53 protein-coding genes, 3 tRNA genes and 1 pseudogene (1 of these 57 only partly in view) are annotated in these 55,914 nt (G+C 64.2%); 28 read left to right on the plus strand and 29 right to left on the minus strand.

Features of this window, described 5'->3' with window-relative positions:
• Window positions 1–3: 3 nt before the first annotated feature.
• The 6 genes from AB5Y72_RS18170 to rsmC form a co-directional block, all read right to left on the minus strand.
• Window positions 4–89 (minus strand) — tRNA-Leu (locus AB5Y72_RS18170).
• 45 nt (window positions 90–134) lie between these two features.
• Window positions 135–220, minus strand: a tRNA-Leu gene (locus tag AB5Y72_RS18175).
• A 56-nt stretch (window positions 221–276) separates the two neighbouring features.
• Window positions 277–362, minus strand: a tRNA-Leu gene (locus AB5Y72_RS18180).
• A gap of 116 nt (window positions 363–478) precedes the next feature.
• The gene (glgA, locus tag AB5Y72_RS18185; RefSeq protein WP_325782842.1) at window positions 479–1,939 is read right to left on the minus strand and encodes a glycogen synthase GlgA; all 1,461 of its coding nucleotides are present in this window, start codon (window positions 1,937–1,939) and stop codon (window positions 479–481) included.
• On the minus strand, window positions 1,929–3,188 hold the full coding sequence (gene glgC, locus AB5Y72_RS18190; protein ID WP_084202623.1) for a glucose-1-phosphate adenylyltransferase: 1,260 nt from the start codon (window positions 3,186–3,188) through the stop codon (window positions 1,929–1,931). The genes glgA and glgC overlap by 11 nt, the downstream gene beginning before the upstream one ends.
• 107 nt (window positions 3,189–3,295) lie before the next feature.
• The gene (rsmC, locus tag AB5Y72_RS18195) at window positions 3,296–4,324 is read right to left on the minus strand and encodes a 16S rRNA (guanine(1207)-N(2))-methyltransferase RsmC (protein WP_325782926.1); all 1,029 of its coding nucleotides are present in this window, start codon (window positions 4,322–4,324) and stop codon (window positions 3,296–3,298) included.
• 299 nt (window positions 4,325–4,623) lie between these two features.
• Between rsmC and dapA the strand changes: the two genes are divergently transcribed.
• The 3 genes from dapA (at window position 4,624) to AB5Y72_RS18210 (ending at window position 7,971) form a co-directional block, all read left to right on the plus strand.
• Window positions 4,624–5,496, plus strand: coding sequence for a 4-hydroxy-tetrahydrodipicolinate synthase (dapA, locus tag AB5Y72_RS18200; protein WP_318162571.1), 873 nt, complete (start codon window positions 4,624–4,626; stop codon window positions 5,494–5,496).
• 95 nt (window positions 5,497–5,591) lie between these two features.
• Window positions 5,592–7,232, plus strand: coding sequence for a diguanylate cyclase (locus tag AB5Y72_RS18205; RefSeq protein WP_325782843.1), 1,641 nt, complete (start codon window positions 5,592–5,594; stop codon window positions 7,230–7,232).
• 148 nt (window positions 7,233–7,380) lie between these two features.
• Entirely contained in the window at window positions 7,381–7,971 is a 591-nt protein-coding gene (locus tag AB5Y72_RS18210) for a beta-phosphoglucomutase family hydrolase (protein WP_325782844.1), read from the plus strand.
• A 138-nt stretch (window positions 7,972–8,109) separates the two neighbouring features.
• On the opposite strand, the gene hfq is transcribed toward AB5Y72_RS18210, so the two are convergent.
• On the minus strand, window positions 8,110–8,469 hold the full coding sequence (gene hfq, locus AB5Y72_RS18215) for an RNA chaperone Hfq (RefSeq protein ID WP_033128946.1): 360 nt from the start codon (window positions 8,467–8,469) through the stop codon (window positions 8,110–8,112).
• Between the two features lie 177 nt (window positions 8,470–8,646).
• Between hfq and AB5Y72_RS18220 the strand changes: the two genes are divergently transcribed.
• From AB5Y72_RS18220 to AB5Y72_RS18230, 3 genes are read left to right on the plus strand one after another with little or no spacing between them, the layout of a single operon-like run.
• The gene (locus AB5Y72_RS18220) at window positions 8,647–9,918 is read left to right on the plus strand and encodes a paraquat-inducible protein A (RefSeq protein WP_042075953.1); all 1,272 of its coding nucleotides are present in this window, start codon (window positions 8,647–8,649) and stop codon (window positions 9,916–9,918) included.
• Entirely contained in the window at window positions 9,911–11,560 is a 1,650-nt protein-coding gene (gene pqiB / locus AB5Y72_RS18225; protein ID WP_209793989.1) for an intermembrane transport protein PqiB, read from the plus strand. Before AB5Y72_RS18220 ends, pqiB begins: the two co-directional genes overlap by 8 nt.
• Window positions 11,557–12,123, plus strand: coding sequence for a membrane integrity-associated transporter subunit PqiC (locus AB5Y72_RS18230; RefSeq protein ID WP_209793990.1), 567 nt, complete (start codon window positions 11,557–11,559; stop codon window positions 12,121–12,123). Before pqiB ends, AB5Y72_RS18230 begins: the two co-directional genes overlap by 4 nt.
• Window positions 12,124–12,189: 66 nt before the next feature.
• Here AB5Y72_RS18230 and ompA read toward each other — a convergent pair whose 3' ends face one another.
• Window positions 12,190–13,221 (minus strand): porin OmpA, encoded by a 1,032-nt coding sequence (gene ompA / locus AB5Y72_RS18235; RefSeq protein WP_042075948.1) that lies wholly within the window; start codon window positions 13,219–13,221, stop codon window positions 12,190–12,192.
• 289 nt (window positions 13,222–13,510) lie between these two features.
• Window positions 13,511–14,518 carry an SGNH/GDSL hydrolase family protein gene (locus tag AB5Y72_RS18240; protein WP_325782845.1) on the minus strand — a complete coding sequence of 336 codons (1,008 nt, stop codon included), beginning with the start codon at window positions 14,516–14,518 and terminating at the stop codon, window positions 13,511–13,513.
• A gap of 235 nt (window positions 14,519–14,753) precedes the next feature.
• On the opposite strand from AB5Y72_RS18240, the gene AB5Y72_RS18245 reads away from it, so the two are divergent.
• Entirely contained in the window at window positions 14,754–15,134 is a 381-nt protein-coding gene (locus AB5Y72_RS18245; RefSeq protein ID WP_042075944.1) for a YgiW/YdeI family stress tolerance OB fold protein, read from the plus strand.
• Between the two features lie 59 nt (window positions 15,135–15,193).
• Here AB5Y72_RS18245 and mltC read toward each other — a convergent pair whose 3' ends face one another.
• The 5 genes from mltC to AB5Y72_RS18270 form a co-directional block, all read right to left on the minus strand.
• A complete protein-coding gene (mltC, locus tag AB5Y72_RS18250) occupies window positions 15,194–16,297 on the minus strand; it encodes a membrane-bound lytic murein transglycosylase MltC (RefSeq protein WP_325782846.1) in 1,104 nt (367 codons plus the stop codon).
• Window positions 16,298–16,381: 84 nt separating this feature from the next.
• Entirely contained in the window at window positions 16,382–16,654 is a 273-nt protein-coding gene (locus AB5Y72_RS18255) for an oxidative damage protection protein (protein WP_010675742.1), read from the minus strand.
• Entirely contained in the window at window positions 16,651–17,736 is a 1,086-nt protein-coding gene (gene mutY, locus AB5Y72_RS18260) for an A/G-specific adenine glycosylase (protein ID WP_325782847.1), read from the minus strand. The genes AB5Y72_RS18255 and mutY overlap by 4 nt, the downstream gene beginning before the upstream one ends.
• Before the next feature lie 86 nt (window positions 17,737–17,822).
• Window positions 17,823–18,512, minus strand: coding sequence for a GspB family T2SS assembly factor variant ExeB (gene exeB, locus AB5Y72_RS18265; protein WP_325782848.1), 690 nt, complete (start codon window positions 18,510–18,512; stop codon window positions 17,823–17,825).
• Window positions 18,512–20,155 (minus strand): AAA family ATPase, encoded by a 1,644-nt coding sequence (locus AB5Y72_RS18270; protein WP_325782849.1) that lies wholly within the window; start codon window positions 20,153–20,155, stop codon window positions 18,512–18,514. Before AB5Y72_RS18270 ends, exeB begins: the two co-directional genes overlap by 1 nt.
• A 229-nt stretch (window positions 20,156–20,384) precedes the next feature.
• On the opposite strand from AB5Y72_RS18270, the gene AB5Y72_RS18275 reads away from it, so the two are divergent.
• The gene (locus tag AB5Y72_RS18275) at window positions 20,385–21,623 is read left to right on the plus strand and encodes a multifunctional CCA addition/repair protein (protein ID WP_368199385.1); all 1,239 of its coding nucleotides are present in this window, start codon (window positions 20,385–20,387) and stop codon (window positions 21,621–21,623) included.
• A 110-nt stretch (window positions 21,624–21,733) separates the two neighbouring features.
• Here AB5Y72_RS18275 and AB5Y72_RS18280 read toward each other — a convergent pair whose 3' ends face one another.
• Both AB5Y72_RS18280 and AB5Y72_RS18285 read right to left on the minus strand, forming a co-directional pair.
• Window positions 21,734–22,999: an inorganic phosphate transporter gene (locus tag AB5Y72_RS18280; RefSeq protein ID WP_209793997.1), complete on the minus strand. Its 1,266-nt coding sequence runs from the start codon at window positions 22,997–22,999 to the stop codon at window positions 21,734–21,736.
• A gap of 23 nt (window positions 23,000–23,022) precedes the next feature.
• Window positions 23,023–23,703 carry a TIGR00153 family protein gene (locus AB5Y72_RS18285; protein WP_042075928.1) on the minus strand — a complete coding sequence of 227 codons (681 nt, stop codon included), beginning with the start codon at window positions 23,701–23,703 and terminating at the stop codon, window positions 23,023–23,025.
• Window positions 23,704–23,873: 170 nt separating this feature from the next.
• Between AB5Y72_RS18285 and AB5Y72_RS18290 the strand changes: the two genes are divergently transcribed.
• On the plus strand, window positions 23,874–24,836 hold the full coding sequence (locus AB5Y72_RS18290) for an inorganic triphosphatase (RefSeq protein ID WP_219143470.1): 963 nt from the start codon (window positions 23,874–23,876) through the stop codon (window positions 24,834–24,836).
• 75 nt (window positions 24,837–24,911) lie between these two features.
• Here AB5Y72_RS18290 and AB5Y72_RS18295 read toward each other — a convergent pair whose 3' ends face one another.
• The 7 genes from AB5Y72_RS18295 to hslR form a co-directional block, all read right to left on the minus strand.
• The gene (locus AB5Y72_RS18295; protein ID WP_216991041.1) at window positions 24,912–25,382 is read right to left on the minus strand and encodes a glycine zipper 2TM domain-containing protein; all 471 of its coding nucleotides are present in this window, start codon (window positions 25,380–25,382) and stop codon (window positions 24,912–24,914) included.
• Window positions 25,383–25,511: 129 nt separating this feature from the next.
• Window positions 25,512–25,964, minus strand: coding sequence for an N-acetyltransferase (locus AB5Y72_RS18300; protein WP_216991040.1), 453 nt, complete (start codon window positions 25,962–25,964; stop codon window positions 25,512–25,514).
• 137 nt (window positions 25,965–26,101) lie between these two features.
• Window positions 26,102–27,904: an aminopeptidase P family protein gene (locus AB5Y72_RS18305; RefSeq protein WP_325782851.1), complete on the minus strand. Its 1,803-nt coding sequence runs from the start codon at window positions 27,902–27,904 to the stop codon at window positions 26,102–26,104.
• A 33-nt stretch (window positions 27,905–27,937) separates the two neighbouring features.
• Window positions 27,938–28,603: a GntR family transcriptional regulator gene (locus tag AB5Y72_RS18310; RefSeq protein ID WP_042075918.1), complete on the minus strand. Its 666-nt coding sequence runs from the start codon at window positions 28,601–28,603 to the stop codon at window positions 27,938–27,940.
• A gap of 176 nt (window positions 28,604–28,779) precedes the next feature.
• A complete protein-coding gene (gene pckA / locus AB5Y72_RS18315) occupies window positions 28,780–30,405 on the minus strand; it encodes a phosphoenolpyruvate carboxykinase (ATP) (protein ID WP_219143473.1) in 1,626 nt (541 codons plus the stop codon).
• 149 nt (window positions 30,406–30,554) lie between these two features.
• Window positions 30,555–31,439 carry an Hsp33 family molecular chaperone HslO gene (gene hslO, locus AB5Y72_RS18320; protein ID WP_042075914.1) on the minus strand — a complete coding sequence of 295 codons (885 nt, stop codon included), beginning with the start codon at window positions 31,437–31,439 and terminating at the stop codon, window positions 30,555–30,557.
• 103 nt (window positions 31,440–31,542) lie between these two features.
• A complete protein-coding gene (gene hslR / locus AB5Y72_RS18325) occupies window positions 31,543–31,941 on the minus strand; it encodes a ribosome-associated heat shock protein Hsp15 (RefSeq protein WP_042075911.1) in 399 nt (132 codons plus the stop codon).
• Window positions 31,942–32,154: 213 nt separating this feature from the next.
• Here hslR and exeC point away from each other — a divergent pair, with 213 nt between their 5' ends.
• The 13 genes and pseudogenes from exeC (at window position 32,155) to exeN (ending at window position 43,710) form a co-directional block, all read left to right on the plus strand.
• Entirely contained in the window at window positions 32,155–33,009 is an 855-nt protein-coding gene (gene exeC / locus AB5Y72_RS18330) for a GspC family type II secretion system variant ExeC (RefSeq protein ID WP_280842014.1), read from the plus strand.
• 21 nt (window positions 33,010–33,030) lie between these two features.
• On the plus strand, window positions 33,031–35,103 hold the full coding sequence (exeD, locus tag AB5Y72_RS18335) for a GspD family T2SS secretin variant ExeD (protein WP_368199386.1): 2,073 nt from the start codon (window positions 33,031–33,033) through the stop codon (window positions 35,101–35,103).
• The gene (gene exeE, locus AB5Y72_RS18340) at window positions 35,103–36,608 is read left to right on the plus strand and encodes a GspE family T2SS ATPase variant ExeE (RefSeq protein WP_368199387.1); all 1,506 of its coding nucleotides are present in this window, start codon (window positions 35,103–35,105) and stop codon (window positions 36,606–36,608) included. The genes exeD and exeE overlap by 1 nt, the downstream gene beginning before the upstream one ends.
• Window position 36,609: 1 nt before the next feature.
• The gene (exeF, locus tag AB5Y72_RS18345) at window positions 36,610–37,830 is read left to right on the plus strand and encodes a GspF family T2SS innner membrane protein variant ExeF (protein ID WP_042075903.1); all 1,221 of its coding nucleotides are present in this window, start codon (window positions 36,610–36,612) and stop codon (window positions 37,828–37,830) included.
• A gap of 91 nt (window positions 37,831–37,921) precedes the next feature.
• A complete protein-coding gene (gene exeG, locus AB5Y72_RS18350) occupies window positions 37,922–38,350 on the plus strand; it encodes a GspG family T2SS major pseudopilin variant ExeG (RefSeq protein WP_216991036.1) in 429 nt (142 codons plus the stop codon).
• Window positions 38,351–38,397: 47 nt separating this feature from the next.
• Window positions 38,398–38,508 (plus strand): annotated as a pseudogene (locus AB5Y72_RS18355) (prepilin-type N-terminal cleavage/methylation domain-containing protein); the annotation flags it as partial.
• Window positions 38,509–38,513: 5 nt separating this feature from the next.
• Complete coding sequence (exeH, locus tag AB5Y72_RS18360) at window positions 38,514–39,065, plus strand: GspH family T2SS minor pseudopilin variant ExeH (RefSeq protein WP_042075900.1); 552 nt, start codon at window positions 38,514–38,516, stop codon at window positions 39,063–39,065.
• Window positions 39,066–39,139: 74 nt separating this feature from the next.
• Complete coding sequence (exeI, locus tag AB5Y72_RS18365) at window positions 39,140–39,484, plus strand: type II secretion system minor pseudopilin GspI (RefSeq protein WP_209794007.1); 345 nt, start codon at window positions 39,140–39,142, stop codon at window positions 39,482–39,484.
• 44 nt (window positions 39,485–39,528) lie between these two features.
• A complete protein-coding gene (exeJ, locus tag AB5Y72_RS18370; RefSeq protein ID WP_042075897.1) occupies window positions 39,529–40,170 on the plus strand; it encodes a GspJ family T2SS minor pseudopilin variant ExeJ in 642 nt (213 codons plus the stop codon).
• Between the two features lie 4 nt (window positions 40,171–40,174).
• The gene (gene exeK, locus AB5Y72_RS18375) at window positions 40,175–41,170 is read left to right on the plus strand and encodes a GspK family T2SS minor pseudopilin variant ExeK (protein ID WP_302055606.1); all 996 of its coding nucleotides are present in this window, start codon (window positions 40,175–40,177) and stop codon (window positions 41,168–41,170) included.
• Between the two features lie 112 nt (window positions 41,171–41,282).
• Entirely contained in the window at window positions 41,283–42,467 is a 1,185-nt protein-coding gene (gene exeL, locus AB5Y72_RS18380) for a GspL family type II secretion system protein ExeL (RefSeq protein WP_368199388.1), read from the plus strand.
• Complete coding sequence (gene exeM / locus AB5Y72_RS18385; protein ID WP_368199390.1) at window positions 42,464–42,955, plus strand: GspM family type II secretion system protein ExeM; 492 nt, start codon at window positions 42,464–42,466, stop codon at window positions 42,953–42,955. The genes exeL and exeM overlap by 4 nt, the downstream gene beginning before the upstream one ends.
• Window positions 42,952–43,710 (plus strand): GspN family type II secretion system protein ExeN, encoded by a 759-nt coding sequence (gene exeN, locus AB5Y72_RS18390; protein ID WP_216991033.1) that lies wholly within the window; start codon window positions 42,952–42,954, stop codon window positions 43,708–43,710. Before exeM ends, exeN begins: the two co-directional genes overlap by 4 nt.
• 68 nt (window positions 43,711–43,778) lie before the next feature.
• On the opposite strand, the gene AB5Y72_RS18395 is transcribed toward exeN, so the two are convergent.
• A complete protein-coding gene (locus AB5Y72_RS18395; protein WP_368199392.1) occupies window positions 43,779–44,594 on the minus strand; it encodes a LuxR C-terminal-related transcriptional regulator in 816 nt (271 codons plus the stop codon).
• Window positions 44,595–44,740: 146 nt separating this feature from the next.
• Here AB5Y72_RS18395 and tyrS point away from each other — a divergent pair, with 146 nt between their 5' ends.
• Window positions 44,741–46,009, plus strand: a complete 1,269-nt coding sequence (tyrS, locus tag AB5Y72_RS18400; RefSeq protein WP_368199394.1) for a tyrosine--tRNA ligase — start codon at window positions 44,741–44,743, stop codon at window positions 46,007–46,009.
• Window positions 46,010–46,148: 139 nt separating this feature from the next.
• On the opposite strand, the gene yrfG is transcribed toward tyrS, so the two are convergent.
• The gene (yrfG, locus tag AB5Y72_RS18405) at window positions 46,149–46,817 is read right to left on the minus strand and encodes a GMP/IMP nucleotidase (protein WP_368199396.1); all 669 of its coding nucleotides are present in this window, start codon (window positions 46,815–46,817) and stop codon (window positions 46,149–46,151) included.
• A gap of 147 nt (window positions 46,818–46,964) precedes the next feature.
• Between yrfG and nudE the strand changes: the two genes are divergently transcribed.
• The 3 genes from nudE to AB5Y72_RS18420 all read left to right on the plus strand — a co-directional run bounded on the left by nudE (window position 46,965) and on the right by AB5Y72_RS18420 (window position 50,109).
• On the plus strand, window positions 46,965–47,573 hold the full coding sequence (gene nudE, locus AB5Y72_RS18410) for an ADP compounds hydrolase NudE (protein WP_161646606.1): 609 nt from the start codon (window positions 46,965–46,967) through the stop codon (window positions 47,571–47,573).
• Between the two features lie 43 nt (window positions 47,574–47,616).
• Window positions 47,617–48,429, plus strand: coding sequence for a 3'(2'),5'-bisphosphate nucleotidase CysQ (gene cysQ, locus AB5Y72_RS18415; RefSeq protein ID WP_368199397.1), 813 nt, complete (start codon window positions 47,617–47,619; stop codon window positions 48,427–48,429).
• A 411-nt stretch (window positions 48,430–48,840) separates the two neighbouring features.
• Window positions 48,841–50,109 (plus strand): aromatic amino acid transport family protein, encoded by a 1,269-nt coding sequence (locus AB5Y72_RS18420; protein WP_368199399.1) that lies wholly within the window; start codon window positions 48,841–48,843, stop codon window positions 50,107–50,109.
• A gap of 82 nt (window positions 50,110–50,191) precedes the next feature.
• On the opposite strand, the gene AB5Y72_RS18425 is transcribed toward AB5Y72_RS18420, so the two are convergent.
• The 3 genes from AB5Y72_RS18425 to metJ form a co-directional block, all read right to left on the minus strand.
• The gene (locus tag AB5Y72_RS18425) at window positions 50,192–50,530 is read right to left on the minus strand and encodes a tRNA-binding protein (RefSeq protein ID WP_216991026.1); all 339 of its coding nucleotides are present in this window, start codon (window positions 50,528–50,530) and stop codon (window positions 50,192–50,194) included.
• Between the two features lie 84 nt (window positions 50,531–50,614).
• Window positions 50,615–51,373, minus strand: a complete 759-nt coding sequence (locus AB5Y72_RS18430; RefSeq protein WP_325782860.1) for an AraC family transcriptional regulator — start codon at window positions 51,371–51,373, stop codon at window positions 50,615–50,617.
• A gap of 35 nt (window positions 51,374–51,408) precedes the next feature.
• The gene (gene metJ / locus AB5Y72_RS18435; protein ID WP_005327165.1) at window positions 51,409–51,732 is read right to left on the minus strand and encodes a met regulon transcriptional regulator MetJ; all 324 of its coding nucleotides are present in this window, start codon (window positions 51,730–51,732) and stop codon (window positions 51,409–51,411) included.
• 307 nt (window positions 51,733–52,039) lie between these two features.
• Here metJ and metB point away from each other — a divergent pair, with 307 nt between their 5' ends.
• On the plus strand, window positions 52,040–53,218 hold the full coding sequence (gene metB / locus AB5Y72_RS18440) for a cystathionine gamma-synthase (protein WP_325782861.1): 1,179 nt from the start codon (window positions 52,040–52,042) through the stop codon (window positions 53,216–53,218).
• Complete coding sequence (locus tag AB5Y72_RS18445) at window positions 53,218–55,671, plus strand: bifunctional aspartate kinase/homoserine dehydrogenase II (RefSeq protein ID WP_325782862.1); 2,454 nt, start codon at window positions 53,218–53,220, stop codon at window positions 55,669–55,671. The genes metB and AB5Y72_RS18445 overlap by 1 nt, the downstream gene beginning before the upstream one ends.
• 67 nt (window positions 55,672–55,738) lie before the next feature.
• On the opposite strand, the gene AB5Y72_RS18450 is transcribed toward AB5Y72_RS18445, so the two are convergent.
• Window positions 55,739–55,914: the 3' portion of an LrgB family protein gene (locus tag AB5Y72_RS18450; protein ID WP_223924184.1), read on the minus strand. Its footprint extends 514 nt past the window's final position; only the last 176 of its 690 coding nucleotides appear in the window; its start codon lies off the right edge, out of view; it ends in the stop codon at window positions 55,739–55,741.

Genomic DNA, 55,914 nt, shown 5'->3' on the forward strand with positions numbered 1-55,914 from the left:
GCATGGTGCGAAGAGAGGGACTCGAACCCTCACACCCGGGGGGCACTAACACCTGAAGCTAGCGCGTCTACCAATTCCGCCACCTTCGCACATCGGGTTATCAGTCTGGATTTACATGCTGTCTGACAAAAGCATGGTGCGAAGAGAGGGACTCGAACCCTCACACCCGGGGGGCACTAACACCTGAAGCTAGCGCGTCTACCAATTCCGCCACCTTCGCACATTCGGGTTATCAGTCTGGTTTTACATGCTGTCCGATAAGAGCATGGCGCAGTATGGTGCGAAGAGAGGGACTCGAACCCTCACATCCGTGGGACACTAACACCTGAAGCTAGCGCGTCTACCAATTCCGCCACCTTCGCATCACTGCGGTGGGGGATTCTATAGAGTTTTGGGGGGGCGTCAACAGCCAAAGGGGACTTTTTTCGCTGTTGACCGGTAAAGCCGCATCAAGGGCACAAAACTTCAGCAATCGGAGTCAGGTCCCGGCCAGGGCATCGCGATACATCTGCTCGTACAGGGGGACAGAGCCGGCCCAGTCGAAGCGGGTGTTCATGGCGTTGTGCTGGATTCGGGCGAAACGCTCCGGTTCTTGCAGGTAATGGATCAGGCTGCGGCGCATCGCATCGAGCAGGGTGCTGGCGGTGGGATCGTTGAAGCAGAAGCCGGTCGCATGCTCGGGGTCGGCATCCCAGTCCACCACGGTATCCTTCAGGCCACCGACCGCCCGCACCAGCGGCAGGGTGCCATAGGCCAGGCTGTACATCTGGTTGAGGCCGCAGGGTTCGAACAGGGAAGGCATCAGGAAGAAGTCGGCGCCAGCCTCCACCAGGTGGGCCAGGCGGTCGTCATAGGCGTTGATAAAGACAAATTTCTCGGGATGCTGCTGGGCGATGCTTTGCAACTGGGCGGCGAGGGAGGGGTCGCCGGATCCCACTATCACCACCTGCACCCTATGCTGCAGGAACTTGTCCAGGGCCGGGATCAGCAGGTGTACGCCCTTCTGCTCCGTCAGACGACACACCATGCCGTAGATGGGCAGGCTGCCGACAGGCAGCCCCGTCTCCTGCTGCAGGACCTGTTTGCAGACATGTTTGCCAGCCAGGTTGTCGGCGTCATAGGTGGCGGGCAGCAGGGGATCGAAGGCGGGATCCCAGTCCTGGTAGTCGCAGCCGTTGAGGATGCCCCTCAGGTCGGCCGCGCGCTGCTGGAACACGCTCGCCATGCCGTGGGCCCCCAGGTGGGTCAGCAGCTCGCTGGCATAGTTGGGGCTGACCGCATTGATCTTGTCTGCATAGAGCACGCCACACTTGAGCAGGTTGACGTGGCCGTAGTCGTAGTTGATGCGCCGCTCGTAGTCGGCGATCTCGGGCACGGCCCAGAACTGCTGGCGATCGAACACCCCTTGGAAGGCGGCGTTGTGGATGCTGATGACGGATCGGGTGCGCTGGAAGAAGGGGTTATGGGCGTGCCGGGTCTTCAGCAGCAGCGGCAGCAGGCCGGTGTGCCAGTCGTTGCAGTGGGCAATGTCGGGGGCAAAGCCCAGCTGCTCGCAGGCGTGCAGGGCCGCCGCCGCCAGGAAGGCGAAGCGCTCGCCGTTGTCGGGATAGGCCTGATTGTTCTCGGCATAGAGCTGAGGGCGTTCGAAATACTGGGGGCAATCGAGCAGGTAGACGCAGATCCCGTCCAGTTCCAACTGATGGATGCGATAACCGATATCGCTCCGATCCTGCGGCGTGGGCAGCCAGCGCGAGGCGAGGAGTTTGGCCTCGTCCCGGCGCTTGAGGGTCTTGTAGAAGGGCAGGATGATGCGCACATCGTGGCCCGCCCGGGCAAGATGCTGCGGCAGGGCCTTGGCGACATCCGCCAGGCCCCCGGTCTTCACCAGCCCCTCAACCTCCGAGGCTACAAACAGGATTTTCAGTGGGTTAATAGCCAACTCTTGCTCCCTTAGGTACCACGACGATACCGCCTTCGGACACGGTAAACCGCTCTCTGTCATGGTCCAGATTCTCACCGATCACGGTGCCGGGTGCAATTTCAACGTTTTTGTCGATGATGGCGCGGCGGATGGAGCAGCCCTCGCCGATTTTCACGTCACCGAGCAGGACCGACTCGCTGATGTGGCTGCAGGGGCCAATGTTGCAGCGGAATCCCAGGATGGAGCGCTGGATCTGGCTGCCCTGAATGAAGCAGCCGCCGGAGATCAGGGAGTTGGCGATCTTGACCTTGCAGTCGTCGGTGTCGATGAAGGTGGCGGGGGGCAGGGGCGGGTAGTGGGTGTGCAGCGGCCACTTGCGGTTGTAGAGGGAGAAGGGGGCGTCGTCGGCCACCAGGTCCATGTGCGCCTGCCAATAGGCGTCCAGCGTCCCCACGTCGCGCCAGTAGACGTTGGGTTTCTCCCCCGGGATCACGTTGGTGCTGTAGTCGTAGACATAGACGGGGGCACGGGGGAACAGACTGGGGATGATGTCCTTGCCGAAGTCGTGGCTGGAGTTCTCCTCGGCGGCATCCCGCTTGAGCTCCCGATAGAGCGCCTCGGTCTCGAAGATGTAGTTGCCCATGGAGACCAGGGCCTGGGTGGGATCGCCGGGAATGTGCTTCGGGTGCCGGGGCTTCTCTTCAAAGCCGATCATGCGTCCCTCCTGATCTACCTCGATCACCCCGAAGGCGCTTGCCTCCTCGATGGGCATGCGCAGGGCCGCGACCGTCAGGGCAGCCGCCTTCTGCTTGTGGAAGCTCACCATCTGGCTCACGTCCATCTTGTAGATGTGGTCGGAGCCGAAGATGCAGACGTGCTCGGGGTCGGAGATCTCGATGAAGCGCAGGTTCTGGTAGATGGCGTCGGCGGTGCCGTCATACCAGCGCTTGCCCATTCGCATCTGGGCCGGGATGGGGTCGATGAAGCGGTCGGTGATGCCGACGATGTTCCAGCCCTTCTTCATGTGCAGATAGAGGGACTGGGATTTGAACTGGGTGAGCACGTAGATACGCAGGAAGTCGGCGTTGACGAAGTTGTTGAGGACGAAGTCGATCAGGCGATAGCTGCCGCCAAAGGGAACCGAGGGTTTGCTGCGGGTGGTGGTCAGTGGCTGGAGACGGGTTCCTTCACCGCCGGCCAGTATCATGGTGAGTATGCCTGCCATCGTATTTCTCTCCCTGAATTCATGCCTTGAAAAGGTTTTCATGCTGTTGCGAAAAAAACACCCCAAAAGGGGTGGTAAACGTTTTCTTGGTACCTTAGCAGATCCCGTCTGGCACTCTCTACTTGTTTTATTACAACCGTTGCACTTATTTAGGCTTTGCTCAGATACACCTTGAATTTGGCATCACCCGCGATCACCTCGGTCTGTTTGAAGTGCGCATCCAGTATAGGCTGGTATCGCAGGAAGGCGTTGGCAACTATGGTCAGGTCGCCATCCCGGGTCAGGAATGCGGGGGCCTTTGCCAGGAAGGTTTCGGTGGCGGCGTAGAAGGTCTTGAGCCCGGCGTGGAAGGGGGGATTGGAGACGATATGTTGGAATGTTTCGGCAATATCGGAGTAAACGTCGGAGGCATGGACCCGGCCGTTCAGGCCATTGACCGCCAGGGTGCGGCGACTGGATTCCAGCGCCAGGGCATTGATGTCCACCATGGTGACGGCCAGGGCCGGATTGCGCTTGACCAGCACGGAGCCGATGACCCCGGCGCCGCAACCGAAGTCCAGCAGTTTGCCCTGCATGGGGGGCAGGCTCGCCAGCAGCATCTGGCTGCCGAGATCCAGGCCGTCGGCGCTGAAGACCCCGGGTAGAGCCATGACGGTCAGCCCGGTGTCGCCGGCCCGGCACTCGTAGCGGCTGAACCAGGCGTCCAGCTCGAAGGGGGCCACCGGCTTGCTCAGTTCGCCGTGATAGAGGGAGCAGCGGCGCGCCGAGTCCCGCTTGACCGGCGGCTCGCCATAGGGGGCCAGCAGCTTGTCGGCACCGTTGATGCCGCCGCGGTTCTCGCCGGCGAGGAACAGGTCGGCCCCGCTCTCGAGCAGCGGCGTCATCATGGCCAGCAGATATTGCGCCTCGGCCTTGGCCTTGGGCATCAGCAACAGCAGGGCATCGAAACGGGGGGCGCCGCCGAGCTGGTGGTCGAACAGAATGGCATCCCCCAGCGCGGCCTGCTGGCTGCGGTAATAGCAGTAATCTGTGGTAAAGACAGTGAGCGAGTGGGCCAGTTCGGCCAATTGGCGGGGGTAATCGTCCTCCAGGGCGCCGCACACCAGGAGCCGCTTGCCGACAAAGAGGGCTTGGTTACGTTCCAGCATCTGGCTGACGGCACTGTTTTTCTGGCTGATGGCTCCGGCAGGGCGGCTCATTGGGTCTCTCCACGCATTTTTGGGCGGCCATTATACATGGCCGCTTTCGCCTTGACATTTATGCCGTGTTCCCGAAATATGCCCAGACGCCTTATTTACCCGGGGATGATGCAATGCGGTCATGCGTATCGAAACGAAAGCACAAACACAGCCTGACATTCGGGCCTGCTGGCGTGCGCGCGTAACCTCTCATCCCTGAGACGATTCAAGCCCCGGTAGCGACCCCCGTACCGGGGCTTTTTATTGACCATTTCATCTGTGTAGGAGAAGGAAATCCCATGTTTCAAGGTTCGATAGTCGCCCTGATCACCCCATTCCGACAGGGCCAGCTGGACGAGGCCGCACTGACTCGCCTGGTGGAGTGGCACATAGCGCAGGGGACCCATGGCATAGTGCCGGTCGGCACCACGGGGGAGAGCCCGACCCTGACCCACGACGAGCACTGCCGGGTGGTGGAGCTGGTGGTCAAGCAGGTGGCGGGGCGCATTCCCGTCATCGCAGGGGCCGGGTCCAACAACCCGGTCGAGGCCATCGAGTACACCCGCTACGCCGAGCAGGCCGGGGCGGATGCCACCCTGCACGTGGCGGGTTACTACAACCGCCCGAATCAGGAGGGGCTCTACCACCACTTCAAGGCGGTGCATGATGCCACCACCAAGCCCATCATCGTCTACAACATCCCGCCGCGGGCCATCGTCGACGTGCAGCCGGCGACCCTGGCGCGCCTGGCCGAACTGCCGCGCATCGCCGGGGTGAAGGACGCCACCGGCGATCTGGCCCGCCCCTGGGTTGAGCGCCAGCTCATCAAGAAGCCGTTCGCCTGGCTCTCCGGCGAAGATGCCACCGCCGTGGCTTACAACATAGGTGGCGGCCAGGGCTGCATCTCGGTGACCGCCAACGTGGCCCCCAAGCTGGTGGCCGAGGTGCAGAACCTGACCCTGGCCGGCGAGTGGCAGGCCGCCCGGGAGCTGCAGGACAGGCTGATCCCGCTGCACCAGGCCATGTTCGCCGAGCCGAGCCCGGCGGGCGCCAAGTACGCAGTCTCCTTGCTCGGGTTCTGCAGCGAAGAGTGCCGTCTGCCGGTGATGCCGTTGTCGGAAGCTACCCGCGAGCGGATCCGCGCCGCCATGCAGGCATTGGATCTGTTGTAAAAACTGGGCTCTGGATCTCGCTTTTGATCGCCCGGTCAATGAATGACCGGGCTTTGTCGATATACTCGCTTGGATACAATCAAGGATGAGTCGGCATGGAAGAATGGGATCCCGAGCACTTCACCAGTTTTGAACACCTCTGTGAAGTGACGCTGTCTGCGGTCAGAGAAAAGACCGAGGCCGAACAGATCTATCTGTGGTTGCGGGCACCGACGCCCCAGCTCTATCACTATCGTCCCGAGCAAGGGCTGCTCTGCCTGAACGCCGACCTCCTTGGCTCCCTCGAGCTGCCCATGCTCTTCATCGAACGTTCCCTCGAACTCGGCCAGTTGCTGGTGGAACCGATCGCGCCGACCCGTGCCATCTGGGAGAGCGTCGAGCCGGAGATACCACGCCTGCGCGCCTGCTTCCCCCTCAAGCGTCACAAGGGGCTGGAGGCCGTGGTCTATCTGGAGACCCGACGTCGCCTCGATCGCCTGCCCAGGCGCCAGCAACAGAGCATCCAGCTGCTGATGCACTACCTCGCCGCCGAGCTGGAGAGCCGGCGACTCGCGGGTCAGGTGGATCTGGAGCGGGATCAGCGGCTCCATACCCAGGCCGATCTCGTGCGCAGCCAGGCCCTGCAGGACTCCTTCCTCAGCATGTTGCAGGCGCTGCACCAGGTGGGCGTCAAGCTTGCCCGCTGCGACAGCGAGGATCGCCTGCTGCACGACGCCGTGGCGCTGGCCCGCCAGGACCTGCAATTCGACCGCGTCGCCATCTTCCTGACGGATGGCGACGTCAAGACCATGCACGGCACCTGGGGCACCAACGAGGCGGGGGAGCTCATCGACGAGCGCCACTTCATCAGCCCCATACCGGATCACCCCATGGTGCAGGAGGCGCTGCGGCGCAAGGACTATGTGCTGGTGCTGGAGGACACGCCGCTCTACTACGAGAAGCAGGAGGTGGGGCGCGGCTGGAATGCCATGGTCTCCCTGTGGGACGGGAGCACACCCATGGGCTGGATCGCCGCCGACAACCTGCTCTGGCGCCGCCCGCTCAAGGCGTATCAGAGCGAGATCTTCAAGCAGTATGCGGCCATGCTCTCCCAACTGTTGATCCGCCAGCGCACCCAGTCGGCGCTCGAGCGCTTCAACCGCGAGCTGGAGCAGCGGGTGCAGGAGCGGACCCGGCAGCTGGCCGACACCAATCGGGCGCTGGAAGAGGCCAATCGCCGCCTCTCCCTGCTGTCGCTGGAGGATCCCCTGACCGGGATCGCCAACCGCCGCCAGTGGGACATCACCATGGAGCGGGAGTGGGAGCGGGCGCGCCGCCATCAGGGGGTTTTGGCGGTGCTGATGATCGACGTGGACGAGTTCAAGTCCTACAACGATCACTTCGGCCACGGCAAGGGGGATCAGTGCCTGCAACGGGTTGCGGCCCTGCTGCAGGAGACGGAGCGGCGGCGCACCAACCTGGTGGCCCGCTATGGCGGGGAGGAGTTCGTGATCCTGCTGTGTGCCCCGCAACCCGGGGAGGCTGAGCGGCTGGCGGAGCAGATCCACCAGGGGCTGGAAGCGTTGCAGATCCCCCATCCGGCCTCCCGGGTGGCACAGCGGCTCACGGTCAGCATCGGCTTCAGCTACCTCGTCCCTTCGGCGGACAAGGGGTGGCAAACCCTGACCGAGCAGGCGGATCAGGCGCTTTATCACGCCAAGTCCCAGGGGCGGGCCTGCACCCTGGCCTATCGCTGACATCTGCGTGGGAGCTGTCCGCTCGGCATCAGGCCCACGCCGCCCTGTATAAATGAGGTGGCAAGCGTTTCTCGCCATCTGGCACATGGCGATGCGCCCGCGCTCTGGCTAGAATGGGGGCCCATTTTTCACAGACAGATCCTGCACCATGACCCTATCCGGATTTCAAGGCCTGGTTTTCGACCTCGACGGCACCCTGGTGGACTCCATGCCGTTGCACCTGGCCGCCTGGGAGCACACCGCCCGCGAGTTTGGTTTTCGGTTCGATGCCGACTGGTTCTATGAACTGGGGGGCATGCCCAGCCGCAAGATAGCCCTGCTGGTGGCCGAGGTGCAGCAGATCGCACTGGATCCCCTGGTGGTGACCCGCTGCAAGACGGAGCACTACGTCGCCAACCTGCACAAGGCGGCCCCCTTCCCGGCCATGCTGGATCTGGTCGAGCGTTATCACGGCCTGATCCCCATGGGGATAGGGACCGGTTCGCCCCGCGTCAATGCCGAGGCGGTGCTGCGCAATACCGGGCTGGATCGCTACTTCCCCGTGGTGGTCACCGCCGATGACGTCGAGCTGCACAAGCCCCATCCGGATACCTTCCTGCTGGTGGCGCACCGTTTGGGGGTGGAGCCTGGCCAGTGCCTGGTGTTCGAGGATACGGGCATAGGGGCACAGGCCGGTGAGGCCGCAGGCATGCAGGTCTGCATGGTCATAGAGGGAAAACCGGTCGGGTTGACTTACTGAGCCGGGCGTATCGGTCGGGAGCGTCTAAGCCAAAGAGAAGACCCACTCTCATACGGGACAGGCAAAACATGAGAGTGGGGATCGGCAGGTGTCACCGGCTGACGCAGCAACACCCTCGGGGTGAGGGAGGGGCGAGCCTTACTGCTCGCTGCTGCCACCCTGATTGTCGTCGTAACGGCCAGGTGCGCCGTGGGGACGCGGAGCCATGGAGACGCGCGGCTTGCGGGCGCGCTGGATGCTGACGGCGGGACGACCCGAGTGCATGGCGATGGTGGAGATCTTGGCCTTGTAAACCAGTTGCTGGTTGCCGTGGGCGTCGGTCAGCAGCACGCTGTACTGGTCGAAGCCGCTGATGGTCCCCTCCAGTTTGATGCCGCTCACCAGGAAGATGGCGACCTGACTGCGGTTCTTGCGCAGCCAGTTGAGGGCAGAATCTTGCCCGTTCCCGAGGGAGAAGGCCTGCTCAATGGTGGAGTAGCTGGGGGATTCAGTTGTCATAAATTATTGTCCCGCGGAAAAAAAGTGGCGTTTGATTGTGCTAAATGGCCACTGCCTTGTCAAAGTCATTCTCACCCCCTGCCCGGATGGTGCAACGACAGGGCTGGTGGGCACGGGCCGCTGCTGTAATAATTGGCGGCTCTGGCCCCGTGGCGGGCCTCATGCTGGGGTCTTATCTTGCATCCGGTTTCACACCAACATCCAACCATCTATACCCATGACGCGACGGCATGCGAAGAGTGTGATCTGCTGGTGCCCGCGACACCGCTTGCGGTGGGGGAGGCGAGCGACTGTCCCCGCTGCGGCCATGTTCTGAGCCGGCACCTGCCGGAGCAGGAGCGCAAGCCCATCGCCTATGGTTTCGCTGCCCTGATCATGTTTGCGTTCTCCAACGTCTTCACCTTCATGTCGTTTTCTTCCCACGGGGTAGGGCAGGAGATGACCTTCCTGCAGTGCATCACCACCCTGGTGGATCAGGGCTACCTGTTTCTGGGGGCCGTGCTGAGTCTGACCCTGATCGGCCTGCCGCTGGTCTATATCGGCTCCATCATGCTGGTGCTGTGGCGCCTCGACAAGGATCTGCACAGCAATGCCCTGCGCTCCCTCGGCCGCCTGCTGTGCCGGATCAAGCCCTGGCTGATGGTGGATGTCTTCCTCATCGGGGTGCTCATCTCCCTGGTCAAGCTGATGGGCATGGCCGACATCAAGATGGGGCTGTCGTTCTGGGCCTTCGTCGGCTACACCCTGCTGCTCATCAAGATGATCTCCTCCCTGGATCGGATGTGGCTGTGGCAGCGGCTGTTCGGGCCGACCGCCGCCAGAGAGGTGGATCCCGAGACCAGCGCCCTGTCCTGCGGGCTGGTGGGCTGCCACATCTGCGGTGCCCTGAACGAGGGGGATGCCCACAGCTGCGCACGCTGCGGCGATCATCTGCACAGCCGCAAGCCGGGCGGCCTGAACCGCACCTGGGCACTGCTCATCACCTCGGTGATCCTCTATGTTCCCGCCAACCTCTATCCCATCATGGACACCGTGTTCCTGGGGGATGACAGCCCCTCGACCATCATGGGGGGCGTGGTGCTGCTGTGGGCCATGGGCTCCTACCCCATCGCCGCCGTCATCTTCTTCGCCAGCGTGGTGGTCCCCCTGGTGAAGATACTGGCGCTGCTGTGGCTCTGCTACGTGGTGCAGCGCGGCCAGGGGGCCTCGCCGCTGCGCAAGCTCAAGCTCTATCGCATGACCGAATTTGTGGGGCGCTGGTCGATGATCGACGTCTTCGTGGTGGCCATACTGGCCGGCCTCATCCGGCTGGACAATCTGATGACCATCTATCCTGGCCCCGCGGCCGTCGCTTTTGCCGGGGTCGTGCTGATCACCATGGTGGCCGCCATGAGTTTCGATTCCCGCCTGATCTGGGATTTACAACAAGGAGAACGCGAACGTGAGTGAGCGTAAGACGAGGTGGAAACCGGGCTCTGATTTCATGAGCTCGGCCGCCGCTATCTGGATGGTGCCGCTGCTGGCGCTGTTCATCGGAGCCTGGATGCTGTTCCAGCACTGGTATTCCCAGGGCCCCAGCTTCACCCTGACCGTGGCCACCGCCGAGGGCATAGTCGCGGGCAAGACGGTGATCCGCTCCCGGGAGGTGGAGGTGGGTCGCATCGAGACGGTGGAGCTCAGCGAAGACTACAGCCACGCGGTGCTCAAGGCGCGGTTGACCAATGCCGCCGCCGGCATGCTCAAGAAGGACAGCCAGTTCTGGGTGGTCAAGCCCAGGGTCGGGCGGGAGGGCGTCTCGGGTCTTGGCACTTTGCTCTCCGGGGCCTATATCGAGCTATCTCCCGGCAAGAAAGGCCGGGCCCGCAGCGAATACGCCATGCTGGACAGACCGCCCCTGGCTTCCCTGGATGCCAAGGGGCTGCGCCTCTCCCTGTCCAGTCGCGACGCGAATGCGCTGGGGGTGGGGTCTCCCATCAGCTACCAGGGGTTCACCATAGGCCAGGTGGAGGAGGCCAACTTCCTGCCCGAGAAGAGCGAGATGGAGTACAAGCTCTTCATCAACGCCCCCTACGACATCCTGGTGAGCAGCAACTCCCGCTTCTGGCTGACTCCGGGCTTCGAGGTCTCCATGAGCAGCGAGGGGATGAAGGTCAAGATGGATTCGCTCGAGAGCCTGATCAACGGCGGCATCACCATGGGGCTGCCCCCCGGCTGGCTGCCGGGTGAACCGGTCAAGCAGAACGAGGAGTTCGTGCTGTTCAAGGACGAGGCGAGCGTGCTGGCCGGTAGCCTGGATCAGTTCATCGAATACGTCTTCCTGTTCGAGGACAGCGTGGGTGGCTTGCACCCTGGGGCTGCGGTGGAATATCGCGGCATCCGGGTCGGTACCGTCATTTCCGCTCCCTACCCCATTGATGACAAAGCCGCGCAGATGTTCCAGAGCCGGCAGATCCCGGTGCTGGCGCGCATCGAGGTGCAGCGAATTTCCCATCGCTACGCCAATGCGGAAAAAGAGCAATGGAGAACTCTCTTTGGCAAGCAGTTCAAGGAGGGGCTGAGGGCCAGCCTCAAGACCTCCAGCCTGCTGACCGGGGGCAAGGTGGTGGATCTGAACTTCTATCCGGATGCCCCCGCCTATCACCCCATCAAGCTGGCGGGCTACCAGGTCTTCCCGACCGTGCAGGCGGGGCTGGATCAGATCGAGCGCAAGGTGAATCAGATCCTCGACAAGTTTGTCGACATGGATATGGCGACCACCCTCACACAAGTCAACAGCACCCTGGCGACCCTTGACAAGACACTCAAGCACATCAGGGCTGTGAGCGCGAATCTGGAGCAGTTCACCGGTCAGCCATCGACCCAGCAACTGCCTGCGTCCCTCAACCAGAGCCTCAAGCAGTTGCAGGAGACGCTGCAGACCTATGATGCCGGCTCCCAGACCAATCAGGAGCTGCGTCAGTCTGTACAGTCCCTCAACCAGCTGATGAGCGAGTTGCAACCCCTGGTGCATTCGTTGAACGAGCAGCCGAGTTCGCTGATCTTCGATCGCTCCCGCCCCAGGGATCCTGAGCCCAAGCGAGGAACACAATGAAAAAACGGATGATGGCCCTGACCTTGCTGGGCCTGCTGGCGGGGTGCAGCGCCGCCCCGACGCTGCACTACTATTCCCTCGATGCCGACAGCCCGCAGCCGGCCGGCGTCATGGCGCAGCCGCAACACCAGCTGGTGCTGCGGCCCGTGGCCCTCTCCGGCCAGCTCGACCGGATGAGCCTGGTCTACCAGCTGGAAGGCAATGAGCTGCACTTCGCCGAGTACCATCGCTGGGCGGGCTCCCTCGATGCCCAGTTGAACCAGCTGACCCTCAACGGCCTCTCCAGCCGCTTGCCGGGCTGGGTGGTGCGTCAGGACGGGGCCCGCAAGGGGCCTGTGCTGACCATCTCGGTCGAGCACTTCCAGGGACGGCACGATGGCCGGGCCCTGCTGAGCGGCCGCTGGCGCCTGCTGACGGAGGAGGGGGTCGTGCTGCGGGACGTGCCCTTCCAGCAGGAGCACGTCCTGCCGGCCGATGGCTATGGTGCCCTGGTCGACGCGCTGGGACAGGGCTGGCAGCAACTGCTGGACCAGATTGCGGCGGAAGTGCGCAAGACCAGCTGAGAAGTTGGCATGAAAAACGGGAGGCCTTGGCCTCCCGTTTTGTCATGGGCTGTAGAGCCGACGAGGTTACTGCTGTACCTCGGAGACCCCTTGTACCTTGACCTCTACCCGGCGATCCGGGGCCAGGCAGACGATCAGCTCACGCTTGGACTTGCTGGTGCAGCTGTCGCCCGTGACGGGGGAGTTCTTGCCCTGCCCCTCCACATTGACCTTGCCGGCAGGCAGCCCCTTGCCAATCAGGTAATCGGCAACGGTCTGGGCGCGCTGCTCGGACAGCTTCTGGTTGTAGGCATCGGAACCGATGCGGTCGGTATAGCCGATGACGGTGGCCGAGCCATCCTTGGGTCTGGCTTCCTCGATCTGGCTGTAGAGGGTATCCAGTGCCTGGCCGGCTTCCGGCTTGAGGGTGGCCTTGTTGAAGTCAAACAGCACGTCCGAACTCAGGGTGAACTGCTTGTCGACCACCACGGGCTCGGGGGCCGGAGCCGGGGCGGGGGCCGGCACGACTGGGGCGACCTGGCCGAAGCGATAGACGGCGGCCAGGGAGAGCAGGCCGTTGTCCATGCGCAGACCGGTATCTTCCCGGCTGCCGTACGGGGTGCTGTACTGGTATTCGAGGCGGGCTGCCCAGTCCAGATTCAGGGCATATTCTGCACCCAGCGCACCGACGAAGACAGCGCGGCTGTCGTTGTCCAGCTCATCGCTGCTGGTCCAGCCGTAACCGCCACCGAGGCGACCGTAGAGATCCAGGTTGTCTGCCACCGGGAAGCCGAGCTTCAGGGTCAGCTGGGCCAGTTGGGCCTCGACAGAGTCATTGAAGGCCGCGGCATTGCGGGTACCGCTGTACTTGAGCTTGCCCAGGTAGTCGTAACCGAGTTCGATCCCCAGGTTCTGGTTGATCTGGTAACCGGCGAAGGCGCCGGCACCGACTTCGTCGTCGTCTTTGTCGGTGGTGGCGATGGTGTTGCTCTCATCGACACCGTAGAAGTTGGACCAACCCAGTTTGGCACCGCCATACCAGGTGTTGTCTTGTCCGGCAGCCTGGGCATTGGCCGCAAGCAGGCCTGAAACCAGCAAGGTAATCAGTGTTTTGTTCATAGATGCCTCTGCAATCTTGTTGGTGGGGAGGACGAATCCGTGTCGCCTCGCCTCATGGGTTGGGCCAGCGTTCAGCCACAACATGTTTAAACGTAGCTCGTTTTCTTTTATCTACAAGCAACTGATATAAAACATATTGTGATAACTATGCCCATCATAGGGGAGTCCGGGGAGAGAGGGGGTAGTATGAATCCGAATTGTGACGGGTGTCATATGGGGTGTTCATTAAACAATCGATGAAGGGATCAAAACAGGCCGACGGACGTCGGCCTGCTGCATAAGAGGAGCATCACCGGGGGATGAACTCGTACTCCTGCTCGATGAAGGCGGCGGCCCGCTCGCTCAGGGCAGCGTGCACCACTGTGGTGGGGTGGACCTGGTCCCAGAACATCTTGCCCTCGCAGTTCAGCTCACCCGCACTGCGGCGCGCCATGGGGGAGGCAACGGCCTGGGCCAGCAGGGGGTTGCCGGCGATGGCGAGGCTCTCCTGCGCGCTGAAGGGGGCCAGTCGGCTGTCGGTGGTGGCGCTGCGGGAAGAGAATGGTTTCCACACGTAGCCGCCGCCATAGCAGGCGTTCTCGGTGTCGCTCAGGCCGAAGTTCTGCGGCTCGCGCAGCATCTCGGCGAACTGCTTGTCGATCTCGAACAGCTTCACCATGCCGGTGGGCGCCAGCTGGCGAGCCAGGTTCAGCAACAGCTGGTTGTGGTAGGCCGAGACATGGCTGGCCGCCTCCACCACCTTCTGGCTGCGGGCCGAGGGGTTCTGGCCGAGATCCGGCAGGTTGAACAGCAGTATCTGCTTGGCGCCACCCAGCACCATGCGGTTGGCCGCGTCACTGATGGCGTCGCGCACTCGCCTGGCATCCTGCTCGGTGTTCCAGCCATAGGCCAGGTAGTCGTTGGCGCCGACCCAGAGGATCACCAGATCGTCCGGCTTGAAGCTGTCCTTCTCCAGGAACTGGGTGATCTCGTAGTCCAGGTTGTTGATCACCTGGTACTTGGGATTCCAGGAGATCTTGTTGTAGGCCACGGCGGTGGCTCCCCCTTCCGCTTCGTTGGCGATGGTCAGCCCGGGAAACTGCTGGGTCAGCTGCTCCAGCCAGACGGGGCCGTTGGAGAAGCGGCCCTGGTAATAGGGCGGGCTGGAGGGGAGGTAACCCCGCATCTTGCCGTACATCTTGCCGGTATCGGAGAGGCTGTCGCCGAACATCACGATGCGGGAGAAGGGGGGGCGTGTCTCGGTGGCCTGGGCCGTCAGCGCGACTAGCCCCAATAAACACAGAAGCCATTTGTTCATCTGGGTATTCTCATGGGTTGAAGGCAGGCGATGCCTGCGGGCTGTTCCTCGATGGCCGCGGGCTGGGAACCCGCTTGGCCAGGCAGGAAGCTATCCATTCGAATACATGTTTGCAGCCGCTTCGGGCCATTAAAGCGATTGCGGTCACATCGCCCCCCCTGGATGGGGAGGCTTCACGTTTGTTTCACGCACAGCCGGGCAAGATGCCTGCATACCCCAATGACAGGAGCATGAAATGAACAAAGCAAAGGCAATCGCCCTGGTGGCACTGATGTCCGTCTCTTCCTTCGCCATGGCGGCCTACACAGGTCCCAAGGAGCAGAACAAGGTTTCGGTCGCCCAGTTGAAAGACGTGGCCGATGACCAGTGGGTGACCCTGGAAGGCAAGCTGGTCAAGCATCTTGGCGGTGAAAACTACATGTTCCGCGATGACAGCGGCGAAGTGGAAGTAGAAGTGGACGGGGATGTGTGGCGCGGCACCGAAGTGGGTCCGGACGATCTGATCCGCGTGCGCGGCGAGGTTGACCACAGCTGGAACAAGACCGAGGTCGAGGTGGAGCACCTGGAGAAGGTGGGGGCGGCTCCCCAGAGCAAGGGCGGCTTTATCGCCAAGTGAGGGACAAACAGTCAGCAGAAAGAGGGGCGCTATCAGCGCCCCTCTTTCTTTGGACGTCGTCAGCCGGCCCGACTGGCGACGGTTCGCTTGAACCCCTTCTCGGCCTGGTTGACCTTGTAGAGGTAGCGGCGCGCCTCCGCCTTGGGATGCTGCTCGGTCAGCACCTGATAGACTGCCTCGGGGGAGAGCCGGTTGATCATGTCCGGGGCGGCCTTGCGGTTGCTGGAGAAGGTGTTGAGCACCCCGCCTGCACCGCCGTTGTAGGCGGAGATCACCGCATAGCGGCGGGACTGGGGATCCTGGATGTCCGCCAGATAGACGGTCTGCAGCAGGTGCAGATAGGCGGTCCCCACGTCGATGTTGTAGGCCGGGTTGAACAGATCTTCCCGGGTCGGCTGTCCGTTCTTCCCCTTGACCCGCACATAGACATCCCGCCCGGCGGTGGCCGGTATCACCTGCATCAGGCCATAGGCGTTCGCATGGCTGACCGCATAGGGGTTGAAGCTGCTCTCCGTCTTGATCACCGCATAGATCAGGCTCTCGGCGACCCCATACTTGCGGGAGGCGTCACGGATGATGCTGGCGTACTTGTAACCCCGCCTGTCCTCGTGGTTCGCCACCATGGGGATGTCGATGAAGAAGATGTTGCGGATCCCCAGGGTGCGCTTCTTCATCGCCGTGTCGAGCAGGTAGTCGGCATAGCGCTCCGCGCGCCAGCTGGAGCGGATCGGCTGCCCCTGGTTGTCCAGCACCTGGCCATAGAGGAAGGGCTCGCCCCCGGGCATGATCTCCCTGTCCGAATAGAGATCCACTTCCGCCGGATCGTCCGGGGTCAGCAGGGTCTCTATGATGGCACGGCGCAGGTGGGCACGGGGGTCTAGGCCGGAGACCGTCTCCACCATGATGCGACCACCCGAGAAGTCGATGTGGGCCCGGCTCTTGTACTGATCCGTGTACTTGACGTAGTCGAACTTGCCGGCGAACAGCGCCTCGCGCCCCCATATCTCGTTCACGTTGTGGGAGAGCGCACTGATCATGTGTTCAAAGCCGCGCACGTCCTTGCCGTTGACCAGATCATCATCGTCGCTCCCGCCGGTCTGGGGAGAGGATGAGCAGGCAGAGAGAAACAGCAGGGCGCACAGCAGCCCAAAAAATCGACCCATAAGATCCTCAAACCGGGCGGTGGGGCCGCCCGTCACTGATTGGCTCGAGCCAGGAGAGGAGCCACCGTTTGGCGCTCTCTCGGCTTACTGGCTGGGCGGGGTATAGCCGTCGATCTGGACTTCACCCGCGTCAAACAGATAGCTGACCATCTCTTTTTCCAGCAACTGGCGGTGCTCGAGGTTCATCATGTTCAGCTTCTTCTCGTTGATCAGCATCACCTGCTTCTTCTGCCACTCGGTCCAGGCTTCCTTGCTGATGTTGTCGAAGATCCGCTTGCCGAGTTCACCGGGGTAGAGTTGGAAATCGAGACCCGGCGCCTCTTTTTTCAGGCGCAGGCAGAATACGGTACGGCTCATGTTGACCTCTGTGGTTGCAAGTCGGGTTGTAAGTCCGGGTAGGCGAGCAGGCGGGCCGTGGCCGCCGCCAATCCCACCTCGGCAGGATGGCGTAAGTTATACCAGAGTCGGGAATCCGCTTCCATGAGCATGGGGGGCGGCGGCGCAGCCATTTCGATCAGCAAAGGGCGGATATCGAGGTGGAAGTGACTGAAAGTGTGGCGAAATCCAGCGAGCTCCCGATAGTCGGTGCCATCCAGCCCCAAGCCTTGCAGGCGCCCAGCCACCTCGGCGAGGGATTCCACCTGGGGGAAGCAGTAGAGCCCGCCCCAGATCCCCTGGGGGGGGCGCTTCTCCAGCAGCAACTGATCTCCCTGGCGGATGATCAGCATGATGCCGCTGCGGGCCGGGATGCTCTTCTTCGGCTTGCTGTGGGGATAGGCGGTGGGGTTGCCCTGCGACAGCCCCTGGCAATCGTCCCGCACCGGGCAGCGCTCGCAGGCGGGCTTGCTGCGGGTGCAGACGGTGGCTCCCATGTCCATCATGGCCTGGTTGTACTGGGCCACCCCGACCCTGGGGGTGAGGCGGGTCGCCAGCTCCCAGAGATCGTTCTCCACCTGTTTCTGACCGGGCCAGCCCGCCAGCGCCAGCCAGCGGGTGAGTACCCGCTTCACGTTGCCGTCCAGGATGGCGTGGGGCTGGCCCAGGGAGAGGGAGAGCACTGCCCCGGCGGTGGAGCGACCGATGCCGGGCAGCGCCATCACCTCCTCCAGCCGCTCCGGGAACAGGCCGCCGTGCCGATCGCGGATCTGCACGGCCGCCTTGTGCAGGTTGCGGGCGCGGGCGTAGTAGCCAAGCCCGGTCCAGTGGTGCAGCACCTCGTCGATGGGGGCATCCGCCAGTGCCAGCACATCGGGGAAGCGGGCCATGAACCGCTCATAGTAGGGGATCACGGTGGCGACCTGGGTCTGTTGCAGCATGATCTCGGAGATCCAGACCCGGTAGGGGGTCTTGTCCTGCTGCCAGGGCAGGGTCTTGCGGCCGTGGATCTGGTACCAGTCCAGAATGCGACCGGCGAAGGTGGTGTCGTTCGAATTGCTCACATTGTGCTCATGTCATGGATGAAAAAGGGGAGCTCTCGGGCTCCCTCTGAATGGACAGTGGCGGGTGATCGGCCGGTTCGGCCGGACTAACCACGCCAGTCCTGCAACGCCTTGAGACTGGCGTACTGGCCGCCGACCTGCAGGACGATGTAATCCTGGGCGATGGCCGCCAGCAGTACGCCCGGGGCTATCTCGTTGCCCTCTCGCCACTCCCGTCCGTTGAGTACCACGGCCCGCTTGGCCGGGTCGGAGGAGTAGTTGTGGGCGCCGTAGGTCATCTGCGGTACCTGCTGCTGCAAGGCTGAGGGCAGGGCGCTGAGGGGGATGGCGCTGGTCTGGGCCTGGGCCTGCGGCGCCGTCTCTTCCACCAGCGGGGTGTTGTTGAGGGCGGCCATCAGGCGTTCGGCCAGGCTCTCGCCCTGGCTGGCGGTGGCGGTGGCGGTCGCCGGCGTCGCCGCTGCTGGCCTGGGGGCGACCACGGGCTCCGGCAGCGGCGGGGGCAACGGGCGGGTGATCATGGGCCTGGGTTCGACCCGCACGAAGGGCGGCGTCACCACCTCCTTGATCTCGACCTGCTGCTCTATGGGTTTGAGGTGATAGAGGTGCCAGCCATAGTTGGCGCCCGCCCCCATCACCAGGGCAAGGGGGGCCAGCAGCCACCAGATCCAGCGGCGTCCGGGCTCCTCTTCCTGGCCCATGGGCAGGCCCATGAGCGGCATGTGGGGGGTGAACTGGGTTTGATCGGCCCGGCGCAGGGCCTTGAGCAGGGTAGACATCAGGAGGCCTCCTCCACCATGGGTTCCATGTCGTCGTCCGCCACGCTGTCGAGGTCGACCGGGGTATTGGCGCGCAGGGATTCATCCTCCAGCCTGGGCATGGGCTCCCCGGCCATCACGTTCAGGCGCAGCAGGGTATTGCTGCCGGCGATGCCGTCCGGGGTCAGCCCCTGCTCGCGCTGGAACTGCTGCAACTTGTTCTTGAGGGTGGCGTCGAAGCGGCTCACCTTGCGATCCGGCTGTTGCAGGGCTCGGCTCAGGGCGTTGTCCAGCCACTGGATCTGGGCCGGCGCGGCATTGCTGCCGATCAGGGTCAGATTGCCCCTGGGCATGCGCCAGAGCAGGGTGTAGCTGCCCCCCCAGGCGTCGGAGAGCCACTGTCTGTCCACCTGCCAGCTCTGGTTGCCGATGAGCAGGGAGGCCTTGTCCGCCCCCAGACCCACCAGGGTGGCGTAATAGAGGCCGCCCGTCTCGTCGGTCAGGCTGATGAGGGCCGGGTATTGCAGGGCCTGCAGCTGGGCCAGGGAGGCGTCCCCTTCCTGGCAGCGCAGGCCGGCGCGGGGGGCATTGTCGCAGGTCGCCTCCTCCAGCTCGGTCTGGTAGCCCCAGACCCTGTAGAGGTTCTGCATGGCCACGTCGGGTGAGATCGCCTGATTGATGGCGCGGGTCAGCTGCTCCAGCTGCTCCGGCGTGTCATCCACCTTGACCGGCACCTCCACCTTGATCAGGGGGCGGGCGGGGAAGACACCGAAGAACTGCCAGCCCCACCAGCCGGCGGCGACCAGCAGGGCGCCCGCCAGGGTCACGGTGAGGCTGGACTGCCAGCTCCCCTCGTCGCGAATGCCGCTCACCTCGAAAGCGGACTGGCTGATGTCGCCGTGCACTATCTTGTGGCTGCCGCGGGCGAAGGCGGCGATCAGGGCACGGTCGCAGATGAGGTTGATGAGGCGCGGAATGCCGCCGGAGAGGCGATGCAGGGTCTGGATGGCCCTGGGGGTGAAGATGGGCTGGACGCAGCCGGCCACCTGCAGCCGGAAGCGCACGTAGGCGTCCACGTCCTGGCAGGAGAGCGGCAGCAGGTGATAGCGGGCCGTGATGCGCTGGGCCAGCTGGCGCAGCAGCGGCTGGCGCAGCATCTGCTGCAGCTCGGGCTGGCCGATGAGCACCACCTGCAACAGCTTCTTCTCGTCGGTCTCCAGGTTGGTGAGCAGTCGCAACTGCTCCAGCACGCCGGGCAGCAGATGCTGGGCTTCATCCACCAGTACGACGCTGCGCTTGCCCGCCGCCAGGTTGACCAGCAGATGGTCGCGAATGAGATCGAACAGCTGCTTGAGACTGGCTTCCTGCTCGTAGACGAGCTGGTATTCGTCGCAGATGGCCGCCAGCAGATCCCGCTCGGTCAGGGAGGGGTTGAGGATGTAGGCGATCTCGGTGTCAGCGGGCAATTGCTGCAGCAGGCAGCGGGAGACAGTGGTCTTGCCCGTGCCCACTTCCCCGGTGAGCAGCACGAAGCCCCCCCCGTCCTGCAACCCGTAGTTGAGATGGGCGAGTGCCTCTCCGTGGCGTTCGCTCATGTAGAGGTATTTGGGGTTGGGCGAGATGGAGAACGGGGGCTCCGACAGACCGAAGAACTGTGTGTACATAAGGATCCATTCCATTGTTATGGCGGCAGGTTAAAGCCTCCCCAGAGGGAAGTCAAAGACCCGGGCTCCATAAGAGGGGCTGGCTCGAACGGCGAGGGCCATTGTGCCCGGATGATGATGATCATGGACCATAACCTGAGGGCCCACCCCGGATTGGTGGAGGGGGCGTCATCGTCTCTGGCGGCCAAAAGCGGTATCATCGGGGCAGGTTTATCGAAGGAGAGTACGCGTGCAGATTTATCTGGTCGGGGGGGCGGTCCGGGATCGCCTGTTGGGATTGCCGCAGGGAGACAGGGATCACCTGGTGGTCGGTGCTACCGTGCAGCAGATGCTGGCGCTGGGGTTCACCCAGGTTGGCCGCGACTTCCCGGTGTTTCTCCACCCCAGCACCCATCAGGAGTACGCCCTGGCGCGTACCGAGCGCAAGCAGGGGCGGGGCTATACCGGCTTCGTCTGTCACGCGGATCCCGAGGTGACGCTCGAGCAGGACTTGCTGCGCCGGGATCTCACCATCAACGCCATCGCCGAAGACGAGGGTGGGCAACTGCACGATCCCTATGGCGGCCTCGAGGACCTTGAGCGGCGCTTGCTGCGCCACGTCTCCCCGGCCTTTGCCGAGGATCCCCTGCGCATCCTGCGGGTGGCGCGCTTCGCGGCCCGTTTCCACGGCCAGGGCTTCGTGGTGGCCCCGGAGACGCTGGGGCTGATGAGGGAGATGACCGACGCCGGCGAGCTCGCCCACCTGACCCCGGAGCGGGTCTGGAAGGAGCTGGAGAAGGTGCTGCTGGGGCCGACCCCCCAGGTCTTCTTCGAGGTGCTGCGTGAATGTGGAGCCCTCAAGGCGCTCTTCCCCGAGCTGGAGGCCCTGTTCGGGGTGCCGGCCCCCGCCAGGTGGCATCCGGAGATCGACACCGGCATCCACACCATGATGGTGCTGGCACAGGCGTGCCGCCTCTCCCCCGAGCTGACCGTGCGTTTCGCCGCCCTGTGCCACGACTTCGGCAAGGGACTGACCCCGCCGGCGTTCTGGCCGAGCCACCACGGCCACGGACAGAAGGGGCTGCCGCTCATTCGCGACTTCTGCGAGCGTTTCCGGGTACCGAACGAGTGCCGTGATCTGGCCCTGCTGGTGAGCGATCTGCACACCCACATCCACATCGCCTTCGAGCTCAAGCCGGCGACCATGCTGAAGGTGTTCGACAAGGCCGATGCCTGGCGCAGACCGGAGCGTTTCGCCCAGTTGCTGGATGCCTGCCGCGCCGACTTCCACGGTCGTACCGGTTTCGAGGAGAAGGTCTACAGCCAGCCGGACTACGTGGCCCAGGCGCTGGAGGCGGCCACTGCGGTGCCGGTGAAGGATATAGTGGCGGCGGGCTTCAAGGGGGAGGCGATCCGCGAGCAGCTCGGCAAGCGACGGCTCGACGCCATCAGCCGGGTGCGCGACGAGTGGACCTTCATCGAAGAATAAGTGCCTGTGTCGGGGCGGTTGGCGCAGCGTCATCGACCGTTTGAGGCAAAAGAGAAGCGTAAAAAAGCCCGAGTCACTGACTCGGGCTTTTTGCTGTCGCCGGGAGGCGATTAGGAGAAGCAGGCCTGCAGCACGTAGAAGATGGCGATGGCCAGGATGGCGCCGGCGGGCAGGGTGATCACCCAGGAGATCACGATATTGCGCAGCACACCCAGGTTCAGGGCGGCGATGCCGCGGGCCAGGCCTACCCCCATCACGGCACCCACCAGGGTCTGGGTGGTGGAGATGGGCAGGCCGGTCCCCGAGGCGATCACCACAGTAGCGGCGGTGGCCAGCTGGGCGGCGAAGCCGCGGCTCGGGGTCAGGTGGGTGATGCCGGTGCCGACGGTCGCCATCACCTTCTCGCCCATGGTGGCCAGACCGATGACGATGCCTATGCCGCCAAGGGGCAGGATCCACCAGGCGATGTGGCTGCTGCCGCTGATCTGGCCGGCGCTTTCCACGGTGGAGACCACGGCGGAGAGCGGACCTATGGCGTTGGCCACGTCGTTGGAGCCGTGGGCGAAGGCCATGGCGCAGGCGGTGATCACCATCAGGATGCCGAATACCTTCTCCACGTTGGCGAAGTGCATCTTGTTGTCATCCTGCGGGTTGTATTTCTGGCCGCGAATGTAGAACCAGCCGCCGATGGAGAGGGCCACCGAGATGGCGACGGAGAGCAGGATCCCCTCGCCATCGCTCAGGTGCAGGCCGACGTGGGTCAGACCCTTCTTGATGGTCACCAGGCAGATCACCAGCGCGGTCAGGAACATGTAGAAGGGAACATAGCGCTTGGCGTTGGCGAGCGGGTTGTCGGTGTTGAAGATGAGCTTCTGCACGCTGATGAACATGAAGTAGGCGATGATGCCGGAGATGGCCGGGGTGACCACCCAGGAGCCGACGATGCCGCCAAACTTGCTCCACTGCACCGCTTCCGGACCTATGCTCACCACCCCGAAGCCGACGATGGCGCCGATGATGGAGTGGGTGGTGGAGACGGGCCAGCCGAAGTAGGAGGCCAGGATCAGCCAGGCGCCCGCCGCCAGCAGGGAGGCTATCATGCCGAGCACCAGCAGATCCGGGGTATCGGCGAAGGCACTGGTGTCGATGATGCCGTTGCGGATGGTGGCGGTCACTTCACCACCGGCCAGGTAGGCGCCGGCGAACTCGAAGATCATGGCGATGATGATCGCCTGGCGTATGGTCAGGGATTTGGTGCCGACCGATGTACCCATGGCGTTGGCGACGTCGTTCGCACCAATGCCCCAGGCCATCAAAAAGCCGAACAAGGCCGCCACGAGCACCAGGGTGGTGCCGTAATTCGCGATAATGTCCATTCAGTGTTTACCCAGTCAGTCGATTACGAACGAGCCAGCATCAATTCCAGGCGGGCGCCAACGCGCTCGGCCTGATCTGCCAGGTCACCTACCCATTCGAGGATCTTGTAGAGGAACATAACGTCGATCGGATTGTACTTGTGCTCAACGGCTTGCAGCTGTTGGCGCAGCCCGATCTGCATGGTGTCAGTATCGTCCTCGATGAGATCCAGCTGGTGGATCATCTCGGCAACCATTTCAACTTCACGTCCTTTAAAGCCGGTTTCGAGCAGCTCATCGAGTTCTTTGATGGCTTTCTCGGCCTGGGCGGTCGCATCGATACAGCGTTTGAGATAGGCCATGAAATCGGCACGCATCTCGGTGGGGAATTCCATCTTGCGGCCAAGCATGCGACCGGAAATATCCTTGGCACGGTTGGCAATCTTGTCCTGCTGGGTCAACAGCTCCAGCAGATCGGTACGGGCGACCGGCAGGAACAGGCCGCGGGGGAGTTTCAGGCGAATTTCGCGCTTGAGAATGTCCGCTTCTTTTTCCAGCTGGGCGATCTGTTGCCGGATTTTCTCGGCATCTTCCCAGCGCTCTTCGGCAACGGCATCAAAGAAGGGAATGAGCTGCTCGCAGCACACGTGAACCTTGACGATATGCTTCTGCAGCGGCTTGATGGGGGACTTGGCAAAAAGACCCAAAATAGTATTTACTGGCATGGCCAAACCTGTGTCGGTGAAAAAACACTCGATACGATTTTATGAGGGGCGCATGGTAACCGAACTGTGCCATCAATAAAACCGTGAATTAATCCTGAATCTATCGCTGGCATTATATCCCCGCGATCCGGATCATGCCCCCCAAAGTTGCCTGCCCGCCCGGAATGACTATGCAAACTGAGATCGAGATAAAGTTTTTCATCACCAGCAATATTCAAGATTCTCTCTCCAACTTTCTGAATTCGCTTGAAATTATCTCCTCCGATCAGGCAAGGCTCGGCAATGTCTATTTCGACACCCCCGCTCTGGATCTGCGCCGCCTCGACATGGGGTTGCGCATCCGCCGCAGCGACCATTTCTCCGAGCAGACCATCAAATGCCGGGGTCAGGCGGTGGGAGGGCTGCACGCCAGGCCCGAGTACAATGCCCCGATCGAGGGTGAGCTGCCGACCCTGGCGACCTTCCCCGAAGAGATCTGGCCGAGCCTGGCCGTGCGCGACGAGATCCAGTCTCGGCTGGTGGCCCAGTTCAGCACCGACTTTCTGCGCCGCCACTGGCTGATCGCATTCGAGAGCGCCGGAGAGCGTGCCGAGATCGAGCTGGCCTGGGATCGGGGGGAGATTGTCGGCGCTCTGGGACGCACCGGGATCGACGAGCTGGAGCTGGAGATCAAGTCCGGCGAGGCCGGCGCCCTGTTCGCCCTGGCGGCGAGGCTGGCGACGCTGGGCGGGCTCAGGTTGGGGGCCCAGTCCAAGGCGCAGCGCGGCTACCGGCTGGCGGGGCTCGGCAAGCCGCTGACCGTGCAGCCCTTGCCAGATGTCGGGGGCCGGACGCAGCAGGAGCGCATCGGCCTTGGCCTGCAACACTGGCAGCACCATGAGCAGCTCTGGCTTGAGAGTGGCGATGATGACGAGCGGCAACGGGCGCTGCACGCCCTGTTGGAAGGGGTGGCCCTGGTGGCCGAGGCCGCCGGCGCCCTGACTCCGGCTCCGTCCTGGTTGCCCGGGCTCCTGGTACAGCAGCGCCTGCTGGTGGCGGCGGGGGAGGCGGGGTCACTTCGCGCCCTGCTTCATGATGCCGGTATGGTGGGTCTGCAACTGGCCATCGCGGCCTGGCTGCATCAGGATGCCTGAGCCGGCAGCGGCAGACAAGACGGACAAAAAAGGTGAGCCTGGGCTCACCTTTTTTATGGCGTCCGATGGAGGCGATCAGTTCACCACGGCCACGTTGATGCTGCCATTGCCCTGGGTCATGCGAACCCGGGCGCCGGGTACGAAGGTGGGGCTGGCTTTTTGCACCACCACGATGGACTCGCCGTTCTCTTTCTTGATCTCGAGCTCGACGCCATCGACCTGGTTGAGCTTGTCACCGGCCGCCTTGCCGGCGGCGGCACCGGCGATGGCACCGCCGGCGGCGGCGATGTCGCTGCCGCGGCCACCGCCTATGGTGCTGCCGAGCAGGCCGCCGACCACGGCGCCGCCTATGGTGCCGATCACCGAGTTCTCATCGGCCTGGATCTTGACCGGGCGGGTGGAGACTATGGTGCCGTAGCTGACGGTCTGTACCTGCTTGGCGCGATCCTTGGTGTAGACATCGCCGGAGTAGACGTCGCTGTTGGCGCAGCCCGTGAGGGCTGTGGTGGCGGCCAGCAGGGTGACGAGAGCAATGCGTTTCAACATGATGGGCCTCCTGGGCAGGCATAGGTTTAATCGGGTGATGGATTCCACTTTACGCCAACCAGATTGCTCGTCAAACCTGCAAAATGTAACCATTTATGAGGGGGTATGGTGCACCATACCCCGAACGGGTCAGCCCAGGGTCTTCCCCAGCAGCAGGCGATCCTCGCCCGGGCCGAAGTAGCCCGCCTCCTCGGCCAGCAAGGAATAACCGAGCCGCAGGTAGAGGCGCTGGGCCGGATTGGCCGGATCCACGGTCAGCCTGATCCGGGCGACCAGCAGAGTCGCCAGCCCCTGCTCTACCCGCCGCATCATGCGTTCTGCCAGACCGAAGCCGCGCGCCTCGGGGCGCACCGCCAGGGAGAGCAGCCAGCCCTGCGACCGATCCTGACCGAGTCCCCCCAGGGCATAGCCCAGCAGCCTGCCTTCCCGCTCCGCCACGACCAGCAGGTCGGGCCACAAATCCATGGCCTGACGGAAGAAGAAGGGGGGATAGACATCCTCACCGAAGATGTCGGCGTCGAGCCGTCCTATGGCGTGCATGTCGGCGTGGGTGGCAATGCGCAAAACGGGGGGAGGCTGCATCCGGGCTCCTGGCATAAGGTCTCTGCCGCCGGGCGGCAGCACAAAAAGGGCACAGGGTAGAAGGGTGACCGGCTTGATGCAAGGGGTTGCCCCGGCCGACGGCGGGCAAAAAAACAGGGCCCGCAGGCCCTGTGTCATCAGAGGAGGCTGGTCGCCTGCTCCAGCCAGGCGAGATCCTCGCCGTCCAGCAGCGGGCTAAGACGACGATAGACCTCGGCATGGTATTCGTTGATCCAGCGGAATTCCGCCGGGCTCAGCAGGCTGCGATCGATGAGGCGGGTATCGAACGGTACATAGGTCAGCCGCTCGAAGCCGAGCATCGGCAGCTCGCCGAGCTGCTCCTGCTCGGTGACCACCACCAGGTTCTCGCAGCGGATGCCGAACCCGTTTTCCCGGTAGTAACCTGGCTCGTTGGAGAGCACCATGCCCGGCTGCAGGGCCACCAGGCTGCCCTTGGGGGCGATGCGCTGGGGGCCTTCGTGTACGCTCAGGAAGTGACCGACCCCGTGACCGGTGCCGTGGTCGTAGTTGTAGCCGGCCTGCCACAGGGGCATGCGGGCCAGCACGTCGAGCTGGATGCCGGCGGTGCCGCGGGGGAAGCGGGCCTGATCCAGCGCGATGTGACCCTGCAGCACCCGGGTGAACATGGCCTTGTGCTCATCGCTCACTTCACCCACCTTCACGGTACGGGTGATGTCGGTGGTGCCGTCCAGATACTGGGCGCCGGAGTCCACCAGATAGATGCTGTCCTGGCCGAAGGCACGCGGCGTGCCGTTGGTGTGGCGGTAGTGGCACATGGCTGCGTTGGGGCCGAGCGCCGAGATGGTGTCAAAGCTCGGCTCGACGTAGTGCTCCTGCTCGTGGCGGAAGGCTTCCAGCCGGTCGGCCAGAGTGCCTTCATCCACCCCCTCGAAGGAGCCTGTGGCGACCAGCCGGTCCAGCCAGGCGAGGAAACGGGTGACGGCGACTCCGTCGCGCAGATGGGCGGCGCGCATGCCGGCCAGCTCCACCTCGTTCTTGCACGCCTTGGGCAGCATGGTCGGGTCCTGACCGGCCACCAGGATGGCGCCCGCCTCTTCCATGACGAGCTGGGTCCAGGCGTTGGCGGTGTTGGGGTCGGCCAGCACCTTCTGCTGATCCTCGCCGATGCGCTGCAGCACGTCACCCAGCTTGTCGATGGGGTAGACGGAGACATCCTGGCCCACGTGCTGGCTGAAGGCGAAGCAGTCGATCTTGTCGGTGTCGACGAAGAAATCCATGCTGGTGTTGGCGTAGAGCACCGCAAAACCCAGCACGACCGGCAGCCGCTCCACGTCACGGCCGCGCAGGTTGAGCAGCCAGTTGATGGGCTCGGCCTGGGTCAGCAGCACCGCATCCAGTCCGCGCTTGCGCAGATCGCTGGCCAGCATCTCGCGCTTGGCCTGGCTGGACTGGCCCGCCAGTGCCTCGCTGTAGAGGATGACAGGGCTCTTGGCCGGGGTCGGGCGATCGACCCAGTGCAGATCGATGGGGTTCTCGTCCACCCGCACCAGCGCGATGCCGCGATCCGCCAGCACGGCCCTGGCGTTCTGGTACCAGGCCAGGCTGTGCAGGCGGGGGTCGAAACCGACCCGGGCGCCGGCAGGCAGCTGCTCCGCCAGCCACTGCACGTGGGGATTTTCCACCAGATGGAGAAATTCGAACAGCTCGGCCGGCGCCTGCATGCGTGCCTGCACCGTATAACGACCGTCGATGAACAGGGCCGCCCGCTGCGCCAGGATGATGGCGAGACCGGCGGAGCCGTTGAAACCCGTGATCCAGTCCAGCCGCTCCGCATGGGCGGGAATGTACTCCCCCAGGTGCTCGTCGTCGTGGGGAACGATGAAGGCGTCCAGTTCCAACGTGGCCAGTGTGGCCCTGACCTGGGCGACGCGGGTTTCAATAATCTCGAAATGATTCATGTCGTTATTGCCAGATTGTGGTGATGTGAGTGTTCATGGATGGTGGCTGCCTGCCAGGATCTGTCTGATCGACTGGCCTGCCGCCTCGATGTGTTGCTTGAGCAGCACCACTGCCTCGTGCTTGCGGCGGGTGCGGCACAGCTCCAGCAGCCGGGCGTGCTCACGCTCGGCCTTGTCCACACCGCCCTGGGCGAACAGCAGTTCGAAGCGCACATAGCGGTCGCAGCTCAGATTGATCTGGGCGATCAGCTCCAGTGCCTGGGGGCGATTGGCAGCCTGATAGAGGGTGGCGTGAAAGCGGTGATTCAACTCGGCCCAGTGCTCGATCTGGGTGCCGGACTCCAGCGCCAGATCGAACTGGGCGAGGATGGCCTCCGCCTCGGCGAAGGTGGCTTCCGTCATCTTGTCGACGGCGTGGAACAGGGTATCGGCTTCCAGCAGCGCCCGCAAATAAAAGAGCTCCTCGATGGCCGAGGCGTCCAGCATGGTGACCACGGCACCGCGATGGGCCTCGAACTTCACCAGCCCCTGGGCCTCCAGCTGCATCAGGGCTTCCCGCACCGGGATCCGGCTCACCGCCAGCTCCTTGGCGAGGGCGTCCTGACGCAGGGGGGCGCCAGCGGGAAATTCCCCGCGCAATATCCGGCCGCGCAGGTTCTCCATCACCATCTGGGTGCGGGTCTTGTAGGGTGGGGTCATGATCGGGTCACAGGGGAATCGTTACAAAATTGTATATTGTATAAAGTTTGGCTGAATCTAACGCGCAAGGGACCACAAGGCAAGGCTTGGCGGGAGTCATACGCCGCGCATCGTCCAAAAAAATACCGGTCAGCAGGGCTGACCGGTACGGGATGGGGGCTGGCGATCCGCCCGTTTTACAGCTGCGGGCCCGCCGCTACCAGGCGTTTGCCCTCGTCGTTGTCGGTGAAGCGCTCGAAGTTCTTGATAAAGCGCTGGGCCAAGTCCACGGCTTTTGCGTCCCACTGGGTAGGATCGGCATAGGTGTCGCGCGGGTCGAGGATGCCCGGGTTCACGTCGTGCAGCTCGGTCGGCACTTCCAGATTGAAGATCGGCAGCACCTTGGTCGGCGCCTGCTCGATGGAACCATCCAGGATGGCGTCGATGATGGCGCGAGTGTCCTTGATGGAGATCCGCTTGCCGGTGCCGTTCCAGCCGGTGTTCACCAGATAGGCCTCTGCCCCTGCCGCTTCCATCCGTTTCACCAGCTCCTGGCCGTACTTGGTCGGGTGCAGGCTGAGGAAGGCCGCGCCGAAGCAGGAGGAGAAGGTCGGGGTCGGCTCTGTGATGCCGCGTTCGGTGCCGGCCAGCTTGGCGGTGAAGCCGGACAGGAAGTGGTACTTGGTCTGCTCCTTGGTCAGCTTGGCGACCGGGGGCAGCACACCGAAGGCGTCGGCAGTCAGGAAGATCACCTTGGTGGCGTGACCCGCCTTGGAGACCGGCTTGACGATGTTGTCGATGTGGTAGATGGGGTAGGAGACCCGGGTGTTCTCGGTGCGGGAACCATCGTCGAAGTCGATGGTGCCATCGGCCGCCACGGTCACGTTCTCCAGCAGCGCATCGCGACGGATGGCGTGGTAGATGTCCGGTTCCGCCTCTTCGGAGAGCTTGATGGTCTTGGCGTAGCAGCCCCCTTCGAAGTTGAACACGCCGTGGTCGTCCCAGCCGTGCTCGTCATCGCCGATCAGCTGACGCTTGGGATCGGTGGAGAGGGTGGTCTTGCCGGTGCCGGAGAGGCCGAAGAAGATGGCGACGTCGCCGTCCTTGCCCACGTTGGCGGAGCAGTGCATGGAGGCAATGCCGCGCAGGGGCAGGAAGTAGTTCATCATGGAGAACATGCCCTTCTTCATCTCGCCACCGTACCAGGTGCCACCGATGAGCTGCATCTTCTCGGTCATGTTGAAGGCGACGAAGTTCTCGGAGTTGAGACCCTGCTCCTTCCAGTTCGGGTTGGTGCACTTGGCACCGTTCATCACCACGAAGTCAGGTTCGAACGTTTCCAGCTCGGCTTCACTCGGGCGGATGAACATGTTCTTCACGAAGTGCGCCTGCCAGGCCACCTCGGTGATGATGCGCACGGCCAGGCGGGTATCCGGGTTGGCGCCGCAGAAGCCGTCCACCACGAACAGGCGCTTGCCGGAGAGCTGCTTGGTCACCAGGGATTTCAGATGTGACCACACTTCCGGGGTGATCGCCTTGTTATCGTTCTTGCCCTGGTCAGACCACCACACGGTATCCTGGGTGGTGCCGTCCTTGACGATATATTTATCTTTCGGGGAGCGACCGGTGAAGATGCCGGTGTTGACGTTGACCGCGCCGAGCTCGGTGACGACGCCACGTTCGAAGCCTTCCAGATCAGGGCGAGTCTCTTCTGCGAAAAGCTGCTCATAGGAGGGGTTGCGAACGATTTCCTGGCTGTTTTTGATACCGTACTGGTCCAGCTTCAGTTGTTGGGCCAGGGCGGGTTCTACCACGATTGTCATTGTATTCTCCTGGGTTCAGAGGTGTGTAGGGTTCTATCTGACGTCCATGCTACCACCTAGGTGGTAGTTTTTAGCGATCGCCATCAAACTTTATAAAATAGGGTATTTTTTTGTTATTTAAGTTAAAGGCGGGTTTTGCCCGCCTTTGATTAGTGTAACTGGTTTGCATCATTACCGGGAGCCCTGCTGAACAGGGTTTCGATGTCGATGCCGTCAAATTCGTAGTGGGCACCGCAGTAGTCGCAGTGCATGTCGATCTTGCCGAGCTCCTGCACCATGGCCACCGCCTCCTCCTTCTCTATCTGCAGCAGGGCTCCTTCACAGCGGGCGCGGGAGCAGGTGCAGCGGAACTCGATGGCCTGGGGATCGAACACCCGCACCTTGTCCTGGTGGTAGAGGCGGTAGAGGATCTCTTCCGCTTCCAGACCGAACAGCTCCTCGTCCTTGATGGTGCTGGTGAGCTGCTCCAGATGTTCGAAGTCGGCGCTGTGATCCTCGCTCTGGGCGGGCAGCTCCTGCAGCAGGATGCCGGCGGCGCGGGGCTCGCCCTGATGGTGGCCGGTTCGGATCCAGAGCTTGGTGGCGAGCTGCTCGGACTGGGCGAAGTACTGCTCCAGGCAGGTCGCCAGGGTATCGGCCTCCAGGGCGATGATGCCCTGATAGCGCTCACCCTGTTCCGGGGTGATGGTGATCACCAGTTGACCCTGGCCGATCAGGCTCTGCAGCTTGCCGTCCGTCGGCAGTTCCCCTTCGTAGCGGGCCACGCCACGCAACTGCTGGTTGTGATCGCCATTGATCACCGCCAGACGCACCGGGCCGTCCCCCTGCAACTGCACCGTGATGGAGCCCTCGAATTTGAGGGTGGCGGTCAGCAGGCTGGTGGCGACCAGCAGCTCGCCCAGCAGTTGCTGTACCTGTACCGGGTAGTTCTGGGCATCGATGATGTGACGATAGGTACGATCCAGCTGGACCAGCTCCCCCCGCACTTCGTACTCTTCGAACAGATAGCGATACAGGAGATCTTGGTTACTCATCATGTTGTCCTAGGATGTTCTTGGGGAAAATAAATACATTGTTAAACAGGTGGTTAGGAACTAATTCTCCCACCTGTCGTCATAAAGGGGCCACACAGGCAGATTAGGATTGCTTGACCTTGATCAGCTGGCGCCGCTCCTGCTTGTCGGGGCGGCGTTCCGGGCTCGGGGCAAACTGGCTGTTGAAGCGCCTGGCCTCGCTGTTCTCGGCCCGTTTCTTCAGGCTCTCGGCGGTCTCTTCATAGAGCTGCTGGGCCAGGGGGGCGGACTTGCGCTGCTCGCTCACCTGCAGCACCCGTACCTCCCGTTCGTCCTGGCCCTGCCAGAAACGGACGAGGGCGCCGACCTCGACGGTCTTGCCCGGTTTGCTGCGCTGGCCGTTGTAGTGGACCTTGCCGCCGTCGATCTGATCCCGTGCCAGACTGCGGGTCTTGTAGAAGCGGGCGGCCCACAGCCACTTGTCGAGCCGTACCTGAGTGCTGTTTTCTGCTAGATTTGGCATGAATCGGCTCCGTGTGGCTGAAAAGGGCGCCTGATTATACCAGAGGCAAGGGGGGGGATAGAAACAGGGAGAACGGCGGTGTGACGGGATCTGGATTTTCACCCCCTCATCCCATCCGGTCGGTTGTCTCTGGGTCCATTGCCGTACACAATAGCCAACCGACTTGGATGCCAGACAATTTTGATAAAGATGACGCTACCGTTCAGGGATGACTTGCTGAGCCCCCTTCTGGCTCGCTGCAAGGCCGTGCCACTCTCCCGTTTCAGCCAGCCTCTGTTCTGGCTGCTGCTCTTGTTGCTGGCGCAGCAGTGCGCCGTGCTCACCTGGCGCCTGTTCGAGCTGGCCCAGCCATCCCGCAGCGTCCCCTGGCAGCCATCGGTCACCTCGGCCCAGGGCAGTGGCGGCAATCGCCTGGATATCGCCAATGTCAGCCGCCTCTCGTTGTTTGGCAAGGCGCAGCAGCCCAAGGGCGACAAGGTGGCAGATGCCGTCGCAGCCGATGCCCCCAAGACCCAGCTCAACGCCCAGCTCAACGGGGTGCTGGCGAGCTCCGATCCGGCCAAGTCCATCGCCATCATCGCCCACAACGGATTGCAGAACTCCTATGGCATAGGTGACTACATCGACGGCACCCAGGCCAAGATCCGCCAGGTGTTCGCCGACCGGGTCATCATCGCCCGGGAGGGGCGCGACGAGACCCTGATGCTGGACGGGGAAGAGTATGGCAAGCCGCTGCCCAGGCAGGGCACCCAGGACGACAAGCTCTCCTCGGTGCGCAGCGAGTTGCTGAGCAATCCAGGCAAGATCACCGATTACCTCAATATTTCCCCGGTCCGGGTGGATGGCCGCATGGTCGGCTATCGTCTCAATCCAGGCCGCAATCCGGAAGTGTTCAATCAGCTCGGTCTGGTCGCCAACGATCTGGCGGTCAGCATCAATGGCCTGGATCTCCGTGACAACGCACAGGCCATGCAGGCGATGCAGCAGGTGGCGGGTGCCACGGAAATGACCGTCACCGTCGAGCGGCAAGGACAGCTCTACGACGTGTATGTCGGCTTGTCAGAATAATGAATCGGAGTAGCACCAAGAATGACAAATAAAGGGAAGCACTGGCGTCTCGCCACTGTGGCGGCAGCCTTGATGATGGCCGGTTCTGCCTGGGCCACCGAATATTCCGCCAGCTTCAAGAACGCCGACATCGAAGAGTTCATCAACACGGTCGGCAAGAACCTGAACAAGACCATCATCATCGAGCCCTCGGTGCGCGGCAAGATCAATGTGCGCAGTTACGATCTGCTCAACGAGGATCAGTACTACCAGTTCTTCCTGAGCGTGCTCGACGTCTACGGCTTCGCCGTGGTGCCCATGAACAACGGGGTCCTCAAGGTGGTGCGATCCAAGGATGCCAAGACCTCGGCCATTCCCGTGGTGGATGACAGCAATCCCGGTGTGGGCGACGAGATGGTGACCCGGGTGGTGCCGGTGCGCAACGTGTCGGTGCGCGAACTGGCCCCCCTGCTGCGTCAGCTCAACGACAACGCCGGCGGCGGCAACGTGGTCCATTACGAACCCTCCAACGTGCTGCTCATCACCGGCCGGGCGGCCGTGGTGAATCGCCTGGTGGAGGTGGTGCGCCGGGTGGACAAGGCCGGTGACCAGGACATGGACGTCATCAAGCTCAAGTACGCCTCCGCCGGCGAGATGGTGAGGCTGGTGACCAATCTGAACAAGGACGGCAGCAATCAGGGGGCCAACGCCTCCCTGCTGCTCTCCCCCAAGGTGGTGGCCGACGAGCGTACCAACTCCGTGGTGATCAGCGGCGAGCCCAAGGCTCGGGCCCGCATCATCCAGATGGTGCGCCAGCTCGATCGGGATCTGCAGAGCCAGGGCAACACCCGGGTCTTCTATCTGAAATATGGCAAGGCCAAGGATCTGGTGGACGTGCTCAAGGGCGTCAGCTCCAGCATCGCGGCGGACAAGAAGGGCGGGGCGGCGGCCACGGCCGCCGGCGGCGCCAGCATTGGGGGCGGCCAGCTCGCCATCTCCGCGGACGAGACCACCAACGCCCTGGTCATCACCGCCCAGCCGGACGTCATGGCCGAGCTGGAGCAGGTGATCGCCAAGCTCGACATCCGCCGTGCCCAGGTGCTGGTGGAGGCCATCATCGTCGAGATCCAGGACGGTGACGGCCTCAACCTCGGGGTGCAGTGGGCCAACGCCAACGGCGGCGGCACCCAGTTCACCAATACCGGCCTGCCCATCGGCCCCGCCATCATCGCGGGCAAGGATTACGACGACAACGGCAACACCGACGGGCTCGAAAACCTGCTCAGTGATTTCAGCGGCATGGCGGCGGGCTTCTACAAGGGGGATTGGGCCGCCCTGGTGACGGCGCTCTCCACCAACACCAAGAACGACATCCTCTCGACCCCGAGTATCGTCACCATGGACAACAAGGAAGCTTCCTTCAACGTCGGCCAGGAAGTGCCGGTGCAGAGCGGCTCCCAGAGCTCCACCACCAGCGATCAGGTGTTCAACACCATAGAGCGCAAGACGGTGGGCACCAAGCTGGTGGTGACGCCCCAGATCAACGAGGGGGACTCGGTGCTGCTCAACATCGAGCAGGAGGTCTCCAGCGTGGCCCAGACCCAGGCGACCGGGACCGCGAACCTGGGCCCCACCTTCGATACCCGCACCGTGAAGAACGCCGTGCTGGTCAAGAGCGGCGAGACAGTGGTGCTGGGCGGCCTGATGGACGAACAGACCAAGGAGCAGGTCTCCAAGGTGCCGCTGCTCGGCGACATCCCCGTGCTGGGCTACCTGTTCCGCTCCACCTCCAATACCACGGCCAAGCGCAACCTCATGGTCTTCATCCGGCCAACCATCCTGCGTGACGCCAACGTCTACACCGGGGTCTCCAGCAACAAGTACACCCTGTTCCGCGCCGAGCAGCTGAACCTGGCCGCCCAGGAGGGCTATGCCACCTCGCCGACCCGCCAGGTGTTGCCCGCCTACGGCCAGGACGTGATGCTCTCCCCCGAGGTGCAGAAGCAGATCGAATTGATGAAGGCGCAGCAACAGTCGACCACTGTGGTGAGACCCATGGCGCAGCAGCCAGTGCAGCAGCCCCAGAGTCAACCCTTCGTGCAGAGCAAGCCCTGATGGCCGCCTATCAGCTCGATGGCAGCGAGCTGCCGGCCTCCTTGCCGGAACTGCCGTTCGCCTTCGCCCGCAACTTCGGGGTCATCCTGACCGAGCGCCAGGGGACCCCAGTGCTGCTCTGTCGCCAGGGCGTGACCCCGCTGACCCTGCTGGAGGTGCGGCGGGTGGCGGGCTGCGCCTTCCTGGTGGAACAGCTTGGCAGCGACGAGTTCGAGACGCTCCTGATGGCCCACTACCAGCGCGACTCCTCCGAGGCGCGCCAGCTGATGGAGGATCTCGGCAACGAGATGGACTTCTTCGCCCTGGCCGAGGAGCTGCCCCAGAGCGAAGATCTGCTGGACGCCGACGACGACGCCCCCATCATCCGCCTCATCAACGCCATGCTGAGCGAGGCGATCAAGGAGGAGGCGTCCGACATCCACATCGAGACCTTCGAGCGGGCCCTGGTCATTCGCTTTCGCATCGACGGCGTGCTGCGGGAGATACTGCGGCCCCATCGCAAGCTCGCCTCCTTGCTGGTATCGCGCATCAAGGTGATGTCGCGGATGGACATCGCCGAGAAGCGGGTGCCCCAGGATGGCCGCATCTCCTTGCGCATCGGCGGCCGCGCCGTGGACGTGCGGGTCTCCACCATGCCCTCCAGCTACGGCGAGCGGGTGGTGCTGCGACTGCTGGACAAGAACAACGTGCGCCTCGAGCTCAAGCAGCTCGGCATGACGCTCGCCAACCGCAACATCATCAGCGATCTCATTCGCAAGCCCCACGGCATCATACTGGTGACGGGGCCGACCGGTTCGGGCAAGTCCACCACCCTGTATGCGGCCCTGTCCGAGATCAACTCCCGGGATCGCAACATCCTCACGGTGGAAGACCCCATCGAGTATGACCTCGAAGGGGTGGGCCAGACCCAGGTCAACAGCAAGGTGGACATGACCTTCGCCCGCGGCCTGCGCGCCATCCTGCGTCAGGATCCGGACGTGGTGATGGTGGGGGAGATCCGCGACCTCGAGACCGCCCAGATAGCGGTGCAGGCGTCGCTGACCGGTCACCTGGTGATGTCGACCCTGCACACCAACACCGCCATCGGCGCCATCACCCGGATGAGGGACATGGGGATAGAGCCCTTCCTGCTCTCCTCGTCCCTGCTGGCGGTTCTGGCCCAGCGGCTGGTGCGCACCCTCTGCCTGGATTGCCGCACCGCGCACCCGATCACCGAGCAGGAGCGCCTCGCCATGGGGCTGGATCTTCCACCGGATCAGCAGATCTGGCGCCCGGTGGGCTGCGAGCAGTGCAACCACACCGGCTATCGCGGCCGGACCGGCATCCACGAGCTGGTGGTGGTGGACGAGGCGGTGCGCGAGGCGATTCACGGTGCCAGCGGCGAGCTCGCCATCGAGCGGCTGATCCGGGCCCATACCCCCAGCATCCGCCGCGACGGCATCGACAAGGTCCTCCAGGGCCAGACCAGCCTCGAAGAGGTACTGCGCGTGACCCGGGAAGACTGAGATGGCGGCGTTCGAATACAAGGCGCTCGACCCCAGGGGCAGGCAGAAATCTGGGGTGATGGAGGGGGACTCCGCCCGCCAGGTGCGCCAGCTGCTGCGTGAACAGGGCTTGACGCCTCTCGAGGTGAACGAGACCACAGAAAAGGCGAAGCGCGAGGCGAACCGCTTCGTGCTGTTGCGCCGCGGCGCCAGCACCGCCGAGCTGGCCCTCATCACCCGCCAGCTGGCGACCCTGGTGGGGGCCGGGCTCACCATAGAGGAGGCGCTCAAGGCCGTCGCCGAACAGTGCGAGAAGGCCCACCTGCGCAGCCTGGTGGCCACGGTGCGCAGCAAGGTGGTGGAGGGCTACTCGCTGGCCGATTCGCTCGGGGCCTTCCCTCACGTGTTCGACCAGCTGTTCCGCTCCATGGTGGCGGCCGGCGAGAAGTCCGGTCACCTGGAGAAGGTGCTGAACCGGCTCGCCGACTACACGGAGCAGCGCCAGCACATGCGCACCAAGCTGCTGCAGGCGATGATCTATCCCATAGTCCTCACCCTGGTGGCGATCGGCGTCATCTCCATACTGCTCACCGCCGTTGTGCCCAAGGTGGTGGCCCAGTTCGAGCACATGGGCCAGCAACTGCCGGGCACCACCCGCTTCCTCATCGGCACCAGCGAGTTGCTGCAGCACTACGGCCTCTGGTTCCTGCTGCTGCTCGGCCTCGCTGCTCTGGTCTGGCGCTGGTGGCTGACCGACGACAAGCGTCGCCGTCACTGGCATCAGGTCATCCTGCGCCTGCCGGTGATAGGTCGGGTCAGCCGAGGGCTCAACACCGCCCGCTTCGCCCGTACCTTAAGCATCCTCAACGCCAGTGCCGTGCCCCTGCTGGAGGGGATGAAGATCTCGGGGGAGGTGCTCTCCAACGACTATGCCCGCATGCGTATCGGTGAGGCCACCGAGCGGGTGCGGGAGGGGACCAGCCTGCGCAAGGCGCTGGATGAAACCAGGATTTTTCCGCCCATGATGCTGCACATGATCGCCTCAGGCGAGCAGAGCGGCGAGCTCGACAGCATGCTGGAGCGGGCGGCGGACAACCAGGACAGGGAGTTCGAGACCCAGGTGAACATAGCACTCGGGGTGTTCGAACCCATGCTGGTGGTCTCCATGGCCGGGGTGGTGCTCTTTATCGTGATGTCGATACTGCAGCCGATCCTGGAGCTCAACAACATGGTGAATTTATGAGGCTTAGGCGTTCGAGGGCCGGCTGGCCGTCGAACCCATGGATCACTTTCTGATGGCCCGCGCCATCTCATTCGTTAGGGAGTAAGTAGTAATGCACAGTCGTCATCGCGGTTTTACCCTGCTGGAAGTCATGGTGGTCATCGTGATCCTCGGGATCCTGGCCAGCCTGGTGGTCCCCAACCTGATGGGCAACAAGGAGAAGGCGGATCAGCAGAAAGCCGTCTCCGACATAGTGGCGCTGGAAAACGCCCTGGACATGTACAAGCTGGACAACAACCGCTACCCGACCACGGAGCAGGGTCTGGATGCCCTGGTCAACAAGCCGACCGCATCTCCCGAGCCGCGCAGCTACCGGGACGGGGGCTACATCAAGCGCCTGCCGCAGGACCCCTGGGGCAACCAGTACCAGCTGCTGAGCCCGGGCCAGTTCGGCAAGATCGACATCTTCAGCATGGGGATGGACGGGGAAGCCGGGACCGATGACGACATCGGCAACTGGAACCTGAAGGATTTCCAATAAGTGATCCCGCCGCGTCGCGCTCACCCCGTCACCCCGGAGCTGCCTGAATGAAGGTGGCCTCCTCTGCCCGTCGCCAGTCCGGCTTCACCCTGCTGGAGGTGTTGCTGGTCGCCATGTTGATGGGACGGCTCGAGGCTACCGCCATGCAGTTGGGGCTGGCGCCATGAAGCATAGTCGCCATGCCGGTTTTACCCTGCTGGAAGTTCTGCTGGTGGCCATGCTGATGGGGCTGGTGGCCACTGCCGTCACCCTCAGCATGGGGGGCGCCAGGGGGGATCGGGAACTGGACAAGCAGGCGCGCCGCTTCATGGCGACCCTGCAGCAGGCGCAGGAGTATTCGGTTATGGATGGCCGGCTGCTGGGGCTGAGGGTCGAGGAGAACGGCTGGCAGTTCATGTCCCGCGCGGCCAAGGATCGCAAGTGGCAGGCGCTGACCGGGGACAAGCTGCTGGGGCCGGTGCAGCTGCCGGAGGGGATGACCCTGGCGGTGGAGCTGGAAGGCTTCAACTGGCGTACCGAGTCGGACGAGCGCCAGGAACAGGGCCGTGCCGAAGAGGAGCGCACGCCCCAGATCTTCGTCTTCCCGGGGGGGGAGCTCACCCCCTTCGTGCTGACCCTGAGCCAGCAGGACGAGGACCTGGAGTACCTACGCACCGTCAGGGGGGACGAGTTCGGTCGCCTCTCCCTGTTGCAGGATGAAGAGGAAGAAGAGTGAGGGGCACCAGGCACACAGGCGGCGTTCGGGTTTGCCGCACCTCTCTGGCGGGTGGCCCCGGCAGGGGGCGCGGCATGACGCTGCTGGAGGTCATGGTGGCCCTGGCGGTGTTCGCCATCGCCGGGCTGGCGGTGATGAAGACCGCCAGCGAGCACCTCTCCGGCCTCAATTATCTGGAGCAGAAGACCCTGGCGACCTGGGTGGTGGAGAATCAGCTGGTGCAGCAGAGGCTTGAGGGCAAGTGGCCGGGAGACAGCTGGGTGGAAGGGGACGAGGAGATGGCCGGACAGACCTGGTACTGGCGCTATCGCGGTGTCGCCACGGCGGACAGCAACTTCAGGGCGCTGGACATGGAAGTGCGCACCGCGCCCAAGGCAGAGAGCCCGGTGGCCATGATCCGGACCTATCTCAGCCGATGAACATTCATCAACGTGTCTCCATGATCCGGAGCCGGTGTCAGCCGATGAGCCAGAGCAACACCCGCCCATCGTGCCACAGTGGCTTTACCCTGCTGGAGATGCTGGTGGCCATCGCCATCTTCGCCACTCTGAGCCTAGGGGCCTATCAGGTGCTGCAAGGGGTGCTGACCAGCGACGAGGTGGCCAAGCGCAAGGAGGCCCGCCTCTCCGAATTGCAACTCGCCTTCAGCCTGCTGGAGCGGGACGTCACCCAGATGGTGCCGCGCAGCGGTCGCATCGACGGCGAGAACAACAAGGTACTGCTGGCGGCGTCGCGCTTCGGCCAGCAGAGCGACGACTGGGGCATGGCCTTCACTCGCGGTGGCTGGCTCAATCCGGATGGCATGCTGCCGCGTTCCGGACTGCAACGGGTGGGCTGGCGGCTCAAGGGGCAGACCCTGGAGCGGCTGAGCTACCTCTATCCGGATCCGGCCATCGGCACCGAGCCGCGCATCCAGCCCGTGCTGACCGGGGTGACGGCGCTGCGGCTCTACTTCTATGACAGGGGGCAGTGGAAGGAGGAGTGGACCCAGCGCGACCTGCTGCCTTACGGGCTGGCGGTGGAGCTGGAGCTGGAGGATTACGGCATCATACGTCGCCAGTTCCTGATAGGGGCCGGTGGCCAGAGGGCCGAGAATGGCGGTTAGACCAATGACAAGCCCCGCCAGGCAGGGGGGCATGGCTCTGCTGGTGGTGCTGCTCATCCTGTCGGTGATGGTGATCGTCGCCAGCAACATGAGCGGCAGGTTGCAGCTGGAATTGCGGCGTACCGCCAACCTCACCCTGGGCAAGCAGGCCTGGTGGTATGCCATGTCGGCGGAGGCGCTGGTGATCAAGGCGCTGAACCAGGACTACAAGGATGATCCGGACCGGGTGAGCCTGGGACAGCACTGGGCGCGGGAGGACGGGGTCTTCCCGGTGGAGGATGGCACCCTGTCCGGCCGGGTGCGGGATCTGCAATCCTGCTTCAACCTCAACAGCCTGAGCGTGCCCCTCAGGGAGGGGGAGAACGGCGACGATCTCGAGTCCCAGCCCTACCAGTTCAAGGCGTTCCGCGCCCTGTTGGCCCAGCTCGAGGTGGACGAGTACGAGGCGGTGCAGTTGACGGACGCCATCCGCGACTGGACCGACAAGGATACCCAGCTGGTCTCCAGCAACGGGGCCGAGGATGCCTACTACGAGGGGCTCAATCCCCCCTATCTGGTGGCGAACCAGCGGATGCTGGGTACGGACGAATTGCGGGCCGTGCGCGGGGTGAGCGGTGCGCTCTACGCGAGGCTCGCCCCCTATGTGTGCGCCCTGCCTAACGACAAGCTGGTGGTGAACATCAACACCATCAAGCCGGAGCAGGCGGCCCTGCTGGTGGGGCTCTACCAGGGCAGGATATCCCTCGACGATGCCAGACAGGTGCTGACCAACAGGCCCAGGAAGGGGTGGAAGAACAAGCAGGAGATGACGGAGCAGTTCCAGGTCCAGCCGGGTGCCATCACCGGGCTCGACGGGGCCCTGGACATCAAGAGCAGCTTCTTCGAGGCCCATCTGCTGGCGGAGGTGGGGGAGACCCGGGCCAGGCTCGAGACCGTCTTCCAGCGTGGCAAGGACAACAAGCTGGTGATGCTGCGCCGCCTGAGCGGCGGCGCCGAATGACAGGGAGAGGACGGGACAGACCCGTCCGTCCCGCCCCTTATCCAGATTGCAGCCCAAGGCTGCGACCCCGCCCGGCGACCTTATGCCGGCGGGCATGGCAGGAGAATGATTTGTGAGCGAGAGTCTGGTCATCCGTCTGGGGACCCATGCACAGCAGCCGGTGCACTGGCTGGTGTGGTCGACGCAGGAGCAGGAGATCATCGCCTCCGGCACCCTGGCCTCGGCCCATGCCCTCGGCGAGCTGCAGGAGCGTGCCGGCGGTCGCCCCGTGGTGACCCTGGTGCCCGGCAGCGATCTTATCTTCCGGCGGGTCAGCCTGCCGGGCAAATACAGCCGCCAGAGTGCGGCGGCCCTGCCCTATCTGCTGGAGGAGCAGATCGCCTCCGACGTGGACGAGCTGCACCTGGTGGTGCTGGGCCATCAGGGTCAGGACGTGGATCTGATGGCGGTAGACAGGGCGAAGATGCAGACCTGGCTCGACTGGTTGCAGCAGGCGGGGCTCAAGACCCTGCAGCTGCTGCCGGACGTGTTGGCGCTGCCGCTGGCCGACGATGGCTGGTCCGCCCTGCAACTGGGTGAGGAGTGGCTGGTTCGCCAGGGGCCCCGTCAGGGCATAGTGGCGGAGGAGTCCCTGCTGGCCATGCTGCTGGCGGCCCAGCCCGAGCCCGTCACCCTCCACAGTCATACCCCCATCCCCGCCATGGCGGCCGGCAACTGGCAGGCGGCCGATCCCGAACTGCCCATGCTGCTGCTGGCGAAAGGGGCGCTCGCCTGTCAGGCCAACCTGCTGCAGGGGGCCTATCGTCCCCAGACCGAATACGCCCGCTACTGGTTGCAGTGGCGCAAGGTGGCCCTGCTGGCGGGGGGGCTGCTGCTGGTGGCCCTGGCCCAGCGCGGCGTGCACCTCTATCAGCTGGCGGAGCAGGACAAGGCCCTCAAGGCGGAGATCCGGCAGGTCTACACCCGGATCTTCCCGGGGGAGAGCCGCATCGTCAACGTGCGCAGCCAGATGACCCAGCACCTCAAGTCCCTGGGGCAGGCTCCCCAGGACGGCGTCCTGTTGTTCTTGACCGAGCTGGCCCCGGTGTTTGCCGAGGTGCCCGGCCTCAAGCCCGAGGTACTGCGCTTCGATGCAGCCCGGGGCGAGCTGAGGTTGCAGGTGACGGCCCCCGGCTTCACCGAGATCGAGCGTTTCCGCGAGCTGGCGGGCAAGCGCTTCGAGGTGCAGCAGGGTGAGGTGCGAAGCACCGAAGGCAAGGTCGAAGGGGCGCTGGTGCTCAAGGGGAGATCGTCATGATGGACAAACTGCAAGGCTGGTGGCGCGGCATCAGCGGCCGCGAGCAGCGGCTGGTGGCGGTGGGGGGCAGCGTGCTGCTCATCGGCCTCTTCTATTGGGCCATTTGGCAGCCCGTGGCCAGCCGCATCGCCGAGCGGGAGCGGCAGGTGGTGAACCAGCAGCAGACCCTGGCCTGGCTCAAGGAAAAAGGACAGGAGGTGCTGGCGATGCAGGGTGGCCAGGGCCGCCAGATCGATACCGGCGGCACTCTGGACGGGGTGGTGAACCGCACCGCCTTCAACCAGAAGATCAAGATTGCCCGGCTGCAGCCCCAGGGACAGGAGCTGCAGGTGTGGATAGACACTGTGCCGTTCGACGATCTGCTGATCTGGCTCGCGACCCTCTCCGATCAGTACGGCGTCCAGGTGCAGATCATCGAGGTGGCCCGCGAGGGGCTGGCGCCCGGGCTGGTCAAGGTCAGACGTTTGCAGTTGAGTCGTTCCCAATGAAGCGAAAAATAGTGATCGCCAGCCTCTTCCTGCTGGCCTATCTCGGTTTCCTGCTGGCCCAGTTGCCCGCATCCCTGGTGGTGCGCCACCTGCCACTCCCCCCTAACCTGGTGCGGCTGGAGGGGGTGAGCGGCACCCTCTGGAGCGGTCAGGTCGCCCGTCTGCAATACGCCAGCGAGTCGCTGACCCAGGTGCGCTGGGAGCTGAACGGCTGGTCCCTGCTGCGCCTGGCGCCCGAGGTCTCGGTCCGCTTTGGCGAGCGCGGCGGCCTCAACGGTCAGGGGGTGGTCGGCTGGAGCGGCACCGCCTTCGGCCGCGACATCACCCTGAACGCGCCGGCCTCCTGGGTGTTGGGGCGGGTGCCGATGAGGCCGCCCTTCCCCCTGACGGCGGGGGGCCAGCTGCAGCTCAAGATCGATCAGTTTGCCCAGGGTAATCCCTGGTGCGACAACCTCTATGGCGACCTCCACTGGTATGAGGCGCAGGCGGACACTCCGGCGGGCAAGCTGGCGCTGGGGGATCCCGAGATCAAGCTGACCTGCCTCGACTCCCGGCTGGTGGCCGAGATCAAGCAGGGCTCGGAGGCGGTGCAGGTGCTGGGCAAGCTGGAGCTGCAGGCCAATCGCCAGTACCTGTTCCAGGGCACCCTCAAACCCGGGCCCGAGCTGCCGGACCAGATGAAGCAGGGACTCCCCTTCCTCGGCCAGCCCGATGGTCAGGGGCGTTTCCCGCTGCGCTATCAGGGTCGCATCTGACGGCTGTGACGGCTGTGACGGTTGTTTTGGCACTATGAACACCACCCCGCCCTGGCGGGGTGGTGTCGTTATGGGGCCGTGCCGCTTGGCACCGTGATCAGGTGGTTGAGAAAGAAGTGGAACAGTTCGGCCCGGGAGCGCAGGTGCAGCTTGGCGTAGAGGTGCTTGCGGTGATTCTTCACCGTGCCGCTGCCAATGCCGAGCTCGGCGGCAATGGCATCGGTGTCCAGCCCCTGCAGCAGCAGGCCCGCCACCTGGTGCTCCCGCCGGGTGAGGCTCTCGCTCCCCAGACTGGCGATGGCCTGCGCCACCGTATCCTTGAGGTCGACGCCACCCGGCAGGGACGGGCTCAGCGCCAGCCGCGGCGTCTCCTCTCGCCAATGCTGGCGGCACAGGGAGTGCACCAGCGGAAACAACGCCTCCAGCCGGGCCAGCTCGTCCCGGCCGAGGGAACTGCGCTTGTCGAGCCGCCCCAGAAACAGCATCAGGGTCAAGCCGGCGCGCACCGGCAGGATCAGCCCCACCTCCTCCTGCCAGCCGGTGGCCTGGTAGAAGTGGTGGCGATACTCGGGGTCCAGCCGCCCCCGCGACACTTGTGCCAGGGTCCAGACCCCGGCACCCAGCCCCTGCTCCAGCGCCTGCATAAAGGGATCCTGGCTGAAGTGGCGGGTGAGGTAGCGGTCGAACAGCAGGGCTCGCTGGTGGTGCAGGTTGTCGTAGAGGTAGACGGGGCGCAGCCCCACCCCGAGCAGCAGGGCGCAGTCGAATGCCACCTGCTGCTGGATGAGGTGCACCAGGGCCGCCGGGAAGCCGCTGCCGTGCAGGGCATCGACGGCGGCGGTCAGGCCTGGGGTCAGGGTATCCTTGGCAGGAGACGGGGGCATGGCGATGGGCTCCGGGTGGCTGGGCTGGCTACCCACTATGGCCGGATGCTAGCACGGGAGTGACAAAACTGTCCCCTAGGGGACATATTCGGTGCAGGCCAGAGCGGCGAATATGTTGGCTTTTCCCCCTGCTGTTGGAGTCTTCCATGATCAATCCCCATCTGCTCGACGAGCTCACCCGACGCGGCCTGGTGGCCCAGAATTCCGACCCGGCGGCGCTGCGCGATCACCTCGCCACCCCGCGCACCGTCTACTGCGGGTTCGATCCCACCGCCGGCAGCCTGCACATCGGCCATCTGGTGCCACTCCTGATGCTGCGCCGCTTTCAGCTGGCGGGCCACACCCCGGTGGCGCTGGTGGGCGGTGCCACTGGCCTGATCGGCGATCCCAGCTTCAAGGCGACCGAGCGCAACCTCAACAGCGCCGAGACGGTGCAGGGCTGGGTGACCAGCCTGTCGGGCCAGATAAGAGCGCTGCTGCCGGCGAGCGAAGGGCTGGCGGCGCCGCGGCTGGTGAACAACGCCGACTGGATGGGGCAGATGTCGGCCCTCGACTTTCTGCGGGACATCGGCAAGCACTTCTCGGTCAACGCCATGCTGGCCCGGGAATCGGTGCGCCAGCGGCTGGCCCGCCCGGATCAGGGCATCTCCTTTACCGAGTTCTCCTACGCCCTGCTGCAATCCCAGGACTTCGCCGTGCTACACCTGCGCCTCGGCTGCACCCTGCAGATCGGCGGCAACGACCAGTGGGGCAACATCACCAGCGGCATGGATCTCACCCGCCGACTGCATCAGGCGCAGGTCTATGGCATGACGCTGCCCCTCATCACCAAGGCGGACGGCACCAAGTTCGGCAAGACCGAGGGGGGCGCAATCTGGCTGGATCCGGCGCTCACCTCCCCCTACGCCTTCTACCAGTTCTGGCTCGGCACCGCGGACGAGGATGTCTACCGCTTCCTGCGCTACTACAGCTTTATGCCGCTGGCCGAGATCGCCGCGCTGGAGGCGGACGATGCCAAGCGGCAAGGGCGCAAGCTGGCCCAGCAGGTGCTGGCGGACGAGTTGACCGAGCTGGTACACGGCAAGGGGGCGCTGGCGGCGGTGCGGCGCATCAGCGAATTGCTGTTCAGTGGCGACGTGGCCCGCCTTGGGGAGAGCGATCTCGCCCAGCTGGCGCAGGATGGCCTGCCTTGCAGTCACATCGCGGGGGAGACGGATCTGGTGACCCTGCTGGTGGAGAGCGGTCTGGCGAATTCCAGGCGCATCGCCCGGGAGCTGCTGGCGGCGGGGGCCGTCAGCCTCAACGGCGAGATCCGCCGGGATGAGCAGCTCACCGCCGACGATCGGCTGTTCGGCCGCTACCTGCTGCTGCGCCGGGGCAAGAAGCAGTATCGGCTGGTGGCGTGGCGGGACTGAGTCGACCCGGGATCGACAAGGGCTGCCCTGGCAGCCCTTTTGTTTGCCCGCTGCCCGCTGGGTCGGCGGCAGCCATCCGGCGTAGTCGCGGAGCATAATGGGATGGGGAAGGCGGTGAGCTTTGGTTCCCCTGTTGGCGTCACACGGCCAGCGGCAATAACTCGGCGTAGTCGCGGATCGCGGGGAAGGCGGTGATGCGCTGCTCGGGCTGGCAACTGTCCGGATTCTGGATGGCGAGCTGGTAGCCGATGCCGTAGTCGGCGGCGGCGCGCAGGATCCGCTCGCTGTCATCCACGAACAGGGTGCGGGCGGGATCGAACGCCAGCCGTTCGGCGAGTGCCTGCCAGCAGTGCTGGCTCTCCTTGGACCAGCCGAGATCGTGGGTGCTCACCATGAGATCGAGGTGCTCGGCGAGGCCGAGGTGCGCATCCTTCACCGACAGGCTGGCGGGGTGGGCATTGGTGAAGAGCACCAGCTGCTTGCCCGCGGCCCGCAGTGCGGCCAGGAAGGGGAGGACGTGGGGCCGCCACTGGATCTTCGCCAGGATCTCCTGCTTGAGGGCGCGGATGTCGAGCCCCAGCGTGTCGCTCCAGTAATCCACGCAGTACCAGTCGAGGGTGCCGCTGACGGCGTGATAGTGCGCCTCGATCTGCGCCCTGGCCTCGGCCAGCGGCAGGCCGAGCCGCTCGGCGTAGCGTTCCGGCACCAGGGTCTGCCAGAGGTGGGTGTCAAAATGGAGATCGATCAGGGTGCCATCCATATCGAGCAAAACGGTATCTATCTGGTGCCAGGGCAGGGGAGTCGACATGGGGCCTCGCGATGTCTGTGGGGGAGGGGAAAAACGGGGGGGCATTATAACGGATTTTTCGGGCATCTTTCCCGCCCTTGCCCCGTGGTGTTCACCCGGGGAGTCGTTTACTCTTGAAACACGATTTTTAACGAGCAGTCAGCCCCGATGAGCGATCCCCACAAGCGCAACCCCGTGCACCTCAGTGCCGAGACCATGGCGCACGACAAGAGCAAGCCCGAGATCCTCAAGGCCGAGATCGTGGCCGAGAGCCGCTTGTTCAAGGTGGAGTCCCTCCACCTGAAATTCTCCAACGGCGAGGAGCGGGTCTACGAACGGATGCGCGGCGGCAACAGAGGCGCCGTCATGGTTGTGCCCCTGTTCGATGCCCATACCCTGCTGCTGGTGCGCGAGTACGCGGCGGGCACCCACTCCTACGAGCTGGGCTTTCCCAAGGGGCTGATCGATCCGGGGGAGAGCGCCATCGAGGCGGGCAACCGGGAGCTGATGGAGGAGGCGGGCTTCGGGGCGAGCAGCCTGACCCTGCTCAAGCAGGTGTCGCTGGCGCCGGGGTATTTTTCCAGCCGGATGGACATCCTGCTGGCGTGGGATCTCTACCCCGAGCAGCGGGTCGGCGACGAGCCCGAGCCCCTGGAGGTGATCCCCTGGCCCCTCAACCGGATCGACGAGTTGCTGGCGCGCCCCGATTTCAGCGAGTCGCGCAGCATCAGTGCCCTGCTGCTGGCCCAACGTTGGCTGGCGGAGCAGCAGGATTAGCCCGTTCAGGGCGGTTAGGCAATCAGAGACAGAGGGAAGCACCATGCAGGAGTTGTTGGCCTGGATACCTGAGGTCAAGGCGATCGCCCGCGAAGCGGGGCGGATCCTTCACGAGATCTACCGTGGCGGCCAGTTCGAGCGCCAGTTGAAGGAGGATGCGACCCCGGTCACCAGTGCCGATCTTGCCGCCGACGCCTACCTCAAGCAGGCGTTGTCGGCGCTCACTCCCCATGTGCCCGTGCTGACCGAAGAGGCGGCAGACATCCCCTTCAGCCAGCGTGCGAACTGGCGCCAGTACTGGCTGGTGGATCCCCTCGACGGCACCGGCGAGTTCATCGCCGGCAGCGGTGACTTCGCCACCCTGATCGCCCTGGTACGGGACAATGTGCCCGTGCTCGGGGTCATCTATGCCCCCGAGTCGGACCTGCTCTACTGGGCGGTGCGCGGCCACGGCGCCTTCAAGGAGGCGAATGGCGAGGTGCGCCCCATCAGCGCCATGCACCATGAACACGATCAGCCCGACTCCCTGGTGGTGGCCATCAGCCGCCGCCAGAAGCTGGAGAACCTGACCCGCCGTCTCAATCCGGCCATCCACTACGAGCTGATCCCGCTCGGCTCCAGCTCCCTCAAGTCCTGCCTGGTGGCGGAAGGCGTGGCGGATTGTTACGTGCGCCTCGGCCCCACCGGGGAGTGGGACACCGCCGCCGCCCAGTGCATCGTGGAGGCGGCCGGCGGCCGCATCCTCAACCTGGCGCTGCAACCGCTGAGCTACAACGAGACGGAGTCGCTGGAGAACCCGGACTTCATCGTGATGGGGGACCCGGATCTCGCCTGGGGACGCATTCTGGCCCACTGACGGGTCGACAATCTCGTTGGGAATGCAATCAGGCGACCACAGGGTCGCCTGATTGCATTGGTGTGATCCACTGGGTGGCCATGGGGATTTCAGGGAGATTCGCTAGTGATGGCGATAATGGCAGTGGATCATCACATCCAATCTGGCCGCACTGGCATAAATTTCAGTTAATTCTGAAAACATACACTTCATCGAAATAAAAAATCGACGTGGGTTTTAATTTTGGTTTTATATTCCTAGTTTTTGGTTTGTATCAGGATTAATTGAATAATCCGGGTTGAAATTCCCTCCCAATCTCACTGGTGGAACAGGGCTTTGCCAGTGAGATCTGCCAGCCTCCATTTTTGAGAATTAAATGCTAAAGGAGCACAATTTTTTTAGGTTTTAATACTGCATAAAAGTGATTTATCGATGAGTTTATCTGCAGAGGTCTCGCGGGAGCTGTCCGGTTCCCCCTCCACCATGGCCAGCACCGGCTGGCGTCGCCACGATACCCACTGGGTCATCAGCCTGTTCGGCACCGCCGTCGGCGCCGGCATCCTGTTCCTGCCCATCAACCTGGGTCTGGGGGGGATCTGGCCCCTCGTCATCGTCGCCGTGCTGGCTGGCCCCATGACCTTCCTGGCCCACCGCGGGCTGGCGCGTTTCGTGCTCTCGTCGTCGCGCCCCCAGGCCGACTTCACCGAGGTGGCCGAGGAGCACTTCGGCAAGATGGCCGGGCGCCTCATCTCGGCGCTCTATTTCCTATCCATCTTCCCGATCCTGCTCATCTACGGCGTCGGGCTGACCAACACGGTGGAGAGCTTCATGGTCAATCAGCTCGGCCTGGCCTCCCCGGATCGGGTGATGCTCTCCGGTGTGCTGGTGTTCGCCATGATCGCCGTGATGCTGGCCGGCGAGAAGGCGATGCTGCGGGCCTTCGCCGTCATGGTCTACCCGCTGGCGGCGATCCTGCTGGCCCTCTCCTGCTACCTCATTCCCCAGTGGCAGTGGCCGGAAATGACCGCCTTTGAAGGCGCTGGCTTCCTCAACACCGTCTGGCTGGCGCTGCCGGTCACCGTCTTCGCCTTCAGCCACGCCGCCGCCATCTCGGGCTTTGCCAACGTGCAGCGCCGGGAATACGGCGAGCAGGCGGAGGCCAAGAGCGGCCTGATCCTGCGCAACACCACCGTCATGCTGGTGGGCTTCGTGCTGTTCTTCGTCTTCTCCTGCGTGCTGAGCCTCTCCCCGGCCCAGCTGGCCGAGGCCAAGGCCCAGAACGTCTCGGTACTCTCCTATCTCGCCAACATCACCGACAACCCGGTGATCGTGACCCTGGGGCCGCTCATCGCCTTCATCGCCATCAGCTCCTCCTTCCTCGGCCACTTCCTCGGCGCCCGCGAGAGCCTGAAAAGCCTGATCGCCAAGCCCACCGGCCTGTCGCTGGCCAAGGCGGACAAGCTCGGCATCGCCCTGATGTTCTTCGCCATCTGGGGCGCCGCCGTCATCAACCCGGGTATTCTGGGGCTGATGGAGACCCTCTCCGGCCCCGTCATCGCCATGATCCTCTTCATCATGCCGGTGGTGGCCATCTACAAGGTGGAGGCGCTGGCCCGCTTCCGTCACGGCTGGGTCAACGGCTTCATCCTGCTGACCGGCGCCCTGGCGGTCTCTGCCCTGCTGTTCAGCCTGCTGAAATAAGCGTGCCAGTCAGCATCAAGGAAGAGAGGCGACCCCGGGGTCGCCTCTCTTGCCTCTGCTCTCTGGTTGCCTTGCCGTTGTCTCACCCCAGCTTGGCGCCGTTCTCCACCGCCTGTTCGGGGATGGCGATCACCACGGCGCCGTCCGTCCGGTAGAAGCCGGTCAGCAGAAACTCCGACTGGATGGGGCCTATCTGCTTGGGGGGAAAGTTCACCACGGCGACGATCTGGCGCCCCACCAGATCCTGTGGCCGATAGAGGTCGGTGATCTGGGCGCTGCTCTTGCGCACCCCAAGCTCGGGGCCGAAATCCGCCCACACCTTGTAGGCGGGGCGGCGCGCCTCTGGGAAGGGTTCGACCCGCACCAGGGTGCCCACCCTGAGCTCCACCATCTCGAAATCCTGCCAGCTTATGGTCTGCATCTTGGCTCCTCGTTGCCCATACCTTGCATGAGCCTCAGCATGCCTCGAATGCCTGGGGATTGTCTTCGGCAAAGAGCCGACCGGTTACGGCAGGCGGCCGTTTTGCTGGCGCCAGAGGGAAGGGGTCAGTCCGGTCTCGGCCAGGAAGCGCTCGCCGAAGGCTCCCTGGTTCTGGTAGCCGCAGCGGCTGGCCACCTCGCCTATGGGCAGGGCGGTCTGGGTCAGCAGGGTGCGGGCCAGCGCCATGCGCCGCGTCCTGAGGTAGTGGGAGACGCTCATGCCCACCTGCTGGCGAAAGGCGTGCTTGAACTGGCTCTGGCCGAGGCAGGCGATGGCGGCGAGCCGCTCGTTGGTGAGGGGGTCTGCGAGGTGCGCTTCCATATGGCGCTGCACCTTGGCGATACGAGGGGCTATGCGGGGGGCGACGGCGGGGCCCATGCCGCGTCCCTCGGTCAGCAGCCCCAGCCACACCTGATCCATGCCGGTCACGTGGCGCCCCTCGGCCACCATGCGGTGCAGGAAGGCGAGGTAGTGGCGCTGGGCGTCATCCAGCTCGACGAAGGGGTGATCCCCCAGGGCCTCCGGCAGCCAGTGGCTCTCCTGCACCAGAAACGCGTGCACCGGGTCGGCGGCGTAGTCGTGGCGAAGGCCGGGGGCGATGATGCAGGCAAAACCCGGGGCGAGGCGGCGCCCCTGGCCCTGCACCTCGATCTCGAGGGGGCCGTCCAGGGGGATCACCAGCTGGGCATGGTCGTGGCTGTGGCTCTGCATGTCGCTCTGGTAGCGGCGCAGGCTGAAAGGGGAGGCGGCAGATAAGCATGACGCGGCACCGGGCCGCGTCATCGAAGGGAAAGCATCGTTTGCCATGGGCAGCCGGATCACTCGGCGTCGAAGTCTTCGATTTCCTTGCCCAGTGCTTCCATGATGGCGCGGGCCTCGGCGGGGACGCTGTCCGGGTGATCCTTGCGCAGGTCGTCGTCGCAGGGCAGCGGCTGGCCGGTGAAGGCGTGCAGGAAGGCTTCGCAGAGCAGCTCGCTGTTGGTCGCATGACGCAGGTTGTTCACCTGGCGACGGGTGCGCTCATCGGTCAACACCTTCAGCACCTTGAGCGGGATCGAGACGGTTATCTTCTTGACCTGTTCGCTCTTCTTGCCGTGCTCTGCATAGGGGCTGACGTAGTCGCCGTTCCACTCTGTACCCATGTTCCACCTGTAGTCGTTTGGCCGTGAGCGCGGATTTTAACCCTTAAGGATCTCAATGGCAATCCAACGGCAAAGCCATTTAGACGTCTAGAAGTGTTGACGGCTTTTTTAAGCTGGCGTAGTGTGGAGCACCATGGGCCGGCAGTCCGGCCAGCGAAAATGAGAGCGGGCCGGGGGCGTAACGAGACGGCCCGGCTCCGGCAACCCATCAAGGAGAGTGACATGACCCACAAGGCCACCCTGGCGGTACGTTGTATCGGAAATCGACGCGGCTCAACCGCACAGTCACAGCGCCAAGGAGAGCACCATGAGTCATAAGGCCACCCTGGCGGTACGCACCGGGATTGAGACAGACCAGCAGCACGGTGCCGTGGTGCCCCCCATCTACCTCTCCAGCAACTACACCTTTGCCGACTTTGGCGAGCCTCGTCAATACGACTATGCCCGCTCCGGCAACCCGACCCGCACCAATCTGGCGGACGCCCTGGCGGCGCTGGAAGGGGGCGCCGGCGCCGTGGTGACCGGCACCGGCATGGGGGCCGTTCACCTGGTGACCACGGCCCTGCTCAAGGCGGGGGATCTGCTGATCGCCCCCCACGACTGCTACGGCGGTACCTGGCGCTTGTTCGAGTATCTGGCGGCCAAGGGCCACTACCAGGTGCAGTTCGTGGATCAGGGGGACGAGGCGGCGCTGGCCGCCGCGCTCTCGCAGAAGCCCGCACTGGTGTGGGTGGAGACCCCCTCCAACCCGCTGCTGCGGGTGGTGGACATCGCCGCCATCGCCGAGGCTTCCCACGCGGCGGGCGCCCAAGTGGTGGTGGACAACACCTTCCTCTCCCCCTTGCTGCAACAGCCGCTGGCCCTCGGCGCCGACGTGGTGGTCCACTCCACCACCAAGTACATCAACGGCCACTCCGACGTGGTGGGCGGGGTCGCGATCGCCAAGGAGCCCGCGCTGGCCGACTCCCTGGTGTGGTGGGCCAACTGCCTGGGGCTCACCTCCGGGGCGTTCGACTCCTACCTCACCCTGCGCGGGTTGCGCACCCTGGCACCGCGCCTGCGTACCCATCAGGAGAACACGGACCGCATCCTCGCCTTCCTGCAGCAGCAGCCCCTGGTCAAGCGCATCTATCACCCCAGCCTGCCGAGCCATCCGGGCCACGAGATTGCGCGCCGTCAACAGTCCGGCTTCGGCGCCATGCTAAGTTTTGAGCTCGATTGCAACGAGGCGGGGCTGCGCGCCTTCCTCGCGGCGCTGCGCCTCTTCTCGGTGGCGGAGTCCCTCGGCGGGGTGGAGAGCCTGGTGGCCCACCCGGCCAGCATGACCCACAGGGCCATGACCCCGGCGGCCCAGCAGGCGGCGGGCATCAGCGCCCAGTTGCTGCGCCTGTCGGTCGGCATCGAACACGGTGAGGATCTGGTAGCCGATCTGGCCCAGGGCTTTGAACAGGCGCAGTTGGCACAACAGGCACAACAGGTGAAGTAATGGAACAACAACAAGGAGAGTGTGTGGTGGCGACAGAGGCAGTCTTCAAACGGCGCCATGTGCACAAGTTCGGCGGCAGCAGCCTGGCGGATCCGGTCTGCTATCGCCGGGTCGCCGCCATCATAGAGCAGCAGGCGGGTGGTCATGAGCTGGTGGTGGTCTCCGCCGCCGGCAAGACCACCAACCGGCTGATCCAGCTGGTGGAGCTGGCCGAGGCGGGGGACGAGGCCGCAGGGGAAGCCATCACGGCCCTGCACGCCTACCAGCAGAGCCTGATCGACGGCCTGCTGGAGGGGGAGCTGCTGCTCTCTCTCAGCCAGCAGCTGGCGGATGACATGCAGCTCATCGCCAAGACCCTGGAGGGGCAGTTCGACCGCTTCGAGCGCAACGGCCTGCTCGCCTTTGGCGAGGTGTGGTCGGCGCGCCTCTTGGCCGCCCTGCTCACCAGCCGGGGGGAGCCGGCCGCCTGGCTCGATGCCCGCAGCTTCCTGCGCGCCGAGGGCGGCGCTCTGGTCAAGGTGGATACCGCCCTCTCCAGCGAGCTGCTCAAGGCCCGCCTGGCGGAGCATCCCGGCCGCATAGTCGTGACCGGCTTTATCGCCGCCGACATGGAGGGGCGCTCCCTGCTGCTCGGGCGCAACGGCTCCGACTACAGCGCGAGCCTCTTGGCAGCGCTGGCGGACGGCGAGTCCACCACCATCTGGAGCGACGTGGCCGGAGTCTACAGTGCCGACCCGCGCCGGGTGAAGGAGGCTCGCCTGCTGGAGCGCCTGAGCCTGGCCGAGGCGAACGAGCTGGCGCGGCTCGGCTCCTCGGTGCTGCATTCCCGCACCCTGCAGCCGGTGGCCGACAGCCGCCAGCGCCTCACCCTGCGCTGCAGCTACAACCCGGATGAGGGCTGCACCCACATCCTGCGCCGGGCTCCGCGCTCCGGCGGTGCCCGCATCGTCTCCTCGGTGGATCAGATCGCCCTCATCGAGCTCAAGGTGCTGCCGCAGACCCATTTCGATCAGACGGTGGCGGCCATCGAGGCCCATCTGGCCCGCCACCGCCTCCATCCGCTCACCCTGCAGCGCCAGCCGGATCGCCGGGTGCTGCGCCTCGCCTACACCCTGGAGGTGGCGGAAGGAGCCTTCGAGGTGCTACGGGACTTCCAGTTGCAGGGCAACTTCACCGGCCTCATCCAGAAGGAGGGATACAGCCTGGTGGCCCTGGTGGGAGCCGGCGTCACCGACAACGCCGAACAGTGCCACCGCTTCTACCAGTTGCTGGCGGATCAGCCCCTGGAGTTCGTCCAGGTGGCCAAGGACGGCCTGAGCCTGGTGGCCGTGCTGCGCCAGATCGTGCTGGAGCCGCTGCTCATCGCCCTGCACAGCGCCCTGTTCAGCCGTCCCACCCGGGTCGGACTGGTGGTGTTCGGCAAGGGCAACATCGGCGGTCACTGGCTGGGGCTCTACGCCCGCGAGAAGGCGCGCCTCGAGCACGAGCTCAATCTGGCGCTCACCCTCTACGGGGTGTTCAGCTCGGAAGGGGGGTTGCTGGACGAAGAGGGGCTGGACCCGCTCAAGGTGCAGGACAATTTCGCCCCCAAACCGCTGATCTGGCCGGAGCTCTTGTCCCAGCTGGAGCAGCACGGCTTCGACGCCCTGATTGCGCTGGACCTCACCGCGAGCGAGACGGTGAGCCGCTACTACCCGGACTTTGCCCAGCTCGGCATCCACATCATCGCCGCCAACAAGTTTGCCGGCGCCGCCGACAGCGAGTTCTACCAGCGCATCAAGCAGACTTGCCGCGACCACCAGGTGCAGTGGCGCTACAACGCCACCGTGGGGGCCGGCCTGCCCATCCAGTCCAGCATCCAGATGTTGCGTCAGAGCGGCGATCGCATCCAGGGGGTCTCCGGCATCTTCTCCGGTACCCTCTCCTGGCTGTTCCAGCAGTATGACGGCACCCGTCCCTTCTCCGAGCTGGTGGACGAGGCCTGGCAGCACGGCCTGACCGAGCCGGATCCCCGGGAGGATCTCTCCGGCCAGGATGTGCGCCGCAAGCTGCTCATCCTGGCGCGGGAGGCGGGTTTCGAGCTCGACTCCGCCGACATCGAGCTGGAGAACCTGGTGCCGGTGGCCCTGCGCAAGGTGAGTGCGGATCAGTTCATGGACAGGCTCAAGGAGCTGGATGATCCCATCCTGACCGCCTTCGAGGGGGCGCGCCGGGTCGGCAAGGTGCTGCGCTACGTCGCCCGCTTCGAGCACGACGGCAAGGCCCGCGTCGGGCTGGAGGCGCTGGAGCCCCACCACCCGTTCGCGAACCTCTTGCCCTGCGACAACGTGTTCGCCATCGAGAGCGACAGCTATCGCACCAACCCCCTGGTCATCCAGGGGCCGGGGGCGGGTCGCGAGGTGACGGCGGCGGCCATTCAGTACGATCTGTGGCAGATCTGCGCCAGCCTCTGAGGCTGCATGACACGACGCAATGAGAAGAGGCGCCCCTGGGCGCCTCTTCTGCTATCGGGTGGCGGGGTTACCAGAACAGCCGCCCCAGCAGGGGGGCGAGCAGCACGGTGGCCATGCCGGCGATCATCATCACCATGCTGGAGACCACCCCCTCCTCGTTGCCCATCTGATAAGCCTTGGCGGTGCCGGCGCCGTGGGCCGAGGCGCCGAAGCCCGCCCCCTTGCCGAGGCGGCTGCGGATGG

Origin of the sequence: Aeromonas sp. R7-4, from assembly GCF_040908055.1 — a bacterium.
Classification (GTDB): domain Bacteria; phylum Pseudomonadota; class Gammaproteobacteria; order Enterobacterales; family Aeromonadaceae; genus Aeromonas; species Aeromonas sanarellii.

Coding starts and splice junctions, on each gene's coding strand:
- glgC (WP_084202623.1), bottom strand. CDS start 3,188: ATGAAAACCTTTTCAAGGCATGAATTCAGGGAGAGAAATACGATGGCA.
- dapA (WP_318162571.1), top strand. CDS start 4,624: ATGTTTCAAGGTTCGATAGTCGCCCTGATCACCCCATTCCGACAGGGC.
- AB5Y72_RS18205 (WP_325782843.1), top strand. CDS start 5,592: ATGGAAGAATGGGATCCCGAGCACTTCACCAGTTTTGAACACCTCTGT.
- AB5Y72_RS18210 (WP_325782844.1), top strand. CDS start 7,381: ATGACCCTATCCGGATTTCAAGGCCTGGTTTTCGACCTCGACGGCACC.
- hfq (WP_033128946.1), bottom strand. CDS start 8,469: ATGACAACTGAATCCCCCAGCTACTCCACCATTGAGCAGGCCTTCTCC.
- AB5Y72_RS18230 (WP_209793990.1), top strand. CDS start 11,557: ATGAAAAAACGGATGATGGCCCTGACCTTGCTGGGCCTGCTGGCGGGG.
- ompA (WP_042075948.1), bottom strand. CDS start 13,221: ATGAACAAAACACTGATTACCTTGCTGGTTTCAGGCCTGCTTGCGGCC.
- AB5Y72_RS18240 (WP_325782845.1), bottom strand. CDS start 14,518: ATGAACAAATGGCTTCTGTGTTTATTGGGGCTAGTCGCGCTGACGGCC.
- AB5Y72_RS18245 (WP_042075944.1), top strand. CDS start 14,754: ATGAACAAAGCAAAGGCAATCGCCCTGGTGGCACTGATGTCCGTCTCT.
- mltC (WP_325782846.1), bottom strand. CDS start 16,297: ATGGGTCGATTTTTTGGGCTGCTGTGCGCCCTGCTGTTTCTCTCTGCC.
- AB5Y72_RS18255 (WP_010675742.1), bottom strand. CDS start 16,654: ATGAGCCGTACCGTATTCTGCCTGCGCCTGAAAAAAGAGGCGCCGGGT.
- exeB (WP_325782848.1), bottom strand. CDS start 18,512: ATGTCTACCCTGCTCAAGGCCCTGCGCCGGGCCGATCAAACCCAGTTC.
- AB5Y72_RS18270 (WP_325782849.1), bottom strand. CDS start 20,155: ATGTACACACAGTTCTTCGGTCTGTCGGAGCCCCCGTTCTCCATCTCG.
- AB5Y72_RS18280 (WP_209793997.1), bottom strand. CDS start 22,999: ATGGACATTATCGCGAATTACGGCACCACCCTGGTGCTCGTGGCGGCC.
- AB5Y72_RS18285 (WP_042075928.1), bottom strand. CDS start 23,703: ATGCCAGTAAATACTATTTTGGGTCTTTTTGCCAAGTCCCCCATCAAG.
- AB5Y72_RS18290 (WP_219143470.1), top strand. CDS start 23,874: ATGCAAACTGAGATCGAGATAAAGTTTTTCATCACCAGCAATATTCAA.
- AB5Y72_RS18295 (WP_216991041.1), bottom strand. CDS start 25,382: ATGTTGAAACGCATTGCTCTCGTCACCCTGCTGGCCGCCACCACAGCC.
- AB5Y72_RS18300 (WP_216991040.1), bottom strand. CDS start 25,964: ATGCAGCCTCCCCCCGTTTTGCGCATTGCCACCCACGCCGACATGCAC.
- AB5Y72_RS18305 (WP_325782851.1), bottom strand. CDS start 27,904: ATGAATCATTTCGAGATTATTGAAACCCGCGTCGCCCAGGTCAGGGCC.
- AB5Y72_RS18310 (WP_042075918.1), bottom strand. CDS start 28,603: ATGACCCCACCCTACAAGACCCGCACCCAGATGGTGATGGAGAACCTG.
- pckA (WP_219143473.1), bottom strand. CDS start 30,405: ATGACAATCGTGGTAGAACCCGCCCTGGCCCAACAACTGAAGCTGGAC.
- hslO (WP_042075914.1), bottom strand. CDS start 31,439: ATGAGTAACCAAGATCTCCTGTATCGCTATCTGTTCGAAGAGTACGAA.
- hslR (WP_042075911.1), bottom strand. CDS start 31,941: ATGCCAAATCTAGCAGAAAACAGCACTCAGGTACGGCTCGACAAGTGG.
- exeD (WP_368199386.1), top strand. CDS start 33,031: ATGACAAATAAAGGGAAGCACTGGCGTCTCGCCACTGTGGCGGCAGCC.
- exeE (WP_368199387.1), top strand. CDS start 35,103: ATGGCCGCCTATCAGCTCGATGGCAGCGAGCTGCCGGCCTCCTTGCCG.
- exeF (WP_042075903.1), top strand. CDS start 36,610: ATGGCGGCGTTCGAATACAAGGCGCTCGACCCCAGGGGCAGGCAGAAA.
- exeG (WP_216991036.1), top strand. CDS start 37,922: ATGCACAGTCGTCATCGCGGTTTTACCCTGCTGGAAGTCATGGTGGTC.
- exeH (WP_042075900.1), top strand. CDS start 38,514: ATGAAGCATAGTCGCCATGCCGGTTTTACCCTGCTGGAAGTTCTGCTG.
- exeI (WP_209794007.1), top strand. CDS start 39,140: ATGACGCTGCTGGAGGTCATGGTGGCCCTGGCGGTGTTCGCCATCGCC.
- exeJ (WP_042075897.1), top strand. CDS start 39,529: ATGAGCCAGAGCAACACCCGCCCATCGTGCCACAGTGGCTTTACCCTG.
- exeK (WP_302055606.1), top strand. CDS start 40,175: ATGACAAGCCCCGCCAGGCAGGGGGGCATGGCTCTGCTGGTGGTGCTG.
- exeM (WP_368199390.1), top strand. CDS start 42,464: ATGATGGACAAACTGCAAGGCTGGTGGCGCGGCATCAGCGGCCGCGAG.
- exeN (WP_216991033.1), top strand. CDS start 42,952: ATGAAGCGAAAAATAGTGATCGCCAGCCTCTTCCTGCTGGCCTATCTC.
- AB5Y72_RS18395 (WP_368199392.1), bottom strand. CDS start 44,594: ATGCCCCCGTCTCCTGCCAAGGATACCCTGACCCCAGGCCTGACCGCC.
- tyrS (WP_368199394.1), top strand. CDS start 44,741: ATGATCAATCCCCATCTGCTCGACGAGCTCACCCGACGCGGCCTGGTG.
- yrfG (WP_368199396.1), bottom strand. CDS start 46,817: ATGTCGACTCCCCTGCCCTGGCACCAGATAGATACCGTTTTGCTCGAT.
- nudE (WP_161646606.1), top strand. CDS start 46,965: ATGAGCGATCCCCACAAGCGCAACCCCGTGCACCTCAGTGCCGAGACC.
- cysQ (WP_368199397.1), top strand. CDS start 47,617: ATGCAGGAGTTGTTGGCCTGGATACCTGAGGTCAAGGCGATCGCCCGC.
- AB5Y72_RS18420 (WP_368199399.1), top strand. CDS start 48,841: ATGAGTTTATCTGCAGAGGTCTCGCGGGAGCTGTCCGGTTCCCCCTCC.
- AB5Y72_RS18425 (WP_216991026.1), bottom strand. CDS start 50,530: ATGCAGACCATAAGCTGGCAGGATTTCGAGATGGTGGAGCTCAGGGTG.
- AB5Y72_RS18430 (WP_325782860.1), bottom strand. CDS start 51,373: ATGACGCGGCCCGGTGCCGCGTCATGCTTATCTGCCGCCTCCCCTTTC.
- metJ (WP_005327165.1), bottom strand. CDS start 51,732: ATGGGTACAGAGTGGAACGGCGACTACGTCAGCCCCTATGCAGAGCAC.
- metB (WP_325782861.1), top strand. CDS start 52,040: ATGAGTCATAAGGCCACCCTGGCGGTACGCACCGGGATTGAGACAGAC.
- AB5Y72_RS18445 (WP_325782862.1), top strand. CDS start 53,218: ATGGAACAACAACAAGGAGAGTGTGTGGTGGCGACAGAGGCAGTCTTC.